General features: G+C 29.5%; 51 protein-coding genes and 1 other RNA gene (2 of these 52 only partly in view). 25 read left to right on the top strand and 27 right to left on the bottom strand.

Translation table 11 applies throughout. The annotated features are described in order from the left end of the window. The 4 genes in view from DS884_RS09355 to DS884_RS09360 are tightly spaced (at most 3 nt apart) and all read right to left on the bottom strand, a layout consistent with a single transcriptional unit that may run on beyond the window. Positions 1 to 19, bottom strand: the start of a protein-coding gene (locus DS884_RS09355) for a DUF4177 domain-containing protein (protein ID WP_093869022.1). Its footprint begins 152 nt before the window's first position; 19 of the gene's 171 nt are visible here — the first part of the coding sequence; the start codon lies at positions 17 to 19; the stop codon falls past the left edge of the window. Beyond that, on the bottom strand, positions 6 to 137 hold the full coding sequence (locus DS884_RS18725) for a hypothetical protein (RefSeq protein WP_255414820.1): 132 nt from the start codon (positions 135 to 137) through the stop codon (positions 6 to 8). The genes DS884_RS09355 and DS884_RS18725 overlap by 14 nt, the downstream gene beginning before the upstream one ends. Positions 138 to 140: 3 nt before the next feature. Continuing rightward, complete coding sequence (locus tag DS884_RS18565; RefSeq protein WP_199488198.1) at positions 141 to 314, bottom strand: hypothetical protein; 174 nt, start codon at positions 312 to 314, stop codon at positions 141 to 143. Between the two features lie 3 nt (positions 315 to 317). Further along, positions 318 to 1178: an SPFH domain-containing protein gene (locus tag DS884_RS09360; RefSeq protein WP_113786574.1), complete on the bottom strand. Its 861-nt coding sequence runs from the start codon at positions 1176 to 1178 to the stop codon at positions 318 to 320. A gap of 116 nt (positions 1179 to 1294) precedes the next feature. On the opposite strand from DS884_RS09360, the gene DS884_RS09365 reads away from it, so the two are divergent. The 4 genes from DS884_RS09365 to DS884_RS09380 all read left to right on the top strand — a co-directional run bounded on the left by DS884_RS09365 (position 1295) and on the right by DS884_RS09380 (position 4071). Further along, on the top strand, positions 1295 to 2077 hold the full coding sequence (locus DS884_RS09365) for a S1/P1 nuclease (protein WP_093869019.1): 783 nt from the start codon (positions 1295 to 1297) through the stop codon (positions 2075 to 2077). Between the two features lie 193 nt (positions 2078 to 2270). Beyond that, positions 2271 to 2837, top strand: a complete 567-nt coding sequence (locus DS884_RS09370; protein ID WP_113786575.1) for a hypothetical protein — start codon at positions 2271 to 2273, stop codon at positions 2835 to 2837. A gap of 99 nt (positions 2838 to 2936) precedes the next feature. Continuing rightward, a complete protein-coding gene (locus tag DS884_RS09375; RefSeq protein WP_113786576.1) occupies positions 2937 to 3446 on the top strand; it encodes a TlpA family protein disulfide reductase in 510 nt (169 codons plus the stop codon). A 7-nt stretch (positions 3447 to 3453) separates the two neighbouring features. Continuing rightward, positions 3454 to 4071, top strand: coding sequence for a thioredoxin family protein (locus tag DS884_RS09380; protein ID WP_113786577.1), 618 nt, complete (start codon positions 3454 to 3456; stop codon positions 4069 to 4071). Positions 4072 to 4134: 63 nt separating this feature from the next. Here DS884_RS09380 and DS884_RS09385 read toward each other — a convergent pair whose 3' ends face one another. The 3 genes from DS884_RS09385 to tsaD all read right to left on the bottom strand — a co-directional run bounded on the left by DS884_RS09385 (position 4135) and on the right by tsaD (position 7703). Next, entirely contained in the window at positions 4135 to 4746 is a 612-nt protein-coding gene (locus tag DS884_RS09385; RefSeq protein ID WP_093869015.1) for an aspartyl/asparaginyl beta-hydroxylase domain-containing protein, read from the bottom strand. A gap of 74 nt (positions 4747 to 4820) precedes the next feature. Then, entirely contained in the window at positions 4821 to 6671 is a 1851-nt protein-coding gene (locus DS884_RS09390) for an LTA synthase family protein (protein ID WP_199488199.1), read from the bottom strand. Positions 6672 to 6674: 3 nt separating this feature from the next. Beyond that, the gene (gene tsaD / locus DS884_RS09395; RefSeq protein ID WP_113786578.1) at positions 6675 to 7703 is read right to left on the bottom strand and encodes a tRNA (adenosine(37)-N6)-threonylcarbamoyltransferase complex transferase subunit TsaD; all 1029 of its coding nucleotides are present in this window, start codon (positions 7701 to 7703) and stop codon (positions 6675 to 6677) included. Between the two features lie 226 nt (positions 7704 to 7929). Between tsaD and DS884_RS09400 the strand changes: the two genes are divergently transcribed. From DS884_RS09400 to DS884_RS09420, 5 genes are all read left to right on the top strand, one after another. Beyond that, on the top strand, positions 7930 to 12294 hold the full coding sequence (locus DS884_RS09400; RefSeq protein WP_233487138.1) for a translocation/assembly module TamB domain-containing protein: 4365 nt from the start codon (positions 7930 to 7932) through the stop codon (positions 12292 to 12294). Between the two features lie 14 nt (positions 12295 to 12308). Next, the gene (locus DS884_RS09405; protein ID WP_093869012.1) at positions 12309 to 13229 is read left to right on the top strand and encodes a DUF368 domain-containing protein; all 921 of its coding nucleotides are present in this window, start codon (positions 12309 to 12311) and stop codon (positions 13227 to 13229) included. A 38-nt stretch (positions 13230 to 13267) separates the two neighbouring features. Continuing rightward, positions 13268 to 14275 carry a DUF368 domain-containing protein gene (locus tag DS884_RS09410; RefSeq protein ID WP_113786580.1) on the top strand — a complete coding sequence of 336 codons (1008 nt, stop codon included), beginning with the start codon at positions 13268 to 13270 and terminating at the stop codon, positions 14273 to 14275. Beyond that, a complete protein-coding gene (locus DS884_RS09415) occupies positions 14256 to 15014 on the top strand; it encodes a shikimate dehydrogenase family protein (RefSeq protein WP_113786581.1) in 759 nt (252 codons plus the stop codon). Before DS884_RS09410 ends, DS884_RS09415 begins: the two co-directional genes overlap by 20 nt. 90 nt (positions 15015 to 15104) lie before the next feature. After that, positions 15105 to 16946, top strand: coding sequence for a DUF349 domain-containing protein (locus tag DS884_RS09420; protein WP_113786582.1), 1842 nt, complete (start codon positions 15105 to 15107; stop codon positions 16944 to 16946). Between the two features lie 58 nt (positions 16947 to 17004). Here the strand turns inward: DS884_RS09420 and DS884_RS09425 are convergent, their stop codons facing one another. From DS884_RS09425 to DS884_RS09445, 5 genes are all read right to left on the bottom strand, one after another. Continuing rightward, positions 17005 to 17349: a TfoX/Sxy family protein gene (locus DS884_RS09425; protein ID WP_113786583.1), complete on the bottom strand. Its 345-nt coding sequence runs from the start codon at positions 17347 to 17349 to the stop codon at positions 17005 to 17007. A gap of 1 nt (position 17350) precedes the next feature. Beyond that, complete coding sequence (locus DS884_RS09430; protein WP_113786584.1) at positions 17351 to 17866, bottom strand: DUF4136 domain-containing protein; 516 nt, start codon at positions 17864 to 17866, stop codon at positions 17351 to 17353. A 105-nt stretch (positions 17867 to 17971) separates the two neighbouring features. After that, a complete protein-coding gene (locus tag DS884_RS09435) occupies positions 17972 to 19459 on the bottom strand; it encodes a S8 family peptidase (protein ID WP_113786585.1) in 1488 nt (495 codons plus the stop codon). Between the two features lie 287 nt (positions 19460 to 19746). Then, entirely contained in the window at positions 19747 to 20301 is a 555-nt protein-coding gene (locus tag DS884_RS09440; RefSeq protein ID WP_113786586.1) for a hypothetical protein, read from the bottom strand. A gap of 30 nt (positions 20302 to 20331) precedes the next feature. After that, entirely contained in the window at positions 20332 to 21309 is a 978-nt protein-coding gene (locus DS884_RS09445; protein ID WP_113786587.1) for a M28 family peptidase, read from the bottom strand. A 71-nt stretch (positions 21310 to 21380) separates the two neighbouring features. Here DS884_RS09445 and kdsA point away from each other — a divergent pair, with 71 nt between their 5' ends. From kdsA to DS884_RS09480, 7 genes are all read left to right on the top strand, one after another. Continuing rightward, positions 21381 to 22199, top strand: a complete 819-nt coding sequence (gene kdsA, locus DS884_RS09450; RefSeq protein WP_093869003.1) for a 3-deoxy-8-phosphooctulonate synthase — start codon at positions 21381 to 21383, stop codon at positions 22197 to 22199. 47 nt (positions 22200 to 22246) lie between these two features. Next, entirely contained in the window at positions 22247 to 23194 is a 948-nt protein-coding gene (locus tag DS884_RS09455) for a transglutaminase domain-containing protein (RefSeq protein WP_113786588.1), read from the top strand. Between the two features lie 149 nt (positions 23195 to 23343). Continuing rightward, on the top strand, positions 23344 to 24318 hold the full coding sequence (locus DS884_RS09460) for a transglutaminase domain-containing protein (RefSeq protein ID WP_093869001.1): 975 nt from the start codon (positions 23344 to 23346) through the stop codon (positions 24316 to 24318). An 87-nt stretch (positions 24319 to 24405) separates the two neighbouring features. After that, positions 24406 to 25014 carry a hypothetical protein gene (locus DS884_RS09465; protein ID WP_093869000.1) on the top strand — a complete coding sequence of 203 codons (609 nt, stop codon included), beginning with the start codon at positions 24406 to 24408 and terminating at the stop codon, positions 25012 to 25014. A 6-nt stretch (positions 25015 to 25020) separates the two neighbouring features. Continuing rightward, entirely contained in the window at positions 25021 to 25317 is a 297-nt protein-coding gene (locus tag DS884_RS09470) for a winged helix-turn-helix domain-containing protein (protein WP_093868999.1), read from the top strand. A gap of 259 nt (positions 25318 to 25576) precedes the next feature. Next, the gene (gene creD, locus DS884_RS09475) at positions 25577 to 26959 is read left to right on the top strand and encodes a cell envelope integrity protein CreD (protein ID WP_233487139.1); all 1383 of its coding nucleotides are present in this window, start codon (positions 25577 to 25579) and stop codon (positions 26957 to 26959) included. A gap of 72 nt (positions 26960 to 27031) precedes the next feature. Further along, the gene (locus DS884_RS09480; protein ID WP_113786590.1) at positions 27032 to 27409 is read left to right on the top strand and encodes a DUF2809 domain-containing protein; all 378 of its coding nucleotides are present in this window, start codon (positions 27032 to 27034) and stop codon (positions 27407 to 27409) included. Here the strand turns inward: DS884_RS09480 and DS884_RS09485 are convergent. Continuing rightward, positions 27386 to 27604, bottom strand: a complete 219-nt coding sequence (locus tag DS884_RS09485; RefSeq protein WP_093868996.1) for a DUF3820 family protein — start codon at positions 27602 to 27604, stop codon at positions 27386 to 27388. The two genes, DS884_RS09480 and DS884_RS09485, sit on opposite strands and share 24 nt — an antisense overlap. 37 nt (positions 27605 to 27641) lie before the next feature. Continuing rightward, complete coding sequence (locus DS884_RS09490) at positions 27642 to 28847, bottom strand: NAD(P)-dependent oxidoreductase (protein ID WP_113786591.1); 1206 nt, start codon at positions 28845 to 28847, stop codon at positions 27642 to 27644. A 207-nt stretch (positions 28848 to 29054) separates the two neighbouring features. On the opposite strand from DS884_RS09490, the gene ssrA reads away from it, so the two are divergent. Next, positions 29055 to 29449: a transfer-messenger RNA gene (ssrA, locus tag DS884_RS09495) on the top strand. A gap of 69 nt (positions 29450 to 29518) precedes the next feature. Here ssrA and DS884_RS09500 read toward each other — a convergent pair. The 8 genes from DS884_RS09500 to DS884_RS09535 all read right to left on the bottom strand — a co-directional run bounded on the left by DS884_RS09500 (position 29519) and on the right by DS884_RS09535 (position 40579). Further along, entirely contained in the window at positions 29519 to 29953 is a 435-nt protein-coding gene (locus tag DS884_RS09500; protein WP_113786592.1) for a heavy-metal-associated domain-containing protein, read from the bottom strand. Between the two features lie 11 nt (positions 29954 to 29964). Continuing rightward, positions 29965 to 31671 carry an efflux RND transporter periplasmic adaptor subunit gene (locus tag DS884_RS09505; RefSeq protein WP_113786593.1) on the bottom strand — a complete coding sequence of 569 codons (1707 nt, stop codon included), beginning with the start codon at positions 31669 to 31671 and terminating at the stop codon, positions 29965 to 29967. Positions 31672 to 31674: 3 nt separating this feature from the next. Further along, positions 31675 to 32406 carry a heavy-metal-associated domain-containing protein gene (locus DS884_RS09510; protein WP_113786594.1) on the bottom strand — a complete coding sequence of 244 codons (732 nt, stop codon included), beginning with the start codon at positions 32404 to 32406 and terminating at the stop codon, positions 31675 to 31677. Between the two features lie 2 nt (positions 32407 to 32408). After that, complete coding sequence (locus DS884_RS09515; RefSeq protein WP_113786595.1) at positions 32409 to 33632, bottom strand: TolC family protein; 1224 nt, start codon at positions 33630 to 33632, stop codon at positions 32409 to 32411. After that, positions 33622 to 37347: an efflux RND transporter permease subunit gene (locus DS884_RS09520; protein WP_113786596.1), complete on the bottom strand. Its 3726-nt coding sequence runs from the start codon at positions 37345 to 37347 to the stop codon at positions 33622 to 33624. Before DS884_RS09520 ends, DS884_RS09515 begins: the two co-directional genes overlap by 11 nt. A 102-nt stretch (positions 37348 to 37449) precedes the next feature. Further along, positions 37450 to 37869, bottom strand: a complete 420-nt coding sequence (locus tag DS884_RS09525) for an HYC_CC_PP family protein (RefSeq protein ID WP_233487140.1) — start codon at positions 37867 to 37869, stop codon at positions 37450 to 37452. Positions 37870 to 38078: 209 nt separating this feature from the next. Next, positions 38079 to 38579, bottom strand: coding sequence for a hypothetical protein (locus DS884_RS09530; protein ID WP_113786597.1), 501 nt, complete (start codon positions 38577 to 38579; stop codon positions 38079 to 38081). Between the two features lie 182 nt (positions 38580 to 38761). Beyond that, entirely contained in the window at positions 38762 to 40579 is a 1818-nt protein-coding gene (locus DS884_RS09535) for an ATP-dependent nuclease (RefSeq protein WP_113786598.1), read from the bottom strand. A gap of 397 nt (positions 40580 to 40976) precedes the next feature. On the opposite strand from DS884_RS09535, the gene DS884_RS09540 reads away from it, so the two are divergent. Further along, the gene (locus tag DS884_RS09540) at positions 40977 to 41720 is read left to right on the top strand and encodes a hypothetical protein (RefSeq protein WP_158530834.1); all 744 of its coding nucleotides are present in this window, start codon (positions 40977 to 40979) and stop codon (positions 41718 to 41720) included. A gap of 56 nt (positions 41721 to 41776) precedes the next feature. Here the strand turns inward: DS884_RS09540 and DS884_RS09545 are convergent, their stop codons facing one another. Next, entirely contained in the window at positions 41777 to 42274 is a 498-nt protein-coding gene (locus tag DS884_RS09545) for an outer membrane beta-barrel protein (RefSeq protein ID WP_113786600.1), read from the bottom strand. 241 nt (positions 42275 to 42515) lie between these two features. Here DS884_RS09545 and DS884_RS09550 point away from each other — a divergent pair, with 241 nt between their 5' ends. From DS884_RS09550 to DS884_RS09560, 3 genes are all read left to right on the top strand, one after another. Further along, on the top strand, positions 42516 to 43829 hold the full coding sequence (locus DS884_RS09550) for an Ig-like domain-containing protein (RefSeq protein WP_113786601.1): 1314 nt from the start codon (positions 42516 to 42518) through the stop codon (positions 43827 to 43829). A gap of 110 nt (positions 43830 to 43939) precedes the next feature. Then, on the top strand, positions 43940 to 44974 hold the full coding sequence (locus DS884_RS09555) for a sensor histidine kinase (protein WP_233487141.1): 1035 nt from the start codon (positions 43940 to 43942) through the stop codon (positions 44972 to 44974). Beyond that, on the top strand, positions 44974 to 45705 hold the full coding sequence (locus DS884_RS09560; protein ID WP_113786602.1) for a LytR/AlgR family response regulator transcription factor: 732 nt from the start codon (positions 44974 to 44976) through the stop codon (positions 45703 to 45705). Before DS884_RS09555 ends, DS884_RS09560 begins: the two co-directional genes overlap by 1 nt. A gap of 144 nt (positions 45706 to 45849) precedes the next feature. Here the strand turns inward: DS884_RS09560 and DS884_RS09565 are convergent, their stop codons facing one another. After that, on the bottom strand, positions 45850 to 52251 hold the full coding sequence (locus DS884_RS09565) for an alpha-2-macroglobulin family protein (protein ID WP_233487142.1): 6402 nt from the start codon (positions 52249 to 52251) through the stop codon (positions 45850 to 45852). A gap of 319 nt (positions 52252 to 52570) precedes the next feature. Between DS884_RS09565 and DS884_RS09570 the strand changes: the two genes are divergently transcribed. Then, positions 52571 to 53923, top strand: coding sequence for a UDP-N-acetylmuramate--L-alanine ligase (locus DS884_RS09570; protein ID WP_113786604.1), 1353 nt, complete (start codon positions 52571 to 52573; stop codon positions 53921 to 53923). Here the strand turns inward: DS884_RS09570 and DS884_RS09575 are convergent. Together DS884_RS09575 and DS884_RS09580 are read right to left on the bottom strand one after the other, a co-directional pair. Beyond that, entirely contained in the window at positions 53915 to 55000 is a 1086-nt protein-coding gene (locus DS884_RS09575) for a nucleotidyltransferase family protein (RefSeq protein ID WP_113786605.1), read from the bottom strand. The two genes, DS884_RS09570 and DS884_RS09575, sit on opposite strands and share 9 nt — an antisense overlap. After that, positions 54990 to 56099, bottom strand: coding sequence for a hypothetical protein (locus DS884_RS09580; RefSeq protein ID WP_113786606.1), 1110 nt, complete (start codon positions 56097 to 56099; stop codon positions 54990 to 54992). Before DS884_RS09580 ends, DS884_RS09575 begins: the two co-directional genes overlap by 11 nt. Before the next feature lie 109 nt (positions 56100 to 56208). Between DS884_RS09580 and DS884_RS18455 the strand changes: the two genes are divergently transcribed. The 3 genes from DS884_RS18455 to DS884_RS09590 all read left to right on the top strand — a co-directional run bounded on the left by DS884_RS18455 (position 56209) and on the right by DS884_RS09590 (position 57608). Continuing rightward, complete coding sequence (locus tag DS884_RS18455; RefSeq protein ID WP_158530835.1) at positions 56209 to 56373, top strand: DUF5522 domain-containing protein; 165 nt, start codon at positions 56209 to 56211, stop codon at positions 56371 to 56373. Between the two features lie 60 nt (positions 56374 to 56433). Further along, entirely contained in the window at positions 56434 to 57141 is a 708-nt protein-coding gene (locus DS884_RS09585; protein WP_113786607.1) for a DUF4197 domain-containing protein, read from the top strand. Between the two features lie 269 nt (positions 57142 to 57410). Then, complete coding sequence (locus DS884_RS09590) at positions 57411 to 57608, top strand: hypothetical protein (RefSeq protein ID WP_093868956.1); 198 nt, start codon at positions 57411 to 57413, stop codon at positions 57606 to 57608. Here DS884_RS09590 and DS884_RS09595 read toward each other — a convergent pair. After that, positions 57591 to 57671, bottom strand: partial view of an ABC transporter substrate-binding protein gene (locus DS884_RS09595; RefSeq protein WP_113786608.1) — the 3' end only. Its footprint extends 705 nt past the window's final position; only the last 81 of its 786 coding nucleotides appear in the window; its start codon lies beyond the right edge, outside the window; the stop codon is at positions 57591 to 57593. The two genes, DS884_RS09590 and DS884_RS09595, sit on opposite strands and share 18 nt — an antisense overlap.

Consider the following 57671-nt stretch of genomic DNA (forward strand, 5'->3'; position numbering starts at 1 on the left):
TAATTTTATATTCTTTCATTTTTACCTGTTTTACACTTTTTTTTATTAGCTAAAGATAAAGCAACACCAATTGTTGTACCCATACCAGCCCCTAATGAGATACCAATTGCTAAATAAAGGATCTGTTTTTTATTCATAGGTTAAAATTTGTTTTTAGAATTTCCATTCTTTTTTTTAATTTTCTGTTGGTTAAATAGTAAACCAAAAACGAGTCCAACTCCAGCCCCAATAGGCAATCCTAATCCGGTAGAAGAAAAAATAATACCTATTCCAGCACCGAAAATCATTCCCATAAAAGCATTCTTGTTCTTCATTTTTTAATGATTTAGTGTACCAGTATTCAAAACAGGAGAGGCTTCTTTATCACCACACAAAATAACCATTAAGTTACTTACCATTGCAGCTTTACGCTCTTCGTCTAATTCAACAATTTGCTTTTTGTTTAACTCCTCTAAAGCCATTTCTACCATGCTTACAGCTCCTTCAACAATTTTATGCCTTGCTGCAACAATTGCAGTTGCTTGTTGGCGTTTTAACATTGCACTTGCAATTTCTTGTGCATAAGCTAAATAACCAATTCTAGCTTCAAGTACTTCAATTCCTGCAATAGATAAACGTTCGTCTATTTCTTTTTCTAAAGCATCACTTACTTCATTTACACTTGAACGTAATGTAATATCTTCATCATGACCTTCATCTGCAAAGTTATCGTAAGGATACATGCTTGCTAGCTTTCTTACAGCGGCATCTGTTTGTACACGAACAAAATTCTCATAGTTGTCTACATCAAAAGCAGCTTTATAAGTTTCAGTAACTCTCCAAACTAAAATAGTACTAATCATTACAGGATTTCCTAACTTGTCGTTAACTTTTAAACGCTCACTATCAAAATTACTAGCTCTTAAAGAAATTGCTTTCTTCTTATAAAGCGGGTTTGCCCAATACAATCCATTTTGCTTAACTGTACCTACATATTTTCCAAAAAGCAAAATTACTTTTGATGAATTAGGGTTTACTAAAATAAAACCGAATGATAAAATAAAACCTACTAGTGTTGAAATTAAATAAATAGGGGTTTCATTTTTGATTGACATAATTATTCCACCAATAAAAAGTGTTAGTACAATAAAAAATAATAGATAGCCATTTGCTGGTTTAATGATTTTTTCTGAGTTCATATTGTTGTTTGATTTAATTTGATATCATTTTGATATCGTAAAGATATGAAATATTTTTTTATAAATCCAAAAAACTATGCGTACTATTTTTTAACTTCGCAAAAAAAGTATTTAAAATGACTAAACGTTTCTTATTACTAGTATTCAGTTTTTTAATGTCTTTTACGGGGTTTTCGAATGATGATATTTGGGGGCCAACCGGACATAGAGCTACTGGAAAAATTGCTGAAAATCATTTAACAAATAGAGCAAAAAGAAAGATAGATAAATTATTAGAGGGGGAAAGCTTAGCCTTTGTATCAACTTATGCTGATGAAATAAAATCTGATAGAAATTATAGAGAATTTTATTCTTGGCATTATGTGAATATGCCTTTAGATGGAAAATATGAAACTTCTGAAAAAAACCCGAAAGGAGATTTAATTACTGGGATTAATCGTTGTGTGAAGGTTTTAAAAGATAAAAATAGTACAGTAAAAGATAAGCGTTTTCATTTAAAAATGTTAGTGCACTTGATGGGAGATTTACATCAGCCTATGCATATAGGTCAAAAAGAAGATAAGGGAGGAAATACTATTCAGGTTCAATGGCATGGGAGAGGATCAAACTTACATAGGGTTTGGGATGAAAGTATACTTAGCAAATGGAATATGAGCTATGTTGAATTAGCTGATAATGCAAAAAGATTGTCTAAACAACAAGTTAAGGTAATTCAAAAAGGAAATGTAGTTGATTGGATGTATGATACTCATAAGTTAACAAAAGAAGTGTATGCCTCTGCTAAAGTAGGAGAGAATTTGCGTTATAGATACTCGTATGTTTATTTTCCTATTGTAAGAGAACAATTACAAAAAGGAGGTTTGCGTTTGGCAAAACTTTTAAACGATATTTTTTGTTAATAAACGTAAGTTTTTTAACAAAAAAAGAAATTTATAAAATGACAATCTGATATTTTCAGGTTGTCATTTTTGTTATAGAAGAGTTTTTTTTAGTGTTAATTGGTTGTTTTTTATCTGTTTAGGTTTGTTTGTGAGGTTTTAATGGTATCTTTAAAAGAAAATACAGCTACAAATTAACCAAACAAACTATATTATGTCAAATTCGCAAAGCATTCTTTTGAATGGAAATTCTATTTATTTTTTTGATAATTATTTAAATTCAGGGAGCTATATGTTTTTAATTAATGCTCCGTTTAATACACAAATGTTGGTTTCTCCTGTAAACCCTATACCAGGACTTAAATTTATAGATAAAGATCCGACTCCTAATATTTTTAATGCTAATTTAATTGTTCCACAAGACGGGCAATATGGTTTTAAAGTTACATTAGATAGGTCTATTACTCAGGGTAGTTTAGAGGTAAAGATTATAAAGCAAGAAGGTAGTAGTTCTATAGGGGGAGCAAAAGTTAAATTGTGGAATCGAGTAGATATAAGAGATTGTATAACTTCTTATTTTAGAAGTAGGAATCTTAATGAATGGGGTGGCCCAAATACACCAGGTTCAACCCAAAGTACTCCAGGAGCATATATGTCTGGGAATTTTGAAAATAGGTTTGAATACTTGTTGAGTAGTTTAACAATTAGAAAGGCTGTATTAGCGAAATTACCACAATACAAAGATGAAATGAGTCAGGAGTATGGCGCTATTTATTATTAGGCTTGATTTTTCTGAGCTTTTCTCTTGTTAAGTTTAAGTTAATTAATAGCTATTATAATAGTAATTAATTAAATTAGAGCCTTATATAAATTTTGATTGATGAATAGAGTTTGTTTGTTGTTACTTATGGTATTAGCAGGAGTTTCGTGCAAAAAAAGTAATGAAGATAAAAAAGAAAAAGAAGTTATAATCAAGGTTTCAACACTAAATTATGACCAGCTGACACCTTTATTACATAAAAATGATGGAAAAATTTATGTAATAAATTTTTGGGCTACTTGGTGTGTACCTTGTGTAAAAGAATTACCAGCTTTTGAAAAATTAAGTGCTAATTATAAAGATAAAAATGTAGAAGTTGTTTTGGTAAGTTTAGATTTTTCAAAACAAATAGAAAGTAATTTAATTCCATTTATAAAAGAGAAAAAGTTAAAATCTAAAGTAGTTCATTTTGAAGATAGTAATGAACAATTTTGGATTAAAGATATTGCTGAAAACTGGACAGGTTCTATACCAGCTACTTTAATTTATAATGGAAAGAAAAGGAAGTTCTATGAAAAGTCATTTGACTATGAAGAGTTACAAAGTGAATTACAAACTTTTTTAAACTAATATAATTATGAAAACTTTTAAAACAATACTAGTGTTAACTGTTGCTGCTGTAGTTTCTGCATTTACAATTAATGATAACGGAGGTTATAAAGTAGGAGATGTAGCTTCTGATTTTAAATTGAAAAATATCGATGACACCATGGTTTCTTTAGCGAACTATAAAAAGGCTAAAGGTTTTATTGTTGTTTTTACGTGTAACAAATGTCCATATTCTGTAGCAAATGAAGACCGTCTTATAGCTTTAGATAAAAAATATAAAGAGAAAGGATATCCAGTAATCGCAATAAATCCAAATGATCCAGCTGTTTCTTCAGGAGATGATTTTGAATCTATGAAAGTTAGAGCTAAAGAAAAAGGGTTTACGTTTCCGTATTTATTTGATGAAGGCCAAAAAGTATATCCAATGTATGGAGCAACTAAAACACCTCATGTTTATATTTTAAGTAAAAACAAAAGCAAACTAATTGTTGAGTATATTGGAGCTATTGATGATAGTTCTCGTAGCGAAAGTAATGTTTCTGAACGTTTTGTAGAGAATGCAGTTGATGCTTTATTAAAAGGTAATAAACCTACCAAAACGGATACACGTGCAATAGGGTGTTCTATTAAATATAAGAGAAGTTAATATCTTATTTATAGCATAAAAATATAAAACCCTGAACTTAAAAGTTCGGGGTTTTATGTTGGTTTAATTTGCTTTTTTTATGATGTTCCTTAACCAGTTATTAGGAATCATATCAATAGTTAAATTTACACGTTCCGTTTTTCCGTAGTTGGTTATTTTATGAGGATCATTTAGTTTTAAATACCAACATTCACCCGGTTGCATTGCTACAGGAGTATTATTTAAATAAAAGGTAACATCATCATTACCAAAAATAGGTATGGTAAGGCGTACTACAGATTTTTCTATTTCAAGAGCTAATGTTGGATCGTTATGTTCTTTAACTACAGCACCAGGAGCTAAGCGAAGTAACCTAACGAGTGTTACTTTTGTGTGTTCCTTAAAAGTATTTACAATACTAGTTAAATAAGGAGATTCTTTAAGCTCAGTAGTGTCGAGCCAATCTGTCCAAGAACCATCAGCGTAATCATCGGCTGGAGGGGGGAATGGTAATGATTTGTCTACAATATGCGCTGGGGCTCTTAAAGGAATTGTATCATAATATTCATACTTAATTAAATGCTGCTGTTTTAAATCTTCAAATTCTTTCAGCATTTTGCTTACATCAAACTGAAAAGGGAGCAATACACGATCATTATGTGTTTTTGATATAGAAGGTTCAATTGCGTTTTCCATAAAGTTTTTAGATTAAGTTATATTAGTCTAGCTATAGCTAAGATAATTGAAATTAATTAAAAATCAATAGGAGCTTATTTGTTTAGGAAATCTTGATAAGCTTCTTGAGTTATGGCTTTACCCAAAGAGTCTAATGTTTTATAATTCCCTTCTTGTATTACAGGTTTATTACTTACATAATCATAAACAAAACTTCCATTTTTCCCTACTGTACCAAAACCTTTATTAAAAATATAATGAATGTATTGTTCCTCAGAATTATTAAAAAGATGCTTGCTGAATTTAAACTGGCTAGCATTCCCTTTTAATAAATGAGTTAACGTGTATGAGAAATCAATTTGTGAACCGAAATTATCAACAGTAATTCCTTTTTTAGCAAGTGCACCACCTAACCAAACCATTGGAATTTGGAATTTTTTAGGAGAGTTAAAATATCCTTTATGTTTAGGTAGTGGATGTCCGTGGTCAGACATAATAACAACTAATGTATTGTCCCACCAAGGTTGTTTTTTGGCATCAGAAATAAATTTTCCAATTGCTTTGTCAGTATATGCTTGTGCACTTTTATAAAGATTTTCTTCTGAATTTTTTCCAAATTTATAGGTGTCAGGAAATTCATAAGGTTCATGACTGGTTAATGTTAAAGCTACTTTGAAAAAAGGTTTTTCTAGTTGAGGTTTAGATAAATCTTTCATAACGCGATCTAAGAAAATATGATCATGTGCTCCCCATTTTGAATTCCAATTTTCTTTATCAAAAGCACTACCATCAAGCATGAAATCAATATCCCCATTTCTTAAATAGGTATTCATATTACCAAAATTAGTATCACCACCATAGTAAAAAGCTGTATTGTAACCTAAGTTTTTCATTTCCTTAGTTAACATTGGAAGTTTTCTTGTTTTGTGTGGCATTTTAATAATACTTAAAGTTGGTTGAGGATAATAACCGCTTAAAACAGCAACTAAACCTTTATCTGTTCTATCTCCATTTCCATAAAAATTAGTAAATAAAATCCCTTCTTTTGCTAATTGATTTAGGTTTTCTGTAACATTAGGTTCTCCTCCTAATGCACCTACAGCTTTAGCAGATAAACTTTCCCAAATAATTAAAATAACATTTGGTTTCGATGTTTTTAATATCGTATCATTACTAGTTAATAGTTGATTCCTTGTTTTATCAATTATTTCTGTAGCATTATTAGGACTGAAATTTTGATATGGATTTGTGTCTTCTGTTTTGTGAGTTAATGTGTTAGAGAAATTCCATATAAAATTTACTGCTGCGTGATTAGCAAACATATGTTTAGAAAAATAAACATTACTTTGGTTTATAGGTATAGTTTGAACACCGCCTCTGATTGGTAGTATAAGAGCAGCAAATAAAACTAAAAAAATAGGAGCTTCCCATATTTTTCCTTTTTCTAAATTATTAAAAAGAATCGTTAGTTTTTTATTGAAAAGATAAGTTGTGAAACCAGAAATAACAAGCCAACTAATAATTCCACCAATTAACATGGTTACAGTTACTGAAGCAAGCATTATTTTTGGAGTATTGATGTAAGTTAGTAAAGTAGAATCAATACGAACTCCCCACGATTTATACAAAACTATATCAATTAACATAAATAAGTTAATTATAAATAGAACAGGGTAGGTATAGCTTTTAATTAATAAAGCAACTATTTTTTTAGGAATCCAAATTGAGAATAAAAAAATCAAAAAAGGAATTAAAGATAGATAACCTGAAAAAGAAGCATCTAATTTTAATCCATGTAAAAATGTTTTTAAGATGGTAATAAAATCAAGATCAAAAGTTTTATCGTAATAAAAAGCTAAAAATAAAAAACGAGAAAAAGAAAAATAGAGCAGCCATAATACAAAATAATTAAAGCTAAGTGAAAGTCTGTTTTTTAGTGATTTCATAGTTTATTCAGTAACTTTTAGTCTAGCTTTCGCTGTAACAAAAACATCAGCGTAGTTTTTGTTTAGATATTTTAAATAACCAGTAATAGCAATCATTGCAGCATTATCAGTTGTGTATTCAAAATTAGGAATATAAGTAGTCCAGCCCCAATGCTTCTCTGCTAACTGTAGGCGTTTTCTAATTTCAGAATTTGCGGAAACTCCTCCAGCTATTGCTATATGCTTAATATTAGTATGTTTTACTGCATTTTTAAGCTTCTCCATTAAAATTTCAATAATTGTATATTGGATTGAAGCACAAATATCATGTAAATTTTCTTTAATAAAATTAGGATTTTCTTTTACATTTCGTTGAATGAAATATAAAATCCCAGTTTTTAAACCACTAAAACTAAAATCTAACTCACCTACTTTAGGTTTTGTAAATTTAAACACTTTTGGGTCTCCAAGTTGAGCATATTTATCAATTAATGGACCACCTGGATAAGGGAGTCCTAATATTTTTGCCGATTTATCAAAGGCTTCTCCAACTGCATCATCTATAGTTTCACCAAGAATTTCCATTTCAAAATGATTAGTGATTTTAACAATTTGAGTATGGCCTCCACTAATGGTTAAACAAACAAAAGGAAATGGCGGTATTTTACAACCTTCTTCTTCTATAAAGTGAGCTAAAATATGTGCCTGCATATGATTAACATCTATCAAAGGAATGTTTAAACCTAAAGCTAATGATTTTGCAAAAGAAGTACCTACAAGTAAAGACCCCATTAATCCAGGACCTCTTGTAAAAGCAATTGAATTTAAGTCTTCTTTAGTAATACCAGCTTGTTCTATAGCTTGCTGTACAACTGGAACAATGTTTTGTTGGTGAGCTCTTGAAGCTAATTCAGGAACAACACCGCCGTATTTGGCATGTATTTCTTGGTTGGCAACTACATTGCTTAAAACTTTACCATTACAAATAACAGCAGCACTTGTGTCGTCACAAGAGCTTTCAATACCTAAAATATAAATGTTTTTAGTGCTCAAATTAAAAAGAATTAAAGAGCAAAAATATTCATAATGCGTTAGAAATTCGTTAAAATCGAATTTTCTTTGCAATAAGGCAAGATTTTTGGGGTTTGCTAGTTACTTTTGTTAAATTGTTTTCACTAAAAATTTTATTATAAAAAAAGTAAGAAAAATAATATTTAGAACAGTAAAGTACGTTGTGCTTTTTTTGTTGTTGCTTATGTTTTTCTTGTCGATACCAGCGGTGCAAAGTAAACTAGGAAGCTATGCTACAAAAAGTATAAATGAAAGTTATGGTACCAATATAGTAGTAAAAAAAATAGATTTATCTTGGTTAGGTAGTGTACAATTAAAAGGAATTGAAATTAGAGATCATCATCAAGATACTCTTATTTTTGTTAAAAACTTAAGTACATCTATACAAAACGCTAAAAAGGTTTTAGATAATAAAGTAGATTTAGGGGCAGCTTCTCTTAGTGGAATTCATTTTTACATGAAAACTTATAAAGATGAGAATAATGATAATATGTCCATTTTTATTGACAGTTTTGAAGATGGCAAACCTAAAGATAGTTTATCAACACCATTTATTTTAAGAAGTAATAATATTCAATTAAAAGACTTAACATTTAAGTTGTTTGATTATAATAAAAAAGATGCTCTACAATTTGCAGCATTTAATGGAGGAGGTAATTTACAAGACTTCTCTGTAGTTGGTCCAGATGTTTCTATGGATATCAAAAAAATGTACCTTACTGATAATAGAGGTGTAAACATAACTAACTTAACTACTGATTTTAAGTATACGAAAACACATATGTTGTTTGATGATACGGTTATAGAAACAGATAATGAGTCTGTATTAAAAGCTAACATAAAATTCACATATAATAGAAAGGATTTAGTTGATTTCTCTGATAAAGTCCAGATTAAAGCTGTTTTTGATAAAAGTGCACTTGCTGCTAAAGATTTAAATAAATTATATAAAGAGCTAAGAGGTAGTGATGTAATGTATTTTACAGGTACTATTGATGGAGTTTTAAATAATTTTAGTGCAAGTAATGTAAAGTTAAGATCTAAACGAGGAATGAGAATTATTGGAGATCTTGGTTTTGTGAATGCATTAAATACAGATAGAGGTTTTATTTTTGATGGGGATCTAGAAAATGTTACAGCCAATTATTTTCAATTAAAAAGTGTACTTCCTAATTTATTAGGAAAAACATTACCAACCGAGTTTCAACGATTAGGAAACTTTACAATGTCTGGATTAGTTAAAGTTACCCCTGAGCAAATGGAAGCTACGTTGTCAGTAGATTCTGAGATAGGGTCAACTATTTCTGACTTACAACTTACCAATATAGATAACATTGACGAAGCTGCTTATGTAGGTGAGGTAGAATTCATAGATTTTGATTTAGGTGTTTTTGCTAATGACCCATTATTGGGTAAAATATCATTAAAAGCAGATGTGAATGGAAGTGGTTTCAACGTAGATAATATTAATACAACCATTATAGGAAATATTAGCACTCTTGATTTTAATAAATACCAGTATAAAAACTTAAGTGTAAACGGTCAATTTCAAAATAAGAAATTTGATGGGTTTTTAAGCTCTGAAGATGATAACTTTAAAATGAAATTTGAAGGGTTAGCTGACTTCTCTTCAGCAATCAATAAGTTTGATTTTGAGGCTGATATTGATAAAATTGATCTTAAAAAAACAAATTTATTTACTAGAGATAACATAGCAGAATTAAAAGGAAAAGTGAAACTTAATGTTTCAGGAAATACTTTTGATGATATTGTAGGAAAAGCAACATTTAAAAACTTTGTTTATAAAAATCAGAAACAGTCGTATACCTTTAAAAAGTTTGATATAAGTTCTGCTGTAAAAGACAGTATTAAAACAATAGAAGTAAATTCAGAAGATATTGTAAAAGGTAAATTAAAAGGTAAATTTTTATTTAATGAGTTGTCTTTAGTTACACAAAACGCATTGGGAAGCGTGTACACAAATTATGAGCCTTTTAAAGTCACCCCAAATCAATTTTTAGATTTCGATTTTACCATTTATAATCAAATAATTGATGTCTTTTTACCTGAAATATCAATAGGTAAAAATACACGCTTGAAAGGAAAAATAAAATCAAATGAAAACTCGTTAAAGCTTACTTTTTCATCTCCAGAAATTAATGCCTATGGAAATTTAATAGATAATGTTTTATTACGATTAAATAATAAAAATCCACTTTATAATACTCACTTAACTGCAGGTAAAATAGATTCTAAATATTATGATATTGAAAAATTGAATTTAATTAATAGAACGCAAAATGATACACTATTTTTTAAATCAGAATTTAAAGGAGGGAAAAATTATGAAGAAGATTTCAATTTAGATTTTTATTATACAATTGATAAAGATCAAAAGTGGGTTGTTGGTGTACAAAAATCAATGTTAAACTATAAAGGCTTTGATTGGGTAATAAATCCAAAAAGTAATAAAGAAAATAAGGTAACCTTTAATTTAAAAGAGAACGATTTTATAATCAGCCCTTTTGTTTTTCAATCTAATGATCAAAAAATAGCATTGAAAGGAGCTATAAAGGGATCTAATTATAAAGATTTACAAGCGAATTTCACAAAAGTAAAGTTAGAAAGTTTTTTACCTTCTATTGATAGTTTAAAGTTAAATGGAGAGGTTAATGGACTTGTAGATTTTAAACAGAACGAAGATAAGTTAAGTCCTAAAGCAAATTTATTAATTAAAGATTTTAAAATTAATGATTTTGAACAAGGAGATCTAACATTGGATATTACTGGGGATAATTCGTATGAAAAGTACAAGGTAAATATGTTACTTTCTACCGATAAGGCTAAGAGTATTTCAGCAACGGGAGGATTAGATTTTAGTAAAAAACGACCAACTGTAGATTTAAATATAGCTTTAGAAGAGTATAAAATAGCTGCATTTAGTCCGTTAGGAGGTGAGGTGCTTTCAAAATTAAGAGGAGAGGTTACGGGGAATTTTACGGCTACTGGTTTTTTAAGAAATCCAGATTTTGATGGGTATTTAGATTTAAAAAATGCAGGATTGGCTTTTCCTTATTTGAACGTGGATTTTGATCTTAAAGGAAATACTAGAATTGATTTAGAGGGACAACAATTTAAATTAGATGATGTAATTTTAGAAGATATTAAGCATAAAACACAAGGTACTTTATCTGGGTATATTGCACATCAAAATTTTGATTTGTGGTTTATGAATCTAAATATTAACACTGATAATTTATTGATTTTAGATACAGAAGAAAGCGAGGAAGTACAATATTATGGAACTGGATTTTTAAAGGGAAGGGCTGAAATAAGAGGAGTTACAAGTAACTTAGATATTGATGTAAACGGAAGTACGCAACCAGGAACTAAGTTTGTTATTCCTTTGAGTGATATTAAAATGATAGATAATTATAAGTTAATTCATTTTGAAAAAAGAGGAGTTGTTAAAGATGAAAAGAGTAAGTTAATAGATGATATTAAAGGATTAGATTTAAAAATAAGGCTTGATGTAACAAAAGATGCAATAGCACAAGTGGTAATTGATAAGGTATCAGGTAGTGAGCTAAGGGGTAGCGGACAAGGTAATTTATTTATAGATATTGATACTCGTGGTAAGTTTAATATGTTTGGTGATTTTACAGTTGATAACGGATTGTATAATTTTAAATATGCTGGTATCAATAAGCCGTTTGTAGTGCAAAAAGGAGGTACTATATCTTGGAGTGGTAATCCATACGATGCTGAACTTGATATAACTGCTGTGTATAGAACAAAAGCGAATCCTGCACAAGTATTAGATAATGTAAATTCTACTCGAAAGATACCTATAGATTTATACACAAAAATTACAGGAGGTTTATTTAATTCAAAGCAAGAGTTTGATATTAAAATACCCAATGCTAATTCAACAGTGAGTTCTGAGTTAGAGTTTATTTTAAATGAAAATGATTTAAATACGAAGATGCAACACTTTTCATTTTTATTAGCTTTTGGAACATTTTATAATGATGAAGCTATAGGGAATAGTGCAACATCAGGTTTAACAGGAACTGCATCAGAAATAGCTTCAAGTATTTTGTCTAATATGCTAAATAGTAAAGACAATAAATTTCAGGTTGGGGTTGGGTACACCCAAGGAGATAGAAGTAATGTTGATAATTTAAATAGTGATGATCAAGTTGATGTATCAGTAAGTACTCAGTTGAGCAATAGGGTAATTGTAAATGGGAAAGTAGGTGTTCCTGTAGGAGCAAATACTCAAACAAGTGTTGTTGGAGAAGTAAAAGTAGAAGTATTACTTAATGAAGAAGGTAATTTTAGAGGAACTGTTTTTAATAGACAAAATGATGTGCAATATTCTACTGACGAAGAAGGGTATACTCAAGGGGTTGGATTATCTTACCAAGTTAATTTTAATAACTTGTCAGAGTTAGGAGAAAAGTTAGGGCTAAAAAAGAAGAAGAAAAAGAAAGAAGAGAAAAAAGATACCATTGCTAAAAAGAAGAAAAAATTAATACATTTTAAATCAACTAAAAAGAAAGATAAATAACTAACTAACTATACATGAGTAGAACAATAAAAGATTATTTAATCATTGGGTTAAAAGGAATGGGAATGGGAGCAGCAGATGTAGTTCCTGGAGTTTCTGGAGGAACTATAGCTTTTATTTCGGGTATTTATGAAGAGTTACTAAGTTCTATAAGTAATATAAATCTAAGTTTATTTCAAACACTAAAAAAAGAAGGGCTAAAAAAAGCTTGGAATCAGTTGAATGGTAGTTTTTTAGCTGCACTTTTTATTGGTATTCTTACTAGTATTGTTTCTTTAGCAAAAGCAATTAAATGGTTGTTGGAACACAAACCAATTTTGTTATGGTCTTTCTTTTTTGGCTTAGTGTTAGCAAGCATATTATACATAGCTAAACAAGTAGAGAAGTGGAATGTTGTAAGTATAATTATTGGCCTATTAATGATTGGATTTGGTTATTTTATTACTGTAGTTCCCTCTACTAGTGGCCAGGAAGCTAGTTATTTATTTTTAATATTCTCTGGTGCAATAGCCTCATGTGCAATGATACTTCCAGGGATATCAGGTTCTTATATATTATTATTAATAGGTGTTTACCCATTAGTAATGACAGCTTTAACGAACAAAGATTTGAAAATTATTTCAGCAATAATAATTGGAGTTATTGTAGGATTAACTACTTTCTCTAAACTATTAAAATGGTTATTTGCTAATTATAAAAACGAAATGTTGATAGCTTTAACTGGACTTATGTTGGGGTCATTGAATAAGGTATGGCCATGGAAAAGTATAATTTCAACATATACTGATAGGCATGGGGTGGTAAAGCCTCTTCTAGAGAAAAGTATTTTGCCACAAAATTTTAATGGTGAACCTCAATTAATCAATGCATTAATCTTAGCAATTGTTGGTTTTGGTTTAATCTTATTATTAGAAAAATTAGCCGTAAAAAAGTAGTAGAAAAACTGTACTTTAGTTTTTTCTAATTAAGCTACATGCAAAAAGAACGAACATTTATTCAAAAAGTCAATTTGTTTTTAAAAGGATTGGCAATGGGAGGAGCAAATAAGGTTCCTGGCGTTTCTGGTGGTATGGTTGCTTTTGTTATGGGTTTTTATGAAGAACTCATTTTTACGTTTCAGCGAATAAACGGAAAGGCAATTAAGCTATTATTAACAGGCCGTTTAAAAAGTTTTGCACGTTATACCAATTTACAATTCTTGGTATTAGTAATGCTAGGTAGTATGTTTAGCTATTTTAGTATTTCTTTACTACTAGATTATTTTTTGAAAAACTATGAGCAGTATGTTTGGGCTTGGTTTTTTGGAATGATTTTAGGATCAATTTATTACATCTCTAAAGATTTTGGTAAGTGGGAACTTAAAAACATTGTAGGTTTATTAATAGGTGCCTCAATAGGAATAGGTATAAGTTTTATGACGCCTGCAAAAGAAAATGATAACCTTTGGTTTGTTTTTTTATGTGGAATAATTGGTGTTTCTGGAATGACCTTACCTGGACTTTCAGGTTCTTTTATTTTAATATTACTAGGTAATTATGTATTGCTTTTAGTTGATAGTGTAAACGTGTTTGGAAATGTAGTTGCAAATTTATTTTCAGGAAATTTTGAGGTGCTTAAAGATGCTGTTAAAGTTAGATATCTTAAAATTATAGCCGTTTTTACAGCTGGTTCTGCTTTCGGGTTAGTTTCCATATCACATATATTAGGGTATGTATTAAAGCGATGGCATCAAATTGTTACTGCAGTTATTATAGGATTCATTACTGGTTCATTAGGAATCGTTTGGCCATGGAAAAAAACAATTTATAAAACTACAGAAGCAACATTTATACTTGATAAAAAAGGAAATAAAATAGTAGAAAATTATCAACGTTACATTCCAGATATACAGGATAAAGAAACGTGGATTTCAATAGGTTTTGTAATTATAGGAATAATTATAATTTTAGTAATAGATTTTTATGGAAGAAAACGAAAATAAACACCTATTTGCATTAGTAGGAAAAAACATCTCTTATTCTTTTTCTAGAGGATATTTTACAGAGAAGTTTTCAAAACTAGGATTAGCAAAACACGAGTATGTAAACTTTGATATTCAAAATATAGAAGAGTTTACTAAAAAAATAAAAGAGCATAAAAATGAAATAAAAGGAATGAATGTAACCATTCCTTATAAATTAGAGATTTTTGATTTTCTAGATAAAATTGATAAAAAAGCTAAAAAAATAGGAGCTGTAAATACTGTAAGAATTACAAAAAAAGGAAAACTTATAGGATATAATACGGATGTATATGGTTTTAAAAAATCATTAACTCCGTTGTTGAAAAAGCATCATGAAAAAGCTTTAATATTGGGTACTGGTGGAGCTTCAAAAGCTGTAGCTTATGTACTTGATAAATTAAATATTGAGTATAAATTTGTGTCAAGAACACCAAAAGGAAAAGATACCATAACCTATGCGGATGTTTCTGAAAAAGTAATGATGTCACATTTATTGTTAATAAATTGTACACCACTTGGTACTCACCCAAATATAGAAAACTGCCCCAGTATACCATATGAGTTTGTTAGTGAGAAACATATGTTGTATGATTTAATATACAACCCTTCAGAAACAACCTTTTTACAAAAAGGAAAAGAAAAAGGTGCAACTATAAAAAATGGATTAGAAATGCTAGAGCAGCAAGCTGAGAAAGCATGGAAAATTTGGAATAAATAATCATTGAATGTTCGTTAAAAATAAAGTTTGCTATTTTATAAGAATGCTTATCTTTAACAACTAATAAAAAGGAACTTAAACATTGTAGATATGTTAGAAAACAACGAAGAACAGGTTGAACAACCAATAAATGAAGAAAGTACAACCGTAAATGAAACAGATAAGGCTGTTAATGAAGTTGAAAATGAAGTAGCTCAAGAATCAGAAAAGGCAGAAGAAAGGCATGAAATTCCAATGCTTGATTATGCAACTATGGAGCTAGATAAATTGGTTGATGAACTAGAGAAATTATTAAAAGCATATCCTGTTCAACAATTAAAAAATAACGTTGATGCAATTAAAAATTCGTTCAATGCTAAATTTGGTAAATTATTAGCTGAAAAGAAAGAAGCTTTTTTGGCTGAAGGAGGAAACTCAATAGATTTTCAATTTTCTAGCCCAGTAAAAACAGCTTATAATAAATTATTAGGTGAGTATAAAACGAAACGTGATGCTTACTATTCACAATTAGAGAAGAAGCTTAAAGAGAATCTTGAAAAAAGAAATGTTTTAATTGAAGGATTAAAAACATTAATTGAAAGTGGTGATGTAAAAACAATGTACAATGATTTTCAAGCAATTCAAAAGCAATGGAGAGAAATAGGACCCGTGTCTAAAACAAAGTATAATGATACATGGAAAACGTATCATCATCATGTTGAGCGATTCTATGATTTACTACACTTAAATAAAGATTTTAGAGAGCTTGATTTTAAACATAACTTAGAAGAGAAGTTAAAATTAATTGCACGAGCTGAGGCATTAAATGAAAAGGATGATATAAACGAAGCTTTTAAAGAGTTACAAGATTTACATCGTTTATGGAAAGAAGAAATTGGACCTGTAGGAAAAGAACATAGAGAAGATGTTTGGGGTAAATTTAGTGAGGCTACAAAAAAAATACATGACAAGCGCCACCAGCATTTTAAAGTTTTAAGAACAAAACATCAAGAAATGATTGATGCGAAATTAGAAGTTGTAGCGGAAATTAATGCTTACGATACTTCTAATAATAAAACGCACAATGATTGGCAAAAGAGCATTGTTGAAATTGAAGCTTTAAGAAAGAAGTATTTCGATATAGGAAAGCTTCCATATAGTAAAAGTGAAGCGGTATGGCAACAATTTAAAGCAGCAACAAAGAAGTTTAATGCTTCAAAAAATGTTTTTTATAAAGAAGAAAAAGGAGCGCAAAGTAATAACTTAAAGCTTAAAATAGAATTAGTAGAGTTAGCTGAGAGTTTGAAAGATAGTGATGATTGGGATACTGCTACAAATACAATGAAACGTATACAATCTGATTGGAAAAAAATAGGTCACGTTCCTAGAAAATTTTCGGATGAAATATGGAAGCGTTTTAAAGGGGCTTGTAATCATTATTTTGATAGACTTCACGAGCGTAAAAATGAATTAAATAAAGAACAATTAGTTGTTGTTGAAGGTAAAAAAGAATTTATCGAAGAAATAAAGGCTAAAGAAAATTTAACGCTTGATGAGGTAAAAGAATCTATTTCTAAATGGAAAGAATTAGGGGTTTTACCTAGAAATGCACGACATTTAAACGAAAAATTTAACAAAGCTATAGATACTCACCTTAATAATTTAAATATGGGGAGAGCAGATATAGAAATAATGAAGTTTAAAAATGTTATTGAAGGATATTTAACTCAAAAAGATTATAGAAAATTAGATAGCGAACAATTATTTATTAGAAGAAAAATAGATGAGAATGTTCGTGAAATGCAGCAGTTAGAAAACAATTTGAGTTTTATTTCTAATGCAACTGAAGATAATCCTTTAGTGAAAAATGTTCGAAATGGAATTCAGAAATTCAAAGATGAGTTAGACATTTGGCAATTAAAGTTAGATTACCTTAAGAAGTTAAACTATTAATTAGTTGTATATATTTAAAAAAAAACGGTGGAAATAAATTTCTACCGTTTTTTTTATTTTAAAGTTTTTTCTTACTCGATTTTGCTTTCGGATTATATTCTAGTGCTAACTGTAACCAGTAATATAAGTTTTCGTCTAAATCAATGGCTTCATTAGACAAAAAAACAAAGCCTTTCATTGGTTTTCCTGTAAAATTCATGGTATTACATCCTGTTTTTGTTAAGGATTCTTCATAAATACCTGGATCAATCCGAGCCATGACTTCATTTTTAATAACTCCAACACACATTTTATCGTTAATCATAAAACAGAGTCCCCCAAACATTTTCTTTTCTATAAAAAAAACATTTTCGTTTTGAAAAAAATGAGAAATTCTGTCAGATAAAAACGTATCGTAAGCCATGCTATTTTTTTGGAGGGTATTTTGTAAAAGATTTTTTAACTATTTGAGAATAGTGTGTTTTCTTTTCGTTAGGTGAAGCTCTTTCATTTATTTCACTGTTTATTTCACTTTGCCATATTAGCTCATTTGATGTTGCCTCAACAAAATCAATGGTAAGTATTTGGTTCATTTTTTTTCTACCTATAGGTATTCCACCAGAAATACCAAAGCCGATATTTCCTCCACCACCAATTCCTACTCCAATAGTATTTCTATTAGCAGATTCTCTTTCTTTTGAAAAGAAATTAACGTAAAAATCAGGAGTTTCAGAAATTTTCATTCCTTTAATGTTTAAGTTTTCTGTAATTATTTGTGTAACTCTTTTTATATCTAATTCATTCAGTCCTTTACCAGCGTCTTCAAAAAAATTGAATGTTTTGTACTTTTTAAAGTTTGTTTTGCTATCGTAGTCATATACTACTCTACTAGTAGAACAACTTATAAAAAGAAATAGAAAGAGATATTTTAATTTATTCATGATGTTATTTTTAATAAAAGAATAGCAAAAACTATACCTTATAAAAATACAAAAAGCTTCGAATAAACGAAGCTTTTGCAAAAATTAGTTAGTTGATTAATCTATTTATTGAACAGCTTTTAAAGCATCAATATTTCCGTATCCATATTCAGAATGTTTATTAGGGTAAAAATCAGCAGATTCTTTCATTTTTTGTAAAACCTGAGCACGCGACCAACCTGGATGTTTTGCCCACACTAAAGCAGCAATACCAGCAGTTGTAGCAGTTGCTACTGATGATCCCCCAACATAGTTTTCTTTACCGTTATAATAACTTAAAACTGGTATTTTATTATCAGTTCCATTTCTTCTTTGCATTTGTACAGTAAAGTCTATTTTAGAACCAGAATGACATACATCACATTTACTATATTGACCTTCTTTAACACCAGTAACCGCAACAGTTTCATTCATGCTAGCAGGGAAAATTACTCCATACCAAGTAGTAAATGAAGTAGATGTACCACCAGCAGCTAAAATCATTTTACCTCTATTGTATGCATATTTTACAGCATCTTCAACTCTACCAATACTAAAAGGAGAACCAATAGACATTGAAATTACTTTTACATCACTTCTGTTTCCTAGAGCAGTTAAAGCTTCAGCAATACCTCTTTTTTCATGATAATCATTTATTAAAACATTTTCAACAGCTCTATAGCTAACTAAATTAGCATTGTAAGCAACACCAACAGGAAGGTTGTCATTGTTTCTTGGAGCAGTAGCAACAGCGGCCATTTTAGTTCCGTGTCCACATTTGTCGTTAACACCATCATAGTTGTTTGACCATGCCCACCATGAATCTACAAAAGTTCCGTATTTCTGTACCGATCTACCTGAAGAATATCCATCATTAAAATATTGATTCATCCATTTTTGTTCTGGTGATAACCCTGAATCTATAATGGCTACGGTAACTCCTGAACCTGTACTGTAATTCCAAGCTTGAGGTATTTTATGAGCATCAAAAGCCCAAGGTACTCTTGCTCCTGGCGTAACAGTTCGGTAATCATTAGAGTTTAAGGTTAATTGGTTATAACCACAACCAGAACCTCCAGAAGAACTAGACCTTTGTTGGCTAGAAGTACTAAAAAAACTATAATCAGCAGGTTCTATATATCGAACTCGTTTATCGTTTAGTAAAACTTTAATAGTTTCTTTGTTTGTTACTTTAAGATCAATAACATTAATGTTTTCATCAGCAAAAATCTCATTCTTCCCTTTAGAAGCAGTTTTTTCTATACTATTAACTAAAGCTAAGATTTGATTTTTTATATTTTGAGAAGTTGAACTTCTTTGATAGTTGTTTTTTGAGTTTCCATAACCTATAGTTAAAAGGTTATTTCCATGTTTAATAGCACTCCATATAGTATGAACATCTTGGTCTGACCATTTAAAATCTCCTTTAGTTTCTAAAGATTTTTTGATAACACTATTAATTTCTGTTTTTGATAATAACTCTTTTTGTTCTTGATTTTGAATTTCTAATGAATCGTTTGTAGAGCAAGAGAACATCATAAAGATTATCCCAATACTTAAAAGATTTTTTTTCATAATTTGAAGGGTTTGTTATTAGATTTTAGCGAATGTAGTAAAAAATTAATAAAATTTAAGAGTAATTATCAATATAGTGTTGTTTGAATTATTAAATTATCATTAGTTTAATGTTAAGGAAACAAAAAAAGCAAGAAAATCATTCTTGCTTTTTAATAATTGTTTAGAAATTATATAGGTTTTGTAAAGTTTTGATTTTCAGTAAGGGTTAATGCTTTTTTCGGTTTAGTATTAATTTTTAGTTATTCCGAGTGAATTTGATAAGAAGATAGTTGAGTCCACAGTATTTACGAATATAAATTGTTGTGTGACGCTTTTATTTTATTTTCAATTCGTTTTAGTACAGAAACATATTTTTCAAGTTGTTTAATGTCTTTAATTCCATATTCAGGTGTTAAAGTAATTTGGGTGGTTGTCTTAACTCCGGTTTTTATATAAATTTTGTCATTTAAAATTTCGTTACAAAAGAATTTATCAATTGCGAGTTGTTTTATCAAGTCTATATTTCCTCGAAACAAAAATTGTTTTACAAGCGACTTATGAACAAACTTTCCTCGTTGCGGTATAATGAAATTCAGAAATTTATTCCACGAATCAATTGGGAATATTGTTAATTCAGTTGCGTAAGTTTTATCCAAATGTAAAGTAATCCGAAACGGTTCAGTTACTGGCATTGCTCCAGCAACTTCATTTAAATTAATACTTATTTTAGTTCCATCAAGTTCTATAATGCCACTTTTTGGTTTATAAACGTATTTTCCAATCGGACTGTTTACATTTATAGTTGATTCTTCTGAATATTTCCCATTATATTTTTCTGCTAATTCTTGAATAACATTCATTATTTCAGTGTTTTATGTAGTTGCATAGGACTATTCTTTTATAACAACTCTTGTAGGTGTATCTTTACCATTAATAATGCTTTCAGTACCTTTTGCTACTGCTTTAACAGTTTCTGTTAGAACCCCAACATTTAAAGTTTCTGCTTCATCTGAAACCTTATGATAATCTGGATCTATATCAATAGGAGTTGTTGAAAAGGTATGTGATGGAACTCCTAAGCGAGCTAAGGACGCATTATCTGATCTAAAAAACAGGTTAAACTTTAGATACGGGTCAGGAAATAATTTATAGTCAGTTCCTTCAAGGTTTTTTTGAATGATCTTACCAAAGTTAGAGCGATCAAAACCAGTTAACCAAGCAGTTTTTGGACCAGTTTTTGGTTCTTTTCCTATTAATTCTAAGTTAATTCCAGCAACAAATTTAGTTGGATCAATTCCTTTACCAAAGTATGTAGACCCTATTAACCCCATTTCTTCAGCTGTAAAACAAACAAATAAAATACTACGTTCGTTAGTACCGCTTTTTGCAAAATATTCAGCTAAAGTTAAAACACCAACTACACCAGAAGCATCATCATTAGCACCGTTAAATATGCGATCACCATCTCCACTTTTTTTAACACCTAAATGATCATGATGAGCCGATACAATAACAAATTCATTTTTCTTAGTTTTTCCTTCCAATACACCAATAATATTACTCATTTTAATTCCTTTATGAGTAAAGTTTTGACGATAACTTTTAAGGTCACCAAAAGTTTTTAAGCCTATTTTTTTATATTCGTTTTCAATATATACAGTAGTTTTTTCCATCCCTTCTGTTCCAGGCTTTCTCCCTTCCATTTCATCAGAGGATAATGTATATAAATGTTTACGTACTAATGAAGAATCTATTGAAATATTCTTTTTTTGAGTAACTTTTGTGTTATTTCGTTTAATATTTTTTGTTTGTTTACAAGAAATAAACGAGAAAATTAATGCTAAAAGGAATATTGGTTTTTTATTCATGTTAAATTGATTTTAAAGTCTAAATATAGCTAATTTAATTTCTTATTTTTGTTTTTAAATAAATAACTAATATGCATTTATCAGATATTCCTAATATAAAACATAGTAATTCAAATAATTTTTTTCTTTTAGCTGGACCTTGTGCTATAGAAGGTGAAGATATGGCTTTAAGAATTGCTGAAAAAGTAATTTCCATAACTGACAAGTTAGAGATACCTTATATATTTAAAGGGAGTTTTAAAAAGGCGAATAGGAGTAGAGTTGATAGTTTTACTGGAATAGGAGATGAGAAAGCATTAAAAATTTTACGTAAAGTTTCTGAAACATTTAATGTACCTACTGTTACCGATATTCACGAAGTATCTGATGCCGAAAAAGCAGCAGAGTTTGTTGATGTTTTACAAATACCTGCATTTTTAGTGCGACAAACAGATTTAGTGGTAGCTGCTGCAAAAACTGGTAAAGTTGTAAATCTTAAAAAGGGGCAATTTATGAGCCCAGAAGCAATGCAACATGCAGTAAAAAAAGTTCACGATTCTGGAAATAAGAACGCTTGGATAACTGATAGAGGTACTATGTTCGGTTATCAAGATATGATAGTTGATTTTAGAGGGATACCTACAATGAGAGAATATGCACCTACCGTATTAGATGTTACACATTCTTTGCAACAACCAAATCAATCAAGTGGAGTAACTGGTGGTAGACCTGATATGATTGAAACAATAGCAAGAGCAGGTGTTGTAAATAATGTAGATGGGCTTTTTATTGAAACTCATTTTGACCCTTCAAATGCTAAAAGTGATGGTGCAAATATGTTAGATTTAAAATATTTAGAGGCATTATTAACTAATTTAATTGCTATTAGAAAAACAATTATTAAATTGTAGGCATAGTTTTTGGTTAGTTAGTTAAAATTATAATCCCTTAATATAATATGCGCAAACTTTTTTTATATTTAATTTTATTGATTTCTTTTAATGTTACATCTCAAAACTTTAAAGAAATTAATGAGAAGCTAAAAAAATACCCTAAACAAATAACTGCTAAACGTCTTGCTAAAAAAGTAGCAAAAGATTTTTCTTCTAAAGAAGGTCAAGCTAAGGCTGTGTTTTATTGGGTATCTAACAATATAAAATATAACCTGTCTGCTTATCAAAATCAGTCTCAAAAAAGAATTGGTTTTAGTTATAAAAATGAAGAAGACAGATTACAGAAAATACAAGCCATTAAAGATAGTATTGTTGCAAAAACATTAAAAACAAACAAAGGAGTTTGTGAAGGATATGCACAAACTTTAGCCAAGGTTTTTAGTTATCTAGGTTTTGAAAATGAAGTAATAAAGGGGTATGTAAGAAATTCTATTTATGATATAGGAGAAAAATTAAATGTACCAAACCATGCATGGAATGTTGTTAAAATAAATAATAAATGGATTCTTATGGATGCTACTTGGGCATCAGGAGCAGTGATAAATGGAAGATGGCAACCAAATTTTAATGAATACTTTTTTAACTTTCCTAAAAAGCATTATTTGAAAACGCATTACCCAAAAGATAAAAAATGGTTGTTTGGAATGAAGCTTTCAAAAAAAGAATTTTATGATCAGCCAATTTATTCCTCTGACTTTTTAAAAACTAATTTAGAGTTATTAGGGCCTTTAAAAGGGATTATTAAAACGAAAAACACTGTACTTTTAAAAGTAAAAAACCTTTCGTCTTTTCAAACTGTTTTGTGTGGATTAAGTAGTTACAGATTTGCAAAAAAACCAAGTCTTATTTATAAAAATGATGTTGGTTATATTAAAATTACACCTACAAAAAATTGTAACAAGTTATTTTTAGTTGTTGACGGTAAAATTTATATAGAGTACAAATTAATTTAGAATATAAGCTTAAATAGAACTGCTATATAAGATTAAACATTAGATGTTTTCTAATAGATTTTACTTTGCATAAATTTAATAAGAAAGGTACTGTATTAGGTTTTACTTCAGTTGAATATTAATTTGTATATTTATTTGAAAATGATGTTATGAAAAAATCACTAATTACTTTTTTACTTTTCACCGTATCAACATTTATCTTTTCGCAAGAGGGGGTATTTGACGTAAAACTTACTAAGGTTGATAAAATTATTCACTCATATAACAATATAAAATCTATAAATCATTTAGTTGAAAAAATAGATTACGATTTTGAAACTAATATAGAGAAGGCAAGAGCAGTATATACATGGATAGCCTTAAATATAGCCTATGAAAATTCAAATGTATTATTTTCTCCTGAATTTTTAATTTATCAGAATAAAGAAAGCCTTAAAAGACTAAAGGATTATAAAAATAGGCAAACCATAGTAGAAGCATTTGAAACGAAAAAAGCAGTATGCTTAGGATATGCATTATTGTTTAATAAGGTTTGTAATGCCCTTAAAATTAAAAATGAATTAATTTATGGATATACTAGATCATCCGTAGAACAAATTGGTAAGATAGTTTCTAATAAAAACCATGTTTGGAATGCGGTGTATGTAGAAAATGAATGGAAACTTATTGATTTAACATATGGAGCAGGGTATAATTATAGAGGTGTTTGGCAAAAATATTTAGATGTAAGTTTTTTTGATGTGAATAAAGATAAACTTAGATTAACTCACTTTCCTTCTAAAGTTTTTTGGAGAAAGTATTTAAAACAAAAGCCTTTAAAAGAGTTTTGTAACGATCCTTTTTTTCATGACTCTTTTTTAACATCAAATATTGAAATCATCACTCCAAAATTAGGAGAGATTAAAGTTAAAAAAAGAGAAAAACTATATTTAAAACTTAAAGGAATAGATAAAAAGGCTTCAATACTATACACGTATTCTAATGATAAATATCTAAGAGTTCCTCATGTTAAGAATACTAATTCTACAAGCCGAATTTATTTTAAAAAGCCTAAAGAAAATACCAACTTAAATATTTATGTAAATAATGAGTTGGTTATGCAATACAAAGTATTAGTAGAATAACTCATTTCAATTCTTTATTTTTTGAAAAAAAATATTTGTTATAATGAAATAAAAATATTTACTTTGTAGTTCAAAGTACTTTAAAAAATGAGTAGAGAAGAATATTTAAAAGATATATCTGAAATTAAAAATTTAATGAATAAATCATCACGTTTTATTTCATTAAGTGGTCTTTCTGGTATTTTAGCTGGTATATATGCTTTATTAGGTGCAGGATATGCCTATTGGGTAGTGAATATTAATGGAAGGGGCTATTTAACTTTAGATGGAAAAGTATTTCAGTTATTAAGTATTGTACTTTTATTGATTGGGATTTTGAGTGTAGGAACTGCCATTTTTTTAACAACAAAAAAGGCAAAGAAAAATCAAGAGAAAATATGGGATCCAACTACAAGAAGATTATTATTTAACTTTTTAGTGCCTTTAGTTGCGGGTGGTATATATGTAATAATAGTTTTGAGTCAGGGGCGTTATGGACAATCTGGAGCTTTAATGTTACTTTTCTATGGTATTTCATTATTCAATGCATCAAAATATACATTGGGTTACGTTAAATATTTAGGTTTAACTGAAATCGTTTTAGGTTTAATTAGTGCTATTTTTCCTGGATACGGATTTTGGTTTTGGGTACTAGGTTTTGGAGTAATGCACATTATTTACGGTACTTTAATGTATTATAAATATGATAAAAAATAGTTTTTTTTGAAAAATATTATTTTAAATATAAATAAAGCTTTTGATCATAGAATCAGACTAGGTATAATGTCAGTTCTAATGGTGAATGAGTATGCAGATTTTAAAACTTTAAAAGAGTTATTAGGAGCTACAGACGGAAATTTAGCAAGTCATTCTAAAGCATTAGAAAAAGTTGAATTTATAAGAATTGAAAAACAATTTATAGGAAGAAAGCCTAATACTAGGTATTATGCTACTGAAAAAGGAAAATTAGAATTTAAAAAGCATATAAGTGCATTAGAAAAATTAATAAAAAATAAGTAGTATTTTTTTTGAATAATTACTTTGTTTTTCAAAGCACTTTGTGTTTTTTTGTTGTAAATGTCTTGAATAATAGGGGGAGATTGCTATGGATATCCTGAGTTTAATAAAAGAGTTCGTAAAATGTATAGTGAATTGAAAAAGAGAACTGTGCTGTAATAAACAGCTATTAATTAAACTCAGGTTATTATAAAAAAAAGATGACTAGTTACTTAGATAAATTGGAGAATATAATAACAAATATTTTAAATAAAAGATGAAAATGGAAATATCAAATCAACAAAATGGGAAATTTGGCAAATGGCTAAAAAACTCAATTACGGCAAGAATGTTAATGATTGGCTTATTAATAGTAATTCTATTAATTCCTTTATCCTTTATTAAAAGCTTGATTTATGAACGTATGGGAAGGCAACAGGAAGTAGTTAATGAAATCAATAAAAAATGGGGTAAAGAAGTATTGTTGTATGGTCCAATATTAAAAGTGCCCTACAAAACGTATAAAGTTAAAAATATATTCAACACGGCAACCCAACAAAACAGTGAAGAAAGCATAGAGAATATAAAATACGCTTATTTTTTTCCTAAAAAACTAAATGTAGCATCTACGATTAATCCTGAAGAAAAAAAACGAGGAATTTATAAAACAGCAGTATATAAAAGCTCAATAGCAATTTCAGGAAGTTTTGTAAAACCAGACTTTAGTGAATTAGATATAAAACCTGAAAATATAATTTGGGAAAAATCAAAATTAATAATTAAAACTTCAAATTTAAAAGGTGTAAATAGCCTTGTAGAATTAAAACTGAATAATAGTACTTATGCGTTCAGTTCAAAAAGAGATACTTATAATTCTGCTAAATCATATACTAAACATGTTAAATTGCATAAGTTAGAAAGCAAGTATCTAAAATTAGAGGATGTACCTTTAAAAAAAGAAGTAAATTTTAGTTTAGATATGAACATAAATGGGAGTAAACAAATTCGTTTTATACCTGTTGGTAAAGAAACTACTATTGAAATAAAATCCGATTGGAAAACCGCTAATTTCTTAGGAGAATATTTACCTTATAATTCTGATAAAATATCTGATACTGGGTTTAATGCTAAATGGAAAGTGCTTGAAATAAATAGACCATACCCACAACAATTTTTTAAAGGGTTGCCTAATTTAAAAGAATATGCATTTGGAGTTAATTTCATGATTCCTGTAGATGAATATCAACAAAGTGAACGTTCAGCTAAATATGGTTTTTTGGTAATTGGGTTAACCTTTTTGGTATTTTTCTTAATTCAAACCATGAGTAAAATATCTATACATACATTTCAATATTTAATGATTGGTATCGCATTAATTATGTTTTACACATTGTTAATATCAATATCTGAGCATAGTAGTTTTTTTAAGGCATATTTAATAGCAGGAATTTCAGTAGTATCTTTAATAACAGCCTATTCTAAGTCTATTTTAAAAAATATTAAGTTCCCATTATTTATAGGTGCTTCCCTTGTTATTTTATATACCTTCATTTACATCATTATCCAATTAGAAAACTACGCATTATTGGTTGGTAGTGTAGGGTTATTTATAATCTTAGCTTCCGTAATGTATGCATCAAGAAAAATTGATTGGCAAAACGATTAACAAGCTATAGGTATTAATGAATATAATAAAGTACCATACTGGGTATGGTACTTTACTTTTAAAACTTTATAAATGAATATTAGTTTAAATTATTTTAAGAAAGCTGTTTTAGTTTTTATAGTAGAGCTATTAATAGCTCAAACTTCTGGTTTTATAAGGCACACATTGGGCGACTTTTTGGTAGTGATTTTACTTTTTTATTTGATGAAAGCTTTTTCCAATTTCTCAAATATAACAATAGGAATAGGAGTATTACTTTTTTCTTTTTTAGTTGAGTTTTTACAGTTAACCTTTTTTTTAGAATATATAGGAATGCAAAACAATAAGTTAGCAACTATAATATTTGGAGCAACATTTAGTATTGGTGATCTGATAGCGTATACACTAGGTATAGCTACTGTTCTTTATTTAGAAAAACCGAAAAAATTAGAAGGTTCTGATCTTTCTTAAAATATCTTCTAATCCATTAAGTTGTAACTCATAAACAAGCGCCATCATTTTTCCTAATTTTCCTGCTGGAAAACCTTTGTTCTTATACCATACTAAATAATACTCAGGTATATCAATTAAAAAAGTGCCTTTATATTTACCAAAAGGCATTTTCATGTTTGCAGTATCAATTAAAAATTGTTTGTCAGGTAGCATAAAAAAATCCCGCTTTGCAGCGGGAATAGTATTGTTATTATTCTTTTCCTTCTACAAAATCTTGAAGGTAGGAATAACGATTGGTTAATTTTCCGGTTTCTGTCATTTTAGCGCGGGCTAATATACCATCTTTATCATTATTGTAAAAAGAAGGAATAACATGTTCTAAAAACATATCACCAAACCCTTCACTAGCATCTTTAGGTAGTTCACAAGGTAAATTGTCAACAGCCATCACTACTATAGCATCATCATCTTTAAAATCAATTTCAGATTCAGTTACAGGGTTATAACCGTATATTGGATCTGCTATTGTTGAAGGTCTTATTGTTGTTGCAACTGGTCCGTCAACATCACATGAAATATCTGCTACAAATTTGATGTTAAAATCTTCTTTTTTAGCATCATCTCTAGTAAATAAGTAAGGAGCTCCATCACCATAAAAATGACCAGCAATAAAAAAGTCAGTTTCTTTAGCGTATGGCATAAAGTTACTTTCATAACCACTAGGATCTTTATAAAACTCAAATTTATCTCCTACTTTACCATCTGTACGCTTGCTATATTCCATAACATCTACCATACAATACGTAGGTTCAGTAAATTTAGCCGTTAAATATAAAGCATCACTTATTTCTTTTATTTTTAAATGATCTAAAATTTCTTTGGCTCCATAGGCAACTTTACCTGTACCAGAAAGTAAAATTTTGATATTTGGTAATGTAATTTTATCTAATTCGGCCTTTACAGCATCTAAATCGGATAAACTTTCAACTTTAGGTAAAGTAAAAGAACCATCCTTTAAACCAATAGCTCTAAGTCCATTATAAGCACCTACTAAACCAGCATAACGCCCGAAACCAATTAAACGAGCACCATTTTCTTTTATAATAGTTTCATGGTCAAATAGCTCAATGTTTTTTTCTAACATTGCTTTTAACAATTTCCTATTATAAGGTTGCTTTTTAATAGTGTGTGAAAAGAAAAAGTATTTTTTATTTGGAATTAAATTTTCAATAGGAACTTCTTTTACTCCTAATAAAACATCACAATCACTAATATCATTAGTAACTTTAAATCCTGCATTTTTATAAGCATCATCATTAAAAACTCTAATATCAGAACTTTCTATTACAATTTCAGCTTGAGGAAACTGTTGTTGAAATTCTTGCAATTTTTGAGGTGAAAACACAACTCTTCGATCTGGTGGATTTTTGCGTTCTCTTATAATTCCGAATTTCATATCTATTCTATTTGTATTAAAATTAAACAATTTATCTATAAATGTTGTAGTTTACAACAACTTCTGCGAAAATACTTTTTTTAAAAGTAATTTACAAGTAGTATTTTTTTATATTTGCCTTCGCTTATTTAAATAGAATAAGATTTCATTTAATATTTTGTTAGATGGTATGTTTTTTGACATAAATAAGTAATTCTTTGACATATTGGGGACGACTGGTTTTGACAGCAAGGTCAGTGATAATGTAAGCATACCGAGGAGTGAAATGATAACTCGTAAAACTTATTTCAACTTTTTAAACGGCGAAGATAACTACGCTTTAGCTGCATAATCTGAATTAATAGTAAGATTAGCCTCGGCGCACAAGGTGCGCAAGCTTTATGTCCACGGAAAGCCTTGGTTTATGGCGTTTCACTTTTGGGCATCGTAAAAATAGACATAGAAAACTTAGCACTTCGATAGGTTTTTGAAACTAAAGAAGATAGGCTTAAAGTAGGCAGTTTTTGGTCAGCTTTAGGATGAAAACTAAACAAAAACTAAGTATGTAGAAAGCCTTTGAGCTGCTTGTTTGGACCCGAGTTCGATTCTCGGCGTCTCCACAAATAAACCCTGTAAGTATTATGTTTACAGGGTTTGTTGTTTATAGGTGTCAGTTTAGATGACATTACAACTTAATGATTTGAATTTTCATCTTCTTTTACTTCTCCTTTTAAACTCATCTCCATTTCATGATCATATTTACAACATGCAGGTAAATTTTTATAAGCAGATTCACTTCCCATCACTTTATCTGTATCATAACCTGAATTAGCAATTGCTTTATGGATTGCATTCAAATTTGTTTTAGATTCATCATACGAAACATTTATTTGCTTCTTTAATTTATCCCATTCAGCTGATGTTACTCCATCAATACTATTAACCGCTTTTTCAATGGTATTTTTACACATTCCGCAGTTACCACGAACACCAAATGTTGTTTGGGTAGAGGCTACTTGGTTGGTTATTGTTTGCTCTGTTATAGTTGTTTCTTTTTTTGTTTCGTTTTTACAACTTACTAAACTCATTGTAGTTATAATTGCTACGCTTAACATTACTTTTTTCATTGTTTAAAAATTTACTTGTTATTTATTACTTGTTTTACTTCGCCACATTTCAGCATCATATCGCCGAAATACGGATTTAATACTTGTTTTTCTTTACTTAACCAATATGCACCTTTGTCGCTATCTGCCATTGGGCAATATTGCTTGTAGCTAACCTCGTTAATTCCGAACGACTGTACAGCCAAAATAAAATGCTCTGAAAGTATTTTAAATTGATTTCGTTGCACTTTAATATCGTCGGAATTGGTAATGGCATTACTACTTGATTTTAGTGTTTTAATTAACGGCATCCATTGCTTGTGAGCTTCGTTAGTGGTTAGCAATTTCATATTGATATTTTGTAATGCCTTATGTAAAGTTGATGCACTATTTTTTGATAATTCAGCATCCGATTTTATAAGGTTATCTTTTAGTTTGATGTACGCATCGTAGGCAGTTTGTAATTGCGATGTGAATTTTTTGCTCACTTCAAACTGTTCACTCATTTCTTTTTTATGGTTCATCATCGACTTTTTTCCTTGTAATTGTGCCGATGCATCAATAGTAAATACACCATTGGTTACCACTTCGTCGCCTGATTGTAAGCCATTTTTTACTTCATAATTATCGCCTAATTTGTTACCTAATACTATTTCTCTCATTTCAAAAATAGGATTGTTGGTATCTGGTTTTACATATACTATTGAGCGTTTTCCTGTCCATAAAACAGCCGATGCAGGTATCAATAATTGTGCTTTGGTTTCTTTTATTTTGGCATCTACTTTTCCTGTTACAAACATTTCGGGTTTAAAGAGTTCTTTTTGATTGTTTAAAACCGATCGAACAGTTACGGTACGTGTTTGTGGATTTAGAACAGGATTGATAAACGAAATTTTAGCATTAAAAACTTCGTTAGGATACGCATTTGTAGAAATAGCAATAGCTTGTCCAACTTTGAAATTACTAACTTGATTTTCGTACACATCAAAGTTTGCCCAAACCGTATTCAAATTGGCAATTTTTAATAACGGTTGCCCTTGTTTTGTATAATCTCCTTGTTCTACTAATTTTTCTGAAACTGTTCCTGATACAGTAGCGTACACAGGAAAATTTTCTTTTACCTTTTTAGAACTTTCAATTTGATTGATTTGATTGTCAGACAGCTTCCATAATTTTAACTTATTACGCACTGCTTTATACAATGCAGGTTGTGTCTCTTTTAAGGTAGATGCTGTTAGTAGTTCTTGTTGTGCTTTAACCAATTCGGGCGAATAAATGGTGGCTAAAAGTTGCCCTTTTCTAATACTTTCGCCTGTAAAACTGATATTTAAACGTTCTATTCGTCCTGTAAAATAACTTACTTGTACTGCTTTGGCTTTTTCGTTTTCGGCAATTTTTCCTGATAAGGTTATTCCATTATCCGAATTAGCAGTAGCATTACCAATAATGGTAGTTTGTACGTTTGCCAACGCCATTGCGTTTTTTGTAAGTTTAAATTGATTAGGCGATAAACCGTCTGCATCAGCTTCGGCAGGAATTAAATCCATACCACAAATTGGACAATCGCCTTCTTCGGGTTGCATAATTTGTGGGTGCATTGAACATGTCCATTTTTGCGATAAGTTACTTTCGGCTTGATGATTGTGGTTTGTTTCGTTATCTGATGAATTACCAAAGAATAGTTTTCCAAAAATTAATCCTACCATTAAAATTATAATGTATATGATGTATTTTTTCATTTTTTAAAAGATTAACATTAATACAGCCATTACTAACATAATAGCGTTTTCTATAAAAGTTGCTTCGGTCATTGGTAGTTTTAAAGCTGTACCTAAACACGCACAACGAATTGCCTTCTTATCAAGTAATGTTTTGGTTACACCCACGGTAGTTATTCCCAATACGAAAATGGTTATAATTAGTGCTATGTTAATTTCAAATCGCATTAAAAACATCAACCCTAAAATAGTTTCTATAAATGGATAAATTTTGGCATATACAGGCACTCGTTTTGCTAACGGGTCGTACATTCTAAAACTATCTGGAAAACCTTTTAAATCTAACATTTTAAAAAAACTGAATATGATATAAAATAAGCCCATAAAATCGAGCATAAACTCACGCCAACTCCAATTTTTATAGTGTAACAATATACTTGCTACTGTAATGTATAATAAGATTAAAAACAAGGGTTTTAATTGCTCGAATTTGCTTTTTTCTCGTGCCATTTCAAAGTCCGAAAAGGTGTTTGTAGCTACCTTTTTAACAGGTAGTTTTTCAGAAATGGTGTATTTTTCTTTCAATACATTTTGCAAATCTGATAAACCAATATGCTTACTCATAGTTATTTCAGCTTCTTTATTTTCAAGATTTACCTTTACATCGGTAACGTTATCTAAACTATCTAAACTTTTTTCTACGTTAGCTTTACAGCTTCCGCAAGTCATTCCGTCAATTTTATATGTGTGTTTCATTTTTACTGAATTAAATAGTTAATAATGGTGCTTTGTACATAATAATTTTGCACCGCCTTAATTTGGTTTAACTGAAACTTTAACTGCAATTCTTGAATATCGAGAACATCGTTAAAATCAATCGTGCCTGTTTCGTAGCTTTTAACAAGAATGGTTTCGGCATTTTTTGCTTGTTTCAAGTTTTTGCTTTGTGTGTTTTTGCGTATTCTTGCCGATGTACGCTCTTTAATTGCTTTATCTAACAAGGTTTCTAACCTGTTAAATCGCTCTTGTTTTTGACTGTTAAATTCTTCTTGCTGAATTTCGTTTTGTTTGGTTTTCGACTTATATTTTTTATTGAAAATTGGAATAGAAAACGATACCATTGGCATTACAATATCTTTTCCGTTATCGTTAAAATTCATATCAGGACGTTGGGTAACGTTAACATAATCTAACCCGAAACCTATCATTGGGCTACTTTCCTTTTGGTTTAATAGTTCAGATTTTTCAACTGATTGATACAACTTGTCGTACTTTATTAATTCAGGATGAAATTGTAAACTATCTGTATTTATTGTGCTGTCGTTCAACGGGATTTCTAATTCTGAAACCACATTTATCGCTGTGTTTTTATCTCTGTTTAATAGCTTGTTAAAGGCTGTTTGTTCAGCTAAAAATTGTTGTTGTAAAATGGCTTTGGATTGGTTTAAATCGTTTTGTCGCATTTGTAAACGCAACACATCTACGGCAGATGCTTTACCAACTTCAACCGACGTTAACGCCATAGTTTCGTAGGTTTTTAGCAAGTTAATGTTTTCGGTTAAAACCTGCTGTTTAGCCTTAATTGCGTACAAATTGTAATACGAAGTTGATATCGACGCGATTAATTGTCGTTTAGCAATGGTAATATCTTCAAACTTGGCATCGGCTAAGGAACTTACATAATCTTCTCTTGAACTAATTGTACCAAACCAAGGCAACATTTGGTTTATTGAAACTTTAAATCGTTGTGCGCCTGTTCGCGTTTCGGGTTCGCTTACAAAATAACCTACGGCAATGTTGGTATTGGGTAAGGTATTTACTTCGTTTACCTTTTCTGAAACACGTTTGTATTGCAATTCAAACTGTTTAATTTTTGGATTATTTGCCAAGGCTTCATCAATAAGCGATTGTAGTTCTTGTGCATAAGAAAATCCACTAAACACAAGAATGAATAATAAGGATAATATGTTTTTAGTTTTCATTTGTTGTCTTTCTTTTTAATAAAAATTCTTCTCGTAAACTATACAACACAGGCAGTAAAAAATAGGATGTAACGTCGATAATCATACCTCCAAAGGCAGGAATTGCCATTGGTATCATAATATCGCTTCCTCGTCCTATCGATGTTAGTACAGGCAGTAATGCCAATACGGTTGTTGCCGTTGTCATTAAACACGGTCTGATACGTTTTTCGCCTGCTTCTACAACCGATTTTCGTATATCGGTTTTTGTTTTTGGTTCATTTTTGGAAAAGGTTTGTTTTAAATAGGTTGCCATTACTACACCGTCGTCGGTGGCAATACCAAATAAGGCAATAAAACCTACCCAAACGGCTACACTTAAATTAATTGGGTGCATTTGGAACAGCTCTCGAATATTTTGCCCAAAAACGCTAAAGTTTAAAAACCACGATTGTCCGTAAAGCCACATCATTATAAATCCGCCTGCAAAGGCTACAATAATTGCCGTAAACACCATTAAAGAAGTAGTTGCTGAACGGAACTGAAAATATAAAATGATGAAAATGATAAGCAATGCCAATGGTACAACTACGGATAAGGTTTTTTCGGCTCGTATCTGATTTTCGTATGTTCCTGTAAATTGAAAATTAATACCTTTTGGTACAATTAATTTGCCACTTTCTATTTTTTGCTGAATGACTTTTTGCGCATTTTCAACCACGGTTACTTCGGCAAAATCGTTAAGTTTATCAAACAATACGTAGCCAATTAGAAAGGTGTCTTCACTTTTAATTACTTGTGCGCCTTGTTCGTAACGAATAGTTGCTAACTCACTTAATGGTACAGAATTTCCTTTGTTTATAGGTACATAAATTTGTTCTAAATCGGTTGGTGTGGTTCGTAGTTCTCTTGGGTAACGAACACGCACGCCGTAACGCTCTCGTCCCTCGACGGTTTGGGTTAATGACATACCACCAACGGCAACTTTTAAAACATCTTGTACCTCTTGAATAGAAACACCATAACGTGCAATTTTCTCTCTGTCGATGTCGATTAACAGATATGGTTTTCCTACAATTCGATCAGCAAAAACAGCTTCTTTTTTAACACCTGTTACTGTTTTTAAAATGCTTTCTAATTGCACACCAAAGGCTTCAATTTCTTTTAAATTTTGTCCTTTTACTTTGATACCCATTGGCGCACGCATCCCCGTTTGTAGCATTACCAGTCGGGTTTCGATAGGTTGCAATTTTGGTGCAGATGTAACGCCTGGTATTTTGGTTGCCTTAATTATTTCGTTCCAAATATCGTCGGTAGATTTTATGTTAGGCCGCCAATTTCGGTAAAACTCGCCGTCGTTATCTTCAATTAATTCATCTGTAGAAACATCAGAAAAAATAATTTTAGAAACCGCATAGGTCGAATTTGGATTGGCTACTGTTTTGCCATTCTTCAATACAAATAATCCGTCTTTATTTACTTGATAACGTTGACGTTCGCCGTGGTTATTAAGTGCATATTCGGGTTTGTAAATAATTACATTTTCATACATTGAAAGTGGCGCAGGGTCTAAAGCTGATTCGGTTCGTCCTGCTTTACCAACTACCGTTTTTATTTCAGGAATATTGGCAACACCCATATCCAACTGTTGTAAAACACGTTTATTTTCTTCAACGCCCGAATGTGGCATTGAGGTTGGCATTAGTAAAAACGAGCCTTCGTTTAAAGAGGGCATAAACTCTTTGCCTGTGTTTTTGAAAATTAAAAATCCGAGAATGCTAATGGTGGTTGGAATTGCCAAAAAGAGCATTTTGTTTGCTAATGCCCATTGTAAAATTTGAGTATAATATTTGCGTAATAGTGAGAATGCGCCTAACAACCCGAAACAGATTATAGCCACAAACAACAGGTTTAACAATAAGCTCTTGCCTACACCTAAAGGTCGCCAATATTCAGCCAATAAAAACACAATAGCTAATGATGCAATAACTATATTAATAAGGTTTACTTGTTTGTTGGAAACTTTTTGTTGTAGTTTTAAAATGCCTGTACTGCCGAAAGCGATTAAGAGTATTCCTAACCAGTTTCCGAAAACAATAGAAATAATACCCAAACCAATTAATACAGCATTGATGATGTACGATAGGTTTTTGGTAATACTTCTTCGTTTAAAAATGATAGTTGCAAATGGCGGAATTAAAAACAACGCCACCACCAATGCCATAATAAGTGCAAAGGTTTTGGTAAAAGCCAACGGACTAAATAATTTACCTTCTGCGCCAACCATTGTAAATACTGGTAAAAAGCTAATTATAGTGGTCATTACTGCGGTAACAATAGCGCCTGAAACTTCGGCAGTAGCATTGTAAACTACGGTATTGATTGGTAAATTATTTTCATTTTTTTCTAAATGATTTAAGATGTTTTCTGATAGAATTACGCCTACATCTACCATTGTTCCGATTGCGATTGCAATTCCTGATAAGGCTACGATATTGGCATCAATACCAAAGGTTTTCATTGCGATAAATACCATTAAAACCGCCACAGGTAACAAGCTCGAAATTAAAATGGATGCTCGTAAATTATATACCATTACAATAATTACTAAAATGGTAATGAGTATTTCTAATGTAAGCGCTTCGTTAAGCGTACCTAATGTTTCTTGAATAAGTTCTGAACGGTCGTAAAACGGTACAATGGTTAACTGTGATATTGTGCCGTCTGTCAACACTTTTGAGGGTAATCCTGCGCTTAATTCTTTAATTTTTTCTTTGGTATTATTGATAACCTCTAACGGATTTGCACCATAACGTGCCACCACAACACCGCCTACAACTTCTGCGCCCTCTTTGTCTAAAATTCCTCTACGAGTTTTTGCGCCGAGCGATACTTTGGCGATGTCTTGTATTTTAATTGGTGTGTAATTTGCTGATGAAACTACCGCATTTTCGATATCTTTTATAGATGTGATATAACCTAAACCACGCACCAAATATTCTACTTGATTAATTTCTATGGTTTGCGCTCCGATGTCTTGGTTGCTTTGTTTTACAGCTTTTACAACCTGTTGCAGATTGATATTATATTGACGCATTAACTCAGGGTTTACGTCAATTTGATACTCTTGAACATATCCACCAATTGATGCTACTTCAGAAACACCACCTGCCGACGATAAGGCGTATTTTACATAGTAATCTTGTATGCTTCGTAGTTCGTGTAAATCCCAACCGCCAGTTACGTTTCCGTCTTTATCTCTGCCCTCTAATGTGTACCAATAAACTTGTCCTAAACCTGTGGCGTCGGGTCCTAAAGTTGGATTAATGCCCTCTGGTAATAAGCCACTTGGTAACGAGTTGAGTTTTTCGAGAATACGTGAACGACTCCAGTAAAATTCGACGTCTTCTTCAAAAATTATATAGATGCTCGAAAACCCAAACATCGAGGAACTACGAATGGTTTTTACGCCTGGTATGCCTAACAACGACGTGGTTAACGGATAGGTTATTTGGTCTTCTATGTTTTGTGGTGAACGTCCGTCCCATTTTGTAAATACAATTTGTTGGTTTTCGCCAATATCTGGGATAGCATCTACCGCCACGGGTGCATTTGGTAAAAAGCCTGTATTCCAGTTAAAAGGTGCGTTTATAACTCCCCAACCTATAAACAAGACGAGTAGTAAAACGGCTATAAGTTTGTTTTCTATTAAAAATTTGATGCTTTTATTGAGCATAAAAAATGATTTTAAATAATTAGACTTTGATATGTTAAATACCTTGTACAGCAATATATCCGTTGAAATAACAATGGATATAATTGGTCTAATACTCTAAAATCAGATTAAATATACTTCGTCGAGAACGTGAATATCCTTGACGACTAGTGGAGGAGAATAATTTTTAAAAGGAATTACTTTATCATGTAATTCTTCAAATAAATTAATATAAGAATAGTAAAAAGATGCTATAAAAAAATGTTGCTCTAATGACAATGTATCAAACGATGATAATTTTAAATCATCTTGTCCGTCAATTAATTGAATAACATCGCTACAACAATTTTTTGTAGACATTGTACACACATCGGGAACACTTTTTTCACCTTTTTCCATCCCACAAGAGGCAGCTTTTTTAAAAAAACTTATATCAACTAATTCTTCACCACAAAAATGACTACTTATGGTAAATGACATTGTAGAAAAGACAACTACAAAAGTCATTAAAATTGATGTTATTTTATTTACTACATTTTTCATCTTGTAAAGCAAAGGTACAAAAATTAAAAAATTAAAAAATTAAAAAATTAAAATAAATCATAAACTATTAAAAATCATACTTTTCATTATAATAGAATAAAAACTTTATTCAATTTTAGGCTCTCTATTTTATAAACTCTTAACCTGTTTTTTTAGAACAGTTTAAGGTTTTTTTTATTTGTTTTTTGTATTCCGTATTGTAAAACGCTTTAATTTTTCCAACCTTTTTTTACCACAAAATAAGAGTAAATAGAGCTTATCAAGTTTGCATAAAAAAGATATATTCCCACTAAAAAAAGAATCAATGAAGCAAATATATAAATCATAATAATTTGACTTAAAATCGTATCTCCATATTTGTCTGTAGGATAGTATTTGTCAAGAATAGGTATCATTAAAATTAGTAAAATAAAAGAGTTTGTAAACCAAAAACTTTTCCAAGTTTTTTTGTCATTTAAAAAGAAACTGGCTCTAAATTCTATTATTAAATAGATGATGCCTATAATAATCTGAAAAATCGCTATAAATTTAAAAAGATCAGATTCATAAAAGTCATCTAATTTGAACCTTATACCTAGGTTCGCATCTGTAACATGATTAAAAATTATTGCAGTGTAAATTGCTATTAATAGTCCAGTAATAAGGAATATAATACCGTATTTAAATGTTATGCTTTTAAATTTATCTTTCAAAACGGAAATCTTTATCATTATCAAATTTTCAATTCAGGGTGTTTATTGATTTACAAATGTTTTACCAGTTTGTATAAGATTAATTAAGTGTTTAAGTACTAAATTTAGTAAATAAATTAGAGATAAAAAGTGTTCGCGGACTTTTGTATATAAAGTAAAACTAGCAATAAATTATATACGGTGTTACCAGCAGTTATTTCTTATAATTTTGAACTAGCTAATGTGTGTATATTAATAAATTCATCTTCATTTCCATCAAAAAAGGTCGTTCGTAATTCTGCAAAAGTCAAATTTTTGAAATGTCTATCTGCAACACCACGACCTCCAAGTCTGCCAGCTAATTGGTGTTTTCCACACAATTGTTTTACGTTACTCCAATCATCGTGATTTATATTTGAATTAGGCACTAATCTATTCAATGCTGTCGATGAAATATAATTTTCTAAATTTCTTTTCTTTGAAATGATAAAATCTTTACCGTCAACGAAACCTAAACTTTCTAAAGCAGTCTTTGTTGGTGATTGTTCACCTGCATTTGTTTTGTCGCTATCTTGAAATATTAAAAAAGGTTTGTCTAAAGTTGATAAAAGGTTTAATGAAACCCAATGTTTAATACTGTCACAACCACCAATAGGTATAATAGCAATTTCAAGTTCAGTAAAATCGTGATTAATAAGTCCATTAGCTTTATACTCTTTACAAAGATGATTTAATGCATTTGCATCATCAATTCCTTCTACTAGCAATAATACCTTTGCTTTATCAAATAAAGAAATAAATTGATTATCAACTTTTATCCCTAAATCGGTTGCAATAGATGTTATATCGTCAATTTGTTGTTCAACGTTATATGTTCCTCCTGTTTTATGTATATGTGTTATTTTTTCTTTTTTGCTATTTGAAACAATTATAGGTGAATGAGTTGATACAATAACTTGGTAGTCATTTTCACATAAAGCAATTAATTTATGGAATAGACTTTCCTGTGCAGATGGATGAAGAAAAGTTTCAGGTTCTTCTAAACCAAAAATTATTTTTTGGTGTTCAGATTTTTGTTGTTCAGCAAGATATTCGAAATAAGCCATTATTGTAATTCTTCTGAATCCATCACCTCTTGAGCTTAACGGAACTTCCGTTCCATCATCTGTACTTTTAAATTTTGTAGATACTAATTTTGTCCAGTCAAAGTCTATTACTGGTTCGACATTTTCTTCACTTGGGACAACATCATTTATTTTAGTTGTAATTTTTTTTAAAACTTCTCCAAGTTTAGCTTGTATCGTATCTTCAACATCGGAAGTGTCGATTTCTTCTTCTAGCGTTTTTATTGCTAAAGTTTTAAAGAATTTTTGAATTGCTGTATCTGTTTCTGATAGAGAAGTATCTGCTTTGAAATACTCAAATCTTGGCAGAATTCCTTTTATTCTGTCGTGTATTATTTTGAAACGATTACTTCCAGAAGTTGGAAGTTTTTCCATTACGTAAGTAAAATCAGTTCCAGAATTTATATTATGTTGTCGTATTTTTTGCCTTTTTTCTTTGTTGTTAAAATCCTCACCATTAGCCTTTTGAGTATCTATGCCTAAATTCCCACAGGCTGTAATTAATTGAGCCTCTGTTAATGAAATGAAATCATTTTCAAGGTATTGTTTTCTCTCTATGAACGTATCTGCTGTTATTCTAGACTTGGAAACATCCCAAACTTTTTTTATTACTAATTCATTGGCATTATTAATCAACTCTTCTTCTTCAAAAGTTGTCTCAATATTTTGGTCAATTATAATATTTTGATTTGAAGGATTAAAATGAAGCGTAATAGTAATTAAGTTATTCTCTGCTTTATTGTTTAGGTCATCAGACGAAGGATTGTTTGAATTTAAAAAACAATCTAATGATTTTAGAATTGTTGATTTTCCAGCATCATTTTGACCCACAATCAAATTGAAATCGTCTATTGATATTTCCTTTTCTTCGGAAATTCCTTTAAATTGATGTATTTTAATTTTAGTTAGAATCATTGTTGTTTGGTCTAATTGCTGGTAACTCGTTATATAGCTAACAAAGTTCTCATTTATTGGGTTATAGTTCCAGATAAAAGGAACTGTAGATAAATGTATAAATAGGTACTAAGGTTACTTTACGGATATCCGCAGTTCTTTATTTTTGGTAAGTATATAGCCTAAAAAAATGTAGATATAGCAATTGAATATTCGAACAATTTTTTTCAATACCAAACCTAAGAAAATTAATTGCTTTTTGCAAGACGTATAAACAGTTAATTATTAGCAGTTTTTTAAACTTTTTTAAAGGAGTTTTCCCTTTGCTATTTTCTTTTAACACAATTTAACATTTTTTTTTTAGGGGGTTTCAATCCTTGTCTGTTTAACCTCTGCATAAATAAAAATAGATAATAAAATGAGAAATTTAATGAAGGGATTGTTAATCTGTGTGATTACATTAATGGCGGTGAGTTGTTCAAAAGAAGATAACTTAAATGCAAATCAATTTGCTAAGAAAAGTTTTGTAACTAAGAAGGCAACAGATTTTTTTGTGAATAGAGATGGTAGTGTGAATGTAACAGTTAATGGAGGTTTTCAAGATCCTAGAGGAGAAGGAGAAGAAAGAGGTTTTGTTTATGGAGAAAGCTCTAACCCATTAGTAAATTTAAATAATACAATTGTAGCAGCTGGTCCTATTCAAGAAAATGTTTTTGGTGTTTTTAGAAATATAGCAAAAGGAAAAGTTTATTATGTAAGAGGATACTTTAGATTAAAAAATGGAAGTTACTTTTATGGTAAAGAAATTGTATTTAATACAAACATTGATGCCAGCAAAACGAGAAAATTAAGCATGGAAATGTTGGCAAAACCACACTGGGTTTCATCAACAGAAATGACTCCTCAATTAGATGTAACTGAATTAGAAAAAGAATCTCCTAAAGAAATTGGTTTTGAATATAGTGTGAACAAAGATTTTTCAAATAGTAAAAAAGCATTAGCAAAAGATATTAAAGGAAATATTAGAGTAACTAAATATGCTACTTTAGTAATTAAAGGGCTAACAGCTAAAACAACGTATTATTTCAGACCTTATGCTGAATATAATGATGGTACTGTTACTAATGGAGGAAAGAGTGTAGTTGAGTTAACAACGAAATAAATAAAAAAGAGGCTGTTGATGAAGACAGCCTCTTTTGTTGTTGTTAAGTTTTTATATTAAAACTGATAACGAACACTTAATCCAAAATCAGAGTTAAAACCATCATAGGCATCACTAAAACCAAACTCTGGTCTAAAATCTAAAGAAACCATTAAAGGAATATCAAAGTTATATTCAACACCAATAACTCCAGCACCAAATAAAGAAGTACTAGAACTACTATTAACTGTTACGCCATTAATAGTTTGCGACTTTGTTTTCCAACTTCCAAAACCACCACCAACACCAGCATACCAATTAAAACGATCTTCTAATTGCCATACCCATTGGTATAAACCAGTAGCTTTAAAAGCACTATAGTTTTTATTTCCTCTAATACCTAAGTCAACCTCTAAACGATTTGTATTACTTAATTTACGTTGGTATGATATCTCACCACCAAATCCGTTATTATCTCCAAAACGAATACCAATTGCATTTTCAGAAATTTGTTGTGCATTAGCAGTTAAAGCAGTAATTGTTAAAAAACCAATAAATAAAAATAATTTTCTCATAATAAAAATCTTAATTGTTTTGTTTGTTACTTGACAAATTATATGCCAAATAAACTTCTTTTTTTATTTGTAGCCAATCTTTTTCTTTTAAATAACGTATAAATTTAAAAAGAAATAGCATTTCAAAAGTTAATATTTCCGTTTAATAACCTCATTTTACCACTCATCATAATTGTGTTTTTGTTCTACGCGTTTCAAACTAGTTTTGAGGTGTTATAAAAATAAACTAATAAAAACGATTATGAATAAAACGCTATTTTTTTTAATTATTGCACTTATTATAGTTGGGTGCAGCTTTGAAAAATCAAAATCCGCTAATGTTATAACGAGTGATATAACGAACTTTTGGAAGGCATACGATAAAATTCAAAAAACTTCAGACACTATTCTACAAATGAAACATTTGAAAGAGTTGTTTTTTGATAAGGGAACTATAGGTTTAAAAGCAATGATGAAAGCAAAAAATGTTACTCCACAAGAATATTTGAAAGTAATAAATGAATATCCGAAATTTTGGAAATCAGTTAGAAAAAACACATTAAGAACCAATGAGTTTAGTATAAAGTTAGAAGAAGGGATAGAAAAATTACGAAAGATATATCCAAGTTTAAAACCCGCAAAGTTGTATTTTACAATAAGTGGATTAATGTCAAATGGAACTACTTTAGATGGTTTGGTGCTTATAGGAAGTGAACTAGCAATGGCAGATAAGAATACAGTTTCTTCAGAGTTTTTAGGAAGGATGAAAAAAAACAGGAGAATATTTTTTGATTCTAACCCCATAGATAATTTGGTTCTTTTAAATATTCATGAATATGTACATACTCAACAAAACATGCCAGTAAATAATCTGTTATCAAAAGTAATAAGTGAGGGAGTGGCTGAATTTGTTTCAGTGAAAGCTATGGGGATTCCCTCAGTAACACCTGCTGTATCTTATGGAAAGCTTAATGAAAAAGTTAGACAAAAGTTTGAAGAGGTTATGTTTTATGGTAACAACACACATAGATGGTTATGGAGTGATGCTCCTAATGATTTTGACGTTCGTGATTTAGGGTATCATATAGGTTATGAGTTAAGTGAAAGGTATTATCAGCAAGCAAAGAATAAAAGTGATGCTATTAAAAAACTAATTGAGTTAGATTATACGAATGAAGTAGAAATTGAAAATTTTGTAAATAGTACTGGGTATTTTTCAGAAACGCTTGAGAGTTTGTATGAAAAGTTTCAGAATAAAAGACCCTATGTTGTTGCTGTAAAACAATTTAAAAATAAAAGTGAAGATGTAAGAGCTTCTTTAAATAAGTTAACAATCGAGTTTTCAGAACCAATGCACCAAAAGTATATGAATTTTGATTATGGGCCTTTAGGAGAAGAAGCTGTAGTAAAGTTTAAAAAAATGATAGGGTATTCTATAGACGGGAGGTCATTAACTTTTGAAATAGAACCGCTACAACCTAATAAAAGATATCAGTTAACAGTAGGTTGGGGCTTTAGAAATTTGAAAGGTGTTCCTTTAAAAAAATATTTAATAGATTTTAAAACAACAAAATAATATATTTAGTGCACATAATTTTTTAGATATTTTGATAGTGAAAAACCGAAAAGTTATGTGCTTTTAGTATACTATTAAATGTATAGATTTGTATAATTTAAAAAACTAAAATGAGTTATTTTTTTTCAAAAAGAGCAGTACCTAATTATATGGTTTGGCTACTAACATTGTTGCCAGATTATGTAATGAAAATTATTGATTTAGAGAAAAATAAGGAACTGGTTAACTATCTTCTTCTTGAGAGTTTTACCTGGTTTTTTGTAGGAATTATATTAACGGCGGGTATTCAAATTGGTTTAGAGAAATTTACGAAGAATAAATCGGTAAAAGATAAGGTAGTATACTTAATACCATTTATGATTATTGCGTCAGTACTATTCAATTTTATATTTTGGCCAATAGTTGATGCTTTGTTTGAATACTTTATGAATAAAGTGAGCTACCATGGTAAGTTTGCAACTCGTATTTTTAATTGGCTTAACTGGATTATTTGGTTTGTGTGTTATACCGCATTTAATTTATATCATGAGGTAAAGGAAACTAAATTAAAGAATGCTGAATTAGATGCTACATTAAAAGAATCACAATTAAATACGTTAAAAGGACAAATCAACCCTCATTTTATGTTTAATAGTTTAAACAATATAAGAGGGTTAATGTTGGAAGATGTAAATAAAGCAAGAAATATGCTTACATCTTTGTCTGAAACGCTTAGGTATTCTCTTACACAAAACAATATAAATGCAATAGCTTTAGAGGATGAACTTGAAATGGTTGAAAAATATGTTGATATTTCAAAAATACAATTTGAAAACAGATTACAGTTTGAATTAGCTGTTGATGAATCTTCATTGAGTATTCAAATTCCACCAATGCTCATTCAAATGTTAGTAGAAAATGCCATAAAACATGGAATTTCTAATATAAAACATGGAGGAAAAATATCAGTTATTGCAAAAGTGGTAAATAATTTATTATTGATAAAAGTTGTAAATTCAGGAAATTTACAAAGTAATAAAAGAGGTACACAGGTAGGTATTCAAAATATAAAAAAGCGATTAGATTTATTGTACGATAAAAAAGCTACTTTTAGCTTACTCCAAGAAGAAAAAAATGTAGTTGCAACTATTCAAATTCCATTATAATGATACCATTAAATGCAGTTATTGTAGAAGATTCACGTTTAGCCAGAAATGAATTAAAAGAACTGATTAAACAACATAAAGAAATAAAAATTATAGGGGAAGCTGAAAATGTAGATGAAGGTTTTGAGTTAATAAATAATACGAAGCCTGATTTATTATTCTTAGATATCAATATGCCTGAAAAAAATGGGTTTGAGCTTTTAGAAATGTTAGATGAGGTTCCTATAACTATTTTTACAACTGCTTTTGATGAATATGCTATAAAATCGTTCGAGTATAATGCTTTTGATTATTTGTTAAAACCAATAAATGAAAAACGTTTTTCTAAAACAATACAGAAGGTTATTGAACAAATAAATAGCAATCCAATTATTGAAGACAAGGATAAGAATACATTTAATTTAGATAAGCAGATTTTTATAAAAGATGGTGAAAAATGTTGGCTCGTGAAAATTAAAGATATTGTATTCTTTGAAATAGTAGGCAATTATACCCGCGTGTTTTTTGAAAGTAATAAAGCGCTAGTTTATAAATCACTTATTCAAATAGAAGAAAAATTACCTGAAACTGTTTTTTTTAGAGCCAATAGACAACAAATTATAAATATTAATCATGTAAAGAAGGTTGTATCGTGGTTTAATGGTAAATTAAAAATAGTAATGCTTTCAGGAGAAGAGATTGAAATATCAAGAAGGCAATCTTATATTTTTAAAGAACAGCTAAGTTTTTAATTTTATAAGAAGAAAGATTAAATATTTCGGTTGCTGTTTTTACGTTAAATAAAGTATAAATAACTATATAAAAACACCTCTTGACTTTAAATTGTCAAGAGGTGTTTCAGTTATATTGAGTATTGTTTTATAAAGGTAAAAATATTATTCTACACGAATTCGTATTCCTTTAGAATGACTGCTAAATTCAGGAGCGTACATATTTTGTATGGTTGTAATTCCATTACTAAAATCTCCTGCATTATTAATTCTTACATCATATTCAAACACATATACGCCTTTGGGTAAACGATCAAAAAAGAAATTTGTTGAAGCGTCTTTTGTACTTTCATAATAACCTAAGCCATCTTGCCATTTGTATTTAGAAAGAACGTTTATTGGTTCTACGCCACTAGCTCTCATATCTTTCATATGAATGAACTCCATATTTCTATCTGAACGTAATTCTATACGTACCGTTAGTAAATCTCCTACTTTTAACAACGAATTGTCAGTAACTTCAATTAACTTTTTACCAGTATCAGAATTTACCTTCTTAAATAGTTTTTTCTTTAATTGTAAAGGTGTTTTTGCAGAGGTTATTTTATCTAAATCTTCAAAATATTGCCAATACAAACCACCCCAAGCAATTGATTTTCCTTTTGTGCTAATAGAAACTTCTCCCATATTAGGAGTAATTTCATTGCCGTTCCAAGAGGTTTTAAAGTACCCAGTACCAGCTTCAACTTTTACAGTAGGTATTTTAGTTGGATCAATTTTTTTATCACCAATTTTAAGATCTACTAAATCGGTTACAGAAATCCAATCACTACCTTGTAATAATAGTGCATAAACAGCTTCAGTAGTTGCTTTAGTTGTTTTCCATTGGCTAACTTGCTTGTTTTTTAACAACCATATTTTTAAGTTATCTACTGTTTTTGTATCGTTTTCAATTTCAGCAAAAGCTTCAATTAATAAAGCTTGTGTTTCAATAGGAGCTTCGTACCAATACCAGCTAGGCTTGTTGGTTTTCCAATACATACCTAGTTCTTCTGAGGTGATACTATTTTCTTTTAATGAATTTAAAACTTTAGAGGCAATCTTTTTGTCTCCATTTCTATGTTGAATTAAAGCAATTAATCCTTTACTATATAAATTGAATTCATTCCAGTAAGTGGCAGATTGATTTCTATAATATTCAATTACTTGACTAGCTTTATCAATGACTGGTATATCAGAATAAAAACTACGCATGTATAAATACTGTAATTCAAAATAACCTATATGTTGCTTTGCTAGAAATTTTTCTGCTTTTTCAGCGCCACTTTTTTGTTTTATTTTATCTGCTTCTCTAAGTAATTTTTTATAATCATCAGCAATTTCAAGATCTAAAAATTTAATGGCTTTATGAAGTATAGTATTTACATCTTTATTAAAACTTGTAACGCCTAATTTTTTTAAATGACCAAAACCACTAGCAATATGTTGTGTAATATATCTGTTTGGATACATACTACCTTTAAACCAAGGAAAACCTCCATTAGGTAGTTGCATATTCTTCAACTTGTTTATGGATGATTGTTCTTCATTACTCAATTTATTTAAGTCAAATAAAAGCGCAATTCTCTTTTTTTGTTCGGTTTCTGATTGTGCATCACGTAACCAAGGAGTTTCCTGAATTATTAATGATTTTAACTCTTGATTTTTCTCTAAGTTACTAATTAAAGCTTCTGATGATTTCCATTGATTAAAAACTTCTTGTATTCTTGGATTTGAGTTTACGATATGACAAGCAAGTGTATTTGCATAATAACGAGCAAAAGTTTGTTCACTACATTCGTGAGGGTATTCCATTAAATATGGTAAAGCTTGTACGGCATACCAAGCAGGATTAGAGGTAACTTCTACCGTTAATTTATGGTTTTTTAAAGTTGTTGAGGTATTGTTTTTAAGTTTATCGAGGGTAAATGTTTTTGATTGATTACTTCGTACCCACATAGGTAGGGTTTCAGTAACTAACATTCTATTTGATAATACAGGTAAAGCATTTTGCTCTCCATCAGAAAAATCACCTGCTTTTGCAACAACTTTATATTGAACAGCATCAATAGTTTCAGGAATTGTTAAATTCCAAGAAACAGTGGTGTTCCCTTTTTTATCAACCGAAAAAGATTGAGTTTTTGTAGTATTATTTAATAAATCAATCTCTTTTCCAGTTACAGGGTTGGTTAGTATAAGTTGTGCAATTCCTGTTACTTTTTTACTAGTAAGATTTGATATTTTTGAGCTTAATGTTATTTTATCTCCATGGCGTAAAAAACGAGGAGCGTTTGGTGTAACCATCAGCTCTTTTTGAGTAACAGTTTCTAATGTTTTGGTAGCAGCATGTAATTCTTTCGTATGAGCTAATAATTGTAACTTCCATTTAGTTAATGCTTCAGGTGCTGTAAAATTAAAAGAAATATTTCCGTTTTTATCTGTTGTTAAATGTGGATAGAAAAATGCTGTTTCTTGTAAGTTTTTACGTATTTGAATCCCTTTTAAAGAGGTTTTTGTATTTTTAGTTTGACTACCAACTTTATATTTTTTAGTTGAGTTTTTAGGAGACCATCCATCATCTAAAGCAGCACTTTCTTCAACTTCTGCAAGATTTGCACTAACTCCAGGAACGCCTCCAGCTATTCTGGTCATTTTTCTTCTTGGAGCAACATCTCCATTTGTATAACCAGCAGCAATAACAACTTCATCTAAACTATTTTTATCGGGTAGTAATGTGAAAAGTAGGTCATTGTAATTTTTAATCTTTAGTTCAATTGTTTTATAACCTAAGAAGCTAATAACAACGATATCGTCTTTATTTGCTTTTATAGAAAATTCACCTTCAAAATTAGTGGTAGTCCCAAATTTAGTTCCTTTAATAATAACATTAGTTAGAGGGAAAGGTTCTCCGTTTTCATCAATTACTACACCAGATATAGTTCCATCAAATTTGGTTCTTTGAAAAGTTAGTCTTTTTAAATATTGAGTGTTAACCCAGTTATCATTAATAAAACTAAAACCAAACCAATTGTATTGAACATTTCTTCTTTGGTAGTTGTTGTAATACCTATTCGTATTGTCGTTTAAATTCTGAACTCTAAAATAATTGTTACCAAAACTTATAGTTGCTTCAGAGTTGTTGTATATAGAATATATTGGTTTTTTAATAGGAGAGAAGTTCCATTTGTGTGGTTTAAAAGCATCTAAAGAAGCGTCATACATTCCTGCTAAAAGTTCAGCAGCTACTACATCTTTTTTAGTCCCTTTGATGGTGAAACTCCATGTTTGTTTTTGTCCAGGTTGTAGTTTGTCTCTAAATGTTTTTGTACTAATTTCTAAATCAGTTTTAGGATAAGGAACACTAACTAACAAATTTCCTTTTTCAAAAGCATTATAATTAACAAAATACCATTTTACCCCAAATCCACCTATATCATCTTTAGTTACTGGAATAGATATTTTAGTATGATTTTTAGTTAAATGAATATATTTTCTTTCTACTGTTTTATGTTGTTTTTCTATAAAGAGCATTAATGTGATATCTTTTGAATTAGAGCTTATCGTTATTTCAGCTTTATCTCCTACATTGTATGAAGCCTTATTCGTTGTTACTTGCACTAATTTAGTATCGGCAGGTAGTTTGTCTAATTTAGAGAAAACAGAAACAAACTCTTTAGCAGTTACCTTTTGTCCAAATTTATCTTGGGTATCTAAAATAATTACATATTTGCCAGATTCCCAGTTTCGTATACTGTTTAAAGCTATTTCTTTTTGATTTTCGGTATTAAACTTTGTATTAAAAACTAGAGTTCCTTTTTTCCAATTAATAGAATTATCTTCATTTGTGTAAGCATCATTTGGAAACTTATTTTCAAACTCTTTTTTAGGTATCGTTTGGTAATCAGGAGCTGTCCAAGGGCGTTTGCGTAAAATACGATTAGGAGCTTGTAATTTATAAATTTTTAAGGTTCCTGTGCTAGCTACAAATTCGTCATTTAAATTTTTAGTGCTAATTTTTAGTAAGTGACTGCTCTTTGTTTTATCTAGGTTTTCAGGGCTTTCAATATCAGCTACTAAGGCATGATAACCAACTTTTACTTCAGTAGTTGCACTTCGAGTTTCACCGTTAATATCAGTTACGTCAGCTGAAACTTCGTAAATAAAAATAGGTAAATCTTTTTTAGCAATACTTTCATCAGGCAGCGCTTTGAACTGTATAGAAAAATTACCAGATGAATCTGTGATGCCTTCACCTTGAGTAATTTCTTGAGGTTGTGAAGTGAAATATGGTCTATACCAATACCACCACCTAGGATATTGTACTTTTCTATGAACGCGATATATAACTTTTGCATCTGTAATATTAACTCCGGAAAAAGCTTTAGCAAATCCGTTTACAGTTACTGAATCGTTTATTTTAATAGTGCTAGAAATAGGTTTAAAGACAGTTTCAAATTTTGGACGTTTATATTCTTCTACAGAAAAATACGTGTAGTTTTTATAACGACCAATAGATGTTTCAATAAGAAATTGACCAGTTAGACCTTGGTTTGGTAACACAAATTTTGATGAAAAAGATCCAAATTCATTGGTTTGTAGTTCAATTTCTTTTAATACTTGATGGTTTACGTCTTTAAGAGTAATTGCAACTGTTTCATTAATTTTTACGGTAGCTTTCTTTTTAAAAGTTTCCATAGCAATACCTTTGAAGTGAACTGTTTGTCCTGGTCTGTATATACTTCTATCAGTAAAAAGGAATGTTTCTGTATGAACTCTAGATGTTGAATTATTATTTTTATATCTCGGATTTATATAAAATTTACCAAAATTTACATTTTCATCTTTATAGGTAATATTGGCATTTACATTAGGGTAATATTGTTTATTTGGAATAAAGGTAAACTCTCCATTTTCGTTTGTTACAAAATGGTTATCTAGTTTTTTGTCGTAGTGATTTCTTGTAGTATTAGTAAAATGAACTTTGGCATTTACTATTGGTTTTCCAGTGTTTCTATTAACAACCTGGTAATTGTTACTTTGTTCATTATTGTTTATAAAAGCAATATTTGTTGCTTGTACAAAAGAAAAAGCTACTGTTGTTTTATTAGATAATTCTTTTTTAGTAGTCGCAAGAATTAAATGATTTCCACCAGAAAGTTTTGGAATACTAACTTCAGTAGAGTGTTGTTGATAGTCTTGTTCATCTTTTAATTCCGAGTACCAAGAAGTTGTTTTATCAAGTTTTTTGATAAATTCAATTTGTTTTTTTTCATTATAAATTTTTTCTAGTTCCAAAATTTGAGCGGCAGTAATTTTATAAATAGAAAAATATAATTCAGCACTATTTTTATAAGTAACTAATACTTTTGAAAAATGATTTATTGGAATATTTTTTTCAGTAATAATACTTAATGATTTAGTAAGAATTTGTTGTTTTAATCCTTCACATTTTTTTGCGCCATCACTTTCAGGAAATTGAAGTATTATTTTATTACAAATATCCAACGCTTCTTTGTTTTTAAAACGATGTTTATTTTCAACCTTGTTTGGTTGGTAGGTGTTTGCTAATTCTGTATAAACTTTTGCAATTTCAAACGAATATAATCCCGAAATTTCATCTGTTTTATAACGGTTTTTTGAAGCTTCTAAAGCCTGTAAATATAATTTTTCTTTGTTTTTAAAAATACCATGTTGCTTTACAAAAGTTAAACGTTGTAAATCTGTAGTTACTAAGGCTTCTAAATTTTTATTTTGTGCATGAAATTGAAGTAAATCTTGATATATCTTTAAGGCATTAAACTGTAAGGATGTCGTGTCTTTAGTTGTTAGGTTAATTGAAATAAAGCTATTAAAATCACTTAATAAATTAGGATTGTTTAGCTTAAATTGATAAGAAGGTTTTGTAATATTTGTTTCAGTAGTTTTATAAAAATCTAAAGAGTTTTGTGCCAAGAAGTCGAATAAAGTTGGATGGTATTTTTTTGTGTCTTTGGTAGTACGTAAAATATCAGAAAAACTCTGAATGTTAATTTTTTGAAGTTGGTTTTTGTCAGCTAATGAAGCTTTATAATATTTATGTATTTCGTTAAATAATGTATTTAAATCCCATGTTCTAAAATCAGTTGAATCAACTTTATTTTGAGTTTGTGTTCTGTTATAAAACTTCCATCTATTTTGATTAAAAAATTGCCAGTATAAGTTTGCTAATATATTTTCTAATACATTTTTCGTTGGGAAATCAGTAGTTACTATGTGTTCTTTAAATTGATCAATAATTTTTAATTGAGCATCTTCTTCTAGTATTAAAGAAAATTTACTTTTATAAAAAAGTGTTTTTACTAGTTGAGGTGAATTATTATTTTTCTTTGCCTTTTCATAAATTTCATCAACAATTTTTGAAGCAGATTTTGGAAGGTTATCAATTTCAAATTTATGAACCTTATCCCATAAACTTTGATAGTTTTGCTGAGCTTTAATTGTTGTAGAAAATAGAAATATCATTAGTGAAAGAAGGATTGTTTTTTTCATTTTAATTCATTTTTAGTCAATTGATAGTATTAATTATCAATTTTAATAACTTAAATTTTAGTAAAGCACGTATTTTTTTGTTGTTCAATCAACCTAAAATATGTGAATTGGTATTTTTATGGTGTAAACGTTACTTTTCATTTAGTTATTGGTTAAAGATAATGAAATCTATACAGGTTTTTTGTATAAAACAAAAAACGAGCCATTTGAATTTTTGACTTTGTTTTTAAGGAAAAAAATATTCTTTTCAATAACAATTAAAGTGTTTTTTGTAAGCTGTTATACTTCATTATCTTTACAGAAAATTTAGGAGTTTTAAATGAGAGTACATTTTATAGCTATTGGAGGAAGTGCAATGCATAATTTAGCAATTGCTTTAAGCAAAAAAGGATATCAAGTAACAGGAAGTGATGATACAATTCATGATCCTTCTAAATCTAGATTAGCCAAATATGGGTTGTTACCAGAAGAGTTTGGTTGGTTTACTGAGAAAATAACTGAAACATTAGATGTTGTTATTTTAGGAATGCATGCTAAAAAAGATAACCCTGAATTATTAAAAGCCCAAAAGCTTGGGGTGAAGATATATTCATATCCTGAATTTTTATATGAACAATCTAAACATAAAACACGTGTAGTTATTGGAGGTTCACATGGAAAAACTACTATAACTTCAATGATTTTGCATGTTTTAAATTATCATGAAAAAGAAGTAGATTATATGGTAGGTGCTCAATTAGATGGCTTTGAAACAATGGTACATTTAACAGAGAAAAATGAATTTATTGTTTTAGAAGGAGATGAATATTTAAGTTCTCCAATAGATATGCGTCCTAAATTTCATTTATACAAACCAAACATAGCCTTATTAAGTGGTATTGCATGGGATCATATTAATGTATTTCCAACATTTGAAAACTATGTAGAGCAATTTTCGATTTTTACAAACTCTCTAACAAATGGAGGGATTATGGTATATAATGAAGAAGATACTACTGTAAAAGATGTTGTTGAAGCATCTGAACATGCTATAAAAAAATACTCATATAACACTCCAAATCATAGTATTGAAAACGGAATTACATTTATTGACACTCCTGATGGTTTAATGCCTTTAGAAATATTTGGAGAACATAATTTGCAAAATTTAGCTGGAGCTAAATGGATATGTCAGCACATGGGAATTGATGAAGATGATTTTTATGAGGCTATAGCCAGTTTTAAAGGGGCAAATAAAAGATTAGAGAAAGTTACTGAAAGTGATAGTACAGTTATATTTAAAGATTTTGCCCATAGTCCAAGTAAAGTTCAAGCTACTACCACAGCTGTTAAAAACCAATATGCTAATAGAACTTTATTAGCTTGTTTAGAATTGCATACCTATAGTAGTTTAAATGCTGAGTTTTTAGCAGAGTATAAAGGAGCTTTATCTAATGCAGATAAAGCAGTAGTTTTTTATTCTCCAGATGCTGTTAAAATTAAGCAATTAGAAGAGGTTACTGAAAATCAAATAGCTAAAGCTTTTGAACGAGATGATTTACTAATTTATACAAACCCACAAGAATTTAAAGAATTTTTATTTGCCGAAAACTTAAAAGATACAGCGCTTTTATTAATGAGTTCGGGGAATTATGGAGGGTTGGATTTTGAAGAGGTTAGGCAATTAATCTAAATTTTTTAGTTGTTTTTTAAACTCTTTATCTGTAAGTCTTTTAAATAGCCAAAACCTTATTTTGTTATCATAAATAGATTGATAAAATATTTTAAATCTAGATTTAAAGTATCTAGATTTTTTTTGCTTGGCATAGTGTTTTTGTCTGTAGTTATTGTCGTTTAATATTTTCAAGAATAAATTTATGCAATATTGTGTATGTTTATTAGTATGAAAATCTAAAGAGTTGATATTCCCAAATGATACATAGCAAAGAGCTAAAAAAGTATTTAAAGGACTTTTGAGTTTTTTAAATTTATTAAAAGAGTTTTTTGCTATTGTTTTTTTAGATAACAAGAAAACATCATAAGCGTTTCTTAAGGCTATATCATTAAAGAATAAACCATCATCATTTATTTGTTTAGCAATTATAGATAAACAAAGTTGATCAGAGTAACTTAATACATTCACATTACCAATTTGTTGTATTTTATTTTTAATGTAATTGTAATTAAATTCATTTGAATAATCCTTAATAACCATTTGTTTATGTATTTCTACTCCAGCAATTTTATTTGGATGTTGTATTCTTGGGTAATGTTTAAATGAAGGGAAATCATATTTCAATTCTACCACGGGAGAGTAATTGTTTTGATGTAGAATACTTATGGTTTTTTCATATTCTTTTGGAGAAATTATAAAATCAATATCTCCAACCATTCTTTCTGAAATGTCTTCATAGAGTCCTTCTAATAAGTTACCAGTTCCTTTTAAAAAAATCGGAGTAATATTATTGGTTAAAAGTAATTCGTTGATTTCTTTTGCTTGTTCAATAATTTGTTGATTTCTTTCACGGTTAAGATTGGTTATGTACTCCATGTATCCAACCAAATCATTAGGAAGATGATGTAAAAAGCCAGCACGTTTTAAATTACAATATAAGGCAGGAAATACATAATGACCAGTGCTTAATTTAACTACACTATCCCAATCAACAGTCTTGTCAATTATTTTTTGTTCAACTATTTTTCGATTTTCTTCTTCATGGGTTATAGTTAAACATTTACCAACAAAAAAAAGTGTTTCTTTATAAGTCATCAGTAAATAGTTTTTTTACGGTTGTAATCATTTTTTCATTATCAGAATACGTAAGTTTATAACAGGATAAGTTGTCAAACCAATCTAAAAAAGAAGTCGCATTTTCAGTTCTTGCAGAAAGCCACGAATCTGGTACTAATTGCTGAAAAGCATCAAGTTTTGAAATTTCAGTAATTTTTAAATCACTTTCAGCTTTATATTTAATAAAAACTAATGTTTTACAAGGCTGATGTTGTTTAGATCCAGAGTTTTTTGGAGGAAGATACCGTACTATTTTGTTTAAAGCTTTAAAATGGTATTCAGCTGAAGTTTCTAACTCAGGGTAAATTGGTAAAAGAACAGGTAAACTATTCTTTTTTATTGAAATAGCAGAAGAAAAACTATAAACTTCTTTATTTTCAGAAAGTATTGGCACAAAGTCATCAGCTAAACATGAAAAGCCATTAGCTTGTAACAATGCTAAAGAAGTACTTTTTCCATTGCCAGAATCACCCAAAAAAAGAATTGCTTTTTCTCCGTTACTTACAGCAGAAGCATGAAAAATACCCATCCAATTGTCTTCTCTTTCCTTATGAGTATGCTCAATAATTTTCATTGAGAATTTTCCTTGAAAATAGTGGCTCTCGGATGTTTTCCATGAGCCAATTAGAATATTGTCAATGTAAAAATGAATATTATCGTTGGAAGTAAAAACTTTATAATGGTAGTCTATTTTATTTTGAGAATCGACTTCTAAATGTGCAAACTTAGGATGGATTAACGAGAAGCTATAATCACTTAAGAATTCAATAAAAAATATGCTAGAATTTATTTTATAGTATTTTCTAATATGAAAAGTACTAGGAATGCTATGACTAGAAAATGTTTCTTCCTCTGCAATCTTTTCTTTTAAGAGTTTTTTTATATCAGTTATAAAACCAGAAGCTTCATCATAAGGTATGTTTATTGACTTATATAAAGTAGTGAAAATTTCTTTTATAGGAGTTTTTTTATTTAATAGATTAAGTGTGTCTGCAACAATATTTTCAACAACAATATATTGATTGTTATGCGATAACCAAACAATACTTTTACCTTCAATTTTCTTTGTTAAAATCATATCGTGTAAAAATAATAAAACCAATTTTTAAAGAGCGATATTTATATATCTTATTATAGTTCTGGTATAAACTTTGTTACTTTTAAAAATTGATTGGTACTTTTGCAGTATGTATAGACAACGAGTAGAGTTAGAAAAAGAAGATTTTTATCTAAATGAACAGGGATATAAAGTTTTTACAGAAAAATATCATTTAAAAAGAGGATATTGCTGTAAAAGTGGATGCAAACATTGTCCGTATGGATATGATAAAAAAACAGATAGTTTTAAATAAAAGTGACGATAATTGAGTAATTGTTTCTAAAATAAAAAGAGTTTAATAAAAATATAAAAAATGAAAAAAATATTAATAGTATTCATAGCTATCCAGTTTATTGGTTGTGCTGAGTTACAAAAAGTAGTAAATCAAATACCTAATAAAGGAATTTTATCTCAAGGTCAAATAGGTAGTGGACTTCGTCAAGCATTAGATAATGGAATTAAACACCAAGTATCTAAATTAACATCTAAAGATGGGTTTTATAGAAATCAATTAGTGAAAATTTTGTTACCAAAAGAGCTACAAGGCGTAGATAAAGCTTTGCGTAAAATTGGTCTAAGTAATATTGCAGACGAAGGAATTAAGGTTTTAAATAGAGCTGCAGAAGATGCGGTAAAAACTGCAACACCTATTTTTGTAAATGCAGTTAAAGAAATTACTTTTAATGATGCTAAAAACATTTTATTAGGAGAGCAAAATGCTGCAACTTCATATTTAGAAGGAAAAACTAAAACAACCTTATATGGTAAGTTTAACCCTGTAATTAAGAGTTCATTTGGAAAAGTGGGAGCTGATAAAGTTTGGAAAAATTTAATATCAAAGTACAATAGTATTCCATTTGTGAAAAGAGTTAATCCAGATTTAACTGATTATGTAACAACAGAGGCATTAAAAGGTGTTTTTCAAATGATAGCTGTTGAAGAAAAGGGGATTCGAGAAAAAGTTGGATTGCGAAATACTGATTTACTTAGAAGAGTTTTTGCATTACAAGATAGAAGTTAATTATTGACTGTTTTATTAGAACAAATGATTCTTTAATTATGTAGTAACTTATAAAAAGGAAAGTAATAGGTTAGACTAACAAAAGAAAATATGAAGAAGTCTATAAAATTAAAGACTTAATAGATAAAAAAAGAAGTCATAATAGTTATGTAATTGATTTATTTTTAGTGTGAGCCTTGTTTTATGTTAAATACTTGTTTTTCAGTGTTAAAAGTGGTGTTGGTAAACGAAAATTATGTATATTTATAAGGTGTTTAATAAAAACTATAATGCTACAAATAAATCAATTACATAAATATAAAAGGCATCTTGAAGAAAGGTATCGTAAATTGGTTGAAAGAGCTAATGATTATAAATATGTTGATGAATGTAAAAGTGATAGATCAGCATTTAAAGCAATGCAAGTTTTAGAAAAACTTAATAGAGTGAAATATTTGAATAAAGAAATATCAAATTCTGTTGTGTAATTGTTTGAAGTAATCAAAAGCTTTTAAAAGTCTACTGCCATACCAAGAAAACATTTCTCCATC

This window comes from Tenacibaculum sp. E3R01, assembly GCF_003318185.1.
In the GTDB taxonomy this organism is placed as follows: Bacteria; Bacteroidota; Bacteroidia; order Flavobacteriales; family Flavobacteriaceae; genus Polaribacter; species Polaribacter halocynthiae.

Coding starts and splice junctions, on each gene's coding strand:
- DS884_RS18725 (WP_255414820.1), bottom strand. CDS start 137: ATGAATAAAAAACAGATCCTTTATTTAGCAATTGGTATCTCATTAGGG.
- DS884_RS18565 (WP_199488198.1), bottom strand. CDS start 314: ATGAAGAACAAGAATGCTTTTATGGGAATGATTTTCGGTGCTGGAATA.
- DS884_RS09360 (WP_113786574.1), bottom strand. CDS start 1,178: ATGAACTCAGAAAAAATCATTAAACCAGCAAATGGCTATCTATTATTT.
- DS884_RS09365 (WP_093869019.1), top strand. CDS start 1,295: ATGACTAAACGTTTCTTATTACTAGTATTCAGTTTTTTAATGTCTTTT.
- DS884_RS09370 (WP_113786575.1), top strand. CDS start 2,271: ATGTCAAATTCGCAAAGCATTCTTTTGAATGGAAATTCTATTTATTTT.
- DS884_RS09375 (WP_113786576.1), top strand. CDS start 2,937: ATGAATAGAGTTTGTTTGTTGTTACTTATGGTATTAGCAGGAGTTTCG.
- DS884_RS09380 (WP_113786577.1), top strand. CDS start 3,454: ATGAAAACTTTTAAAACAATACTAGTGTTAACTGTTGCTGCTGTAGTT.
- DS884_RS09385 (WP_093869015.1), bottom strand. CDS start 4,746: ATGGAAAACGCAATTGAACCTTCTATATCAAAAACACATAATGATCGT.
- DS884_RS09390 (WP_199488199.1), bottom strand. CDS start 6,671: ATGAAATCACTAAAAAACAGACTTTCACTTAGCTTTAATTATTTTGTA.
- DS884_RS09405 (WP_093869012.1), top strand. CDS start 12,309: ATGAGTAGAACAATAAAAGATTATTTAATCATTGGGTTAAAAGGAATG.
- DS884_RS09410 (WP_113786580.1), top strand. CDS start 13,268: ATGCAAAAAGAACGAACATTTATTCAAAAAGTCAATTTGTTTTTAAAA.
- DS884_RS09415 (WP_113786581.1), top strand. CDS start 14,256: ATGGAAGAAAACGAAAATAAACACCTATTTGCATTAGTAGGAAAAAAC.
- DS884_RS09420 (WP_113786582.1), top strand. CDS start 15,105: ATGTTAGAAAACAACGAAGAACAGGTTGAACAACCAATAAATGAAGAA.
- DS884_RS09425 (WP_113786583.1), bottom strand. CDS start 17,349: ATGGCTTACGATACGTTTTTATCTGACAGAATTTCTCATTTTTTTCAA.
- DS884_RS09430 (WP_113786584.1), bottom strand. CDS start 17,866: ATGAATAAATTAAAATATCTCTTTCTATTTCTTTTTATAAGTTGTTCT.
- DS884_RS09435 (WP_113786585.1), bottom strand. CDS start 19,459: ATGAAAAAAAATCTTTTAAGTATTGGGATAATCTTTATGATGTTCTCT.
- DS884_RS09440 (WP_113786586.1), bottom strand. CDS start 20,301: ATGAATGTTATTCAAGAATTAGCAGAAAAATATAATGGGAAATATTCA.
- DS884_RS09445 (WP_113786587.1), bottom strand. CDS start 21,309: ATGAATAAAAAACCAATATTCCTTTTAGCATTAATTTTCTCGTTTATT.
- kdsA (WP_093869003.1), top strand. CDS start 21,381: ATGCATTTATCAGATATTCCTAATATAAAACATAGTAATTCAAATAAT.
- DS884_RS09455 (WP_113786588.1), top strand. CDS start 22,247: ATGCGCAAACTTTTTTTATATTTAATTTTATTGATTTCTTTTAATGTT.
- DS884_RS09460 (WP_093869001.1), top strand. CDS start 23,344: ATGAAAAAATCACTAATTACTTTTTTACTTTTCACCGTATCAACATTT.
- DS884_RS09465 (WP_093869000.1), top strand. CDS start 24,406: ATGAGTAGAGAAGAATATTTAAAAGATATATCTGAAATTAAAAATTTA.
- creD (WP_233487139.1), top strand. CDS start 25,577: ATGGAAATATCAAATCAACAAAATGGGAAATTTGGCAAATGGCTAAAA.
- DS884_RS09480 (WP_113786590.1), top strand. CDS start 27,032: ATGAATATTAGTTTAAATTATTTTAAGAAAGCTGTTTTAGTTTTTATA.
- DS884_RS09485 (WP_093868996.1), bottom strand. CDS start 27,604: ATGCTACCTGACAAACAATTTTTAATTGATACTGCAAACATGAAAATG.
- DS884_RS09490 (WP_113786591.1), bottom strand. CDS start 28,847: ATGAAATTCGGAATTATAAGAGAACGCAAAAATCCACCAGATCGAAGA.
- DS884_RS09500 (WP_113786592.1), bottom strand. CDS start 29,953: ATGAAAAAAGTAATGTTAAGCGTAGCAATTATAACTACAATGAGTTTA.
- DS884_RS09505 (WP_113786593.1), bottom strand. CDS start 31,671: ATGAAAAAATACATCATATACATTATAATTTTAATGGTAGGATTAATT.
- DS884_RS09510 (WP_113786594.1), bottom strand. CDS start 32,406: ATGAAACACACATATAAAATTGACGGAATGACTTGCGGAAGCTGTAAA.
- DS884_RS09515 (WP_113786595.1), bottom strand. CDS start 33,632: ATGAAAACTAAAAACATATTATCCTTATTATTCATTCTTGTGTTTAGT.
- DS884_RS09520 (WP_113786596.1), bottom strand. CDS start 37,347: ATGCTCAATAAAAGCATCAAATTTTTAATAGAAAACAAACTTATAGCC.
- DS884_RS09525 (WP_233487140.1), bottom strand. CDS start 37,869: ATGAAAAATGTAGTAAATAAAATAACATCAATTTTAATGACTTTTGTA.
- DS884_RS09530 (WP_113786597.1), bottom strand. CDS start 38,579: ATGATAAAGATTTCCGTTTTGAAAGATAAATTTAAAAGCATAACATTT.
- DS884_RS09535 (WP_113786598.1), bottom strand. CDS start 40,579: ATGATTCTAACTAAAATTAAAATACATCAATTTAAAGGAATTTCCGAA.
- DS884_RS09540 (WP_158530834.1), top strand. CDS start 40,977: ATGAGAAATTTAATGAAGGGATTGTTAATCTGTGTGATTACATTAATG.
- DS884_RS09545 (WP_113786600.1), bottom strand. CDS start 42,274: ATGAGAAAATTATTTTTATTTATTGGTTTTTTAACAATTACTGCTTTA.
- DS884_RS09550 (WP_113786601.1), top strand. CDS start 42,516: ATGAATAAAACGCTATTTTTTTTAATTATTGCACTTATTATAGTTGGG.
- DS884_RS09555 (WP_233487141.1), top strand. CDS start 43,940: ATGAGTTATTTTTTTTCAAAAAGAGCAGTACCTAATTATATGGTTTGG.
- DS884_RS09560 (WP_113786602.1), top strand. CDS start 44,974: ATGATACCATTAAATGCAGTTATTGTAGAAGATTCACGTTTAGCCAGA.
- DS884_RS09565 (WP_233487142.1), bottom strand. CDS start 52,251: ATGAAAAAAACAATCCTTCTTTCACTAATGATATTTCTATTTTCTACA.
- DS884_RS09570 (WP_113786604.1), top strand. CDS start 52,571: ATGAGAGTACATTTTATAGCTATTGGAGGAAGTGCAATGCATAATTTA.
- DS884_RS09575 (WP_113786605.1), bottom strand. CDS start 55,000: ATGACTTATAAAGAAACACTTTTTTTTGTTGGTAAATGTTTAACTATA.
- DS884_RS09580 (WP_113786606.1), bottom strand. CDS start 56,099: ATGATTTTAACAAAGAAAATTGAAGGTAAAAGTATTGTTTGGTTATCG.
- DS884_RS18455 (WP_158530835.1), top strand. CDS start 56,209: ATGTATAGACAACGAGTAGAGTTAGAAAAAGAAGATTTTTATCTAAAT.
- DS884_RS09585 (WP_113786607.1), top strand. CDS start 56,434: ATGAAAAAAATATTAATAGTATTCATAGCTATCCAGTTTATTGGTTGT.
- DS884_RS09590 (WP_093868956.1), top strand. CDS start 57,411: ATGCTACAAATAAATCAATTACATAAATATAAAAGGCATCTTGAAGAA.